This window comes from Micromonospora sp. WMMD1120 (genome assembly GCF_029626235.1).
Classification (GTDB): Bacteria; Actinomycetota; Actinomycetes; order Mycobacteriales; family Micromonosporaceae; genus Micromonospora.
In genome coordinates, this window is sequence record NZ_JARUBO010000005.1 from 7,082,400 (window position 1) to 7,127,635 (window position 45,236).

The following is a 45,236-nucleotide window of genomic DNA, read 5'->3' on the forward strand; positions in this document are numbered from 1 at the left end:
TGGGGTCGGTGTCCGGCTCGGTGTCACTGCACACGAACATCATGTACTTCATCTGGTGCTCCCTGATCTTCTCGGAGTGTCACCAGCATGACGATCGGCGCAGGCCGTTCCGGACACCTCCCCCGAAAAACCTCGGTCAGTCTCCGCTGGCGGCGCGGCGGCGCGCCTCGCGGGTCTTCATGGCGTGCTCCATCAACGTGACGAGCACCTCCTTGCTGGACTCCCGCTTGCGGGCGTCGCAGAGCAGCACCGGCACCCCCGGGTCCAGGTTCAGCGCGGCCTGCACCTCGTCGAGCCGGTACTTCCGGGCGCCCTCGAAGCAGTTCACCGCGACCACGAACGGCGTGCCCCGGCCCTCGAAGTAGTCGATCGACGGGAAGCAGTCGGCGAGCCTGCGGGTGTCGGCCAGCACCACGGCGCCGATCGCGCCGAGGGCCAGCTCGTCCCAGACGAACCAGAACCGGTCCTGACCCGGCGTACCGAACAGGTACAGCACCAGGTCCTCGCTGATGGTGATCCGACCGAAGTCCATGGCCACCGTGGTGGTGGTCTTGCCCTCCACGCCGGACAGGTCGTCGATGCCGACCCCCGATTCGGTCAACACCTCCTCGGTGCGCAGCGGCCGGGTCTCGCTGACCGCGCCGACCATGGTCGTCTTGCCCACGCCGAAGCCGCCGGCGACCAGGATCTTGATCGCGGTGGGCAGTGGGGTCGCTCCCGCCGGCCGGTCAGAGTGCCCGTAGTCCATTGATTACCGCCTCGAAGATGCTGTTGTCGGGAAGACCGGCCGTGGTCTGCGGCTCGCGGACCTGCACCAGGCTGCGGGCCGCCAGGTCGCCAAGGAGCACCCGGATGGTGCCCACCGGCAGGTCGAGATGGGCGGCGATCTCGGCGACGGACTGTATGCGCTGACACAGCCCGACGATCGCCACATGCTCCGGACCGATGCCGACCTCCGGCGTGACCTCAGCGCGGGTCGCGGTGACCAGGGAGATCAGATCGAACGTGCCGGTGACCGGTCGGGCCCTACCGCGGGTCACCGCGTACGGGCGCACGACCGGACCCGCATGGTCATCCACCCACTGGTGGTCTGCGGACTCCCCCTGGACCGTCATCGCCGCTACCTCTCGCCGGCCGGTTGCTCTGTGCGGGACGGGGACGCGACGTACTTGCCGACGCGGGTCACCAGCATCGCCATCTCGTAGGCGATGAGGCCGACGTCCGCGTCCTCGCTGGCCAGGACGGCCAGGCAGGCGTTGCGACCGGCCGCGGTGACGAACAGGAACGACGACTGCATCTCGATGATGGTCTGCTGCACCTGCCCGCCGCCGAAGCGCTTGCCCGCGCCCCGGGCCAGGCTCTGGATGCCGGCCGCCATCGCTGCGAGGTGCTCGCCGTCGTCCCGGCTCAACCCCTGGGAGGAGGCCATCAACAGGCCATCGGTGGAGAGCGCGACCGCGTGCTCTGCCTGCTTCACCCGGCCTACCAGGTCATCCAGCAACCACGTCAGGTCGGCGCTCGAAGCCGTCTTCTGGGTCACTTCGTCGTCCTCTTCTCGCCCGGCTGTGCGCCGTGTTCGTCTGGGGCATGACCGTCACACGCGCGGCATCGCGTCGTCTGCGCTCGGTCAGGTGGCTTCTGGGTCCTCATCGCTCGACTCGGGTGTCGCCGCCGGAGCGCCGGCACCGCCGATCAGCCGGGCCGCGTCGGTACGACCGCGTCGGGTGCCGGTCTGGTAGGAGCTCATCATCCGGCGCACCTGCTCCGGTGGGCGTACGACGTCCTCGTCGTCCGCCTCGGACGGTGCCGGGTCGTCCCGCAGCTCCGGGACGATGTTCGCCTGGCGGACCCGGACGGGCAGGCCGGAGTCGGTCCGCCCGACCTCGGCTCGGGCGGGAACCGGGCCGCCGTCGGCGACGGTGGCCGGCGTGGCGCCGTTGTCCGCGGGTCGCGCGCGCTCGACGGCGGGCAGTCCGGTGGGCACCGTCGGGGCCTCCAGGGCTGGTTGACCGACGCCACGCCGGGCCCGGGTGGGCAGGTCGGGTGTCGCGGTGGCCGGTGTCGTGCGCTGCCGGGTGGGCAGCGCCGTCTCGTCGGTCGGTGTCGACGTGGTGGCGGTGTCGTCGGCGGCGGGTACCGCGGTGCTGACCGGAGCCGCCGTGTCCGGCGCGGTGGTCGTCGACGTGGCCAGCGCGAGGGGCGCGAGCACTGCGGGACGTGTGGTGTCGGCGGCGGGCGCCGATGGCGCGGGCAGGGCCGACTCGGTGCGGAAGGCGCCGGAGTCCTCCGGGGAGACGTCGGCCTCGGTGACCAGCTCCTGCGGGATCAGAACGACAGCGGTGGTGCCGCCGTACGCGGACTCCTTCAACCGGACCCGCACGCCGTGTCGCTCGGTCAGCCGGCTCACCACGTAGAGCCCGAGGCGCGTGGCGTTGGCCAGGTTCAGCTCGGACTGGTCGACGATCCGGTGGTTCGCGGCGGCCAGGTCCTCCTCGCTCATGCCGAGGCCGCGGTCCTCGATCTCGATGGCGAACCCGTTGGCCACCAGTTGGCCCCGGACCTCGACGGTGGTGTGCGGAGGGGAGAACGACAGCCCGTTCTCGATCAGCTCGGCGAGCAGGTGGATGACGTCACCGACCGCGCGGCCGGCGAGCGAGACCGGGCCGAGCGGCAGCACGTTGACCCGGGTGTAGTCCTCGACCTCGGCCACCGCGCCGCGCACCACGTCGACCATGGGGACGTTGCGTCGCCAGGCCCGACCGGGGGTGGAGCCGGAGAGCACGATCAGGTTCTCCGCGTTACGCCGCATCCGGGTGGCCAGGTGGTCGACCCGGAACAGGTCCTCCAGCTCCTCCGCGTCCTGTTCACGCCGCTCCATCGCGTCCAGCAGGGTGAGCTGGCGGTGCACCAGGGCCTGGGTGCGTCGGGCCAGGCTGAGGAAGACCTCGCGTACGTTGCGGCGCAGCTCGGCCTGCTCGACGGCGGTCCGGATGGCGGTCTCCTGGACCGCGTTGAAGGCCTTACCGACCTGGCCGATCTCGTCGGTGCCGAACTCCAGGGGTGGCGCCTCGGCGGCCACGTCGACCTCGTCGCCGCGACCGAGCCGCTCGACCACACCGGGCAGGCGCTCGTTCGCCAGCCGGAAGGCCGCGTCGCGCAGCCGCTCCAGCTGCCGGACCAGGGCGCGGGCCGTGGTGATGGAGACGATGATCGAGGCGATGACGGCGAGCAGGCCGAGGCCGGTGGCCAGCGCCAGCCGGACGACGACGCCGACGGCGACCGGCGTCGCCCGGTCGACCACGCCGTCGCCACCGGCCAGCACGACCTCGCTGATCTCGGTCAGCGCCGGAGCGGTGGTGTCGTTCCACTCGGTGGCGGTCACGGCGGGCCGGCCGGTGCCACCGCTCTGCATGACCTGGGTCTCCAGGCTGGTCAGCCTGGTGAAGGTCGCGCCCGCCGACATCGCCTCGTAGCGGCGCTGGTCGGCGGTGGGGAGCCGGACCAGCGCCGAGGCGGCGACGAACTGACGGGCGCCGATGATCCGGGTGAACTCCGCCCGCTCGGCGGGGGTGATCCGGCCGGCGGCCAGCACACCGGCCAGCAGCGCGTCCTCCTGGGACAGCAGCTCCCGGGCCCGGTTGAGGCTGATCAGCGCCGCGGTGTCCTCGGCGACCTGCTCGTCGTCGAGGTTGCCCAGCGCGTCGTACACCCGGTAGATCGCCTCGATGACGCCGGTGAAGGTCGCGATGGCTCCGGCCCGGTCGATGCTCCGCTCGTCGACCGCCGTACGGGTCTTGTCGAGGTTCTCCAGACCGGCGATGAGGGTTGTGATCCGCTGGTCGAGCGTGTCGCTGGCCAGCGCGCCGACCTGCCAGCTCTCGGTGGACTTCGTGAACGTCTCCGCCAGTTGGTCGGTCCGCTGCCGCGCCTCGGCCAGGGCGGCGCGCTGCGCGTCGTCGGGACGACCGAGGTAGGTCAGCGACGCCCGGCGTTCCAACTGCAACTGCAACAGCAACGGCTCGGTGGGATCGAAGACCTTCGAGTCCAGGGTCTGCACGCCGAGCAGGTTCACCCCGTCCCGGACGGTGACCCAGGCCGTGAAGCTCCAGAGCGCGACGAGAGAGACGAGAAGAGCAACGACCTTGGTACGCAGATTCGTACTGCGGGAACCCATTACACCGTCCCTGGCGCGGCCTGTGTGATTGGTCAGTCAGAATCGTGGTTTGCACGAATCGACCCCGGCGCACGCTAGCAGCGTCCGGAGTCAGGCTCAAGCGTCGCCGATCAGGAGACCGCCGTACGCGGCCGCGGGGCGGCCCCGGCCATGTCATTGACCAGATCCGGCTTGAGCTGCGCCAACTGTCGTACGGCGAGAATGGCGGCGCGGACGATCAGCGTGGGCATATAAAGATCTTTGTCATGCCACAGCGGAATGTGATCGTCGCGACTGTCCACTGTGTTCAGGTGGCGGTATCCGCGACTGATCGCCGCACGCACGCTGGGTCGGGATGGTCGATCGACACCCAGCAGCACGTGCAGGGCGTAGGCGGTCTCCTCCGTGGTGCCCGACCAGCGCCCCCACGTTCCGTCCGTACGCTGGGTGGCGACCACCCAGTCGACGGCCCGGTCCACCGCCGCCGCGCCCGCGCCCGCCGGGGCGTACCGGTCGAGCGCCGCGACGACGCAGGAGGTGGCGTAGTACGGCGACGCGTGCCAACGGTCCACCCAGGAGCCGTCCGGTTGCTGTTCGTCGCCGAGCCACCTGGCCAGCGCCGCCACCCGGCCGCCGTAGCGGCCGGCGCCCGCCGACGTGGCGCGGGCGTGCCAGCCGAGCGCCTCCAGCACGTGCGCGTTCGTGGTGACCGAGCGCCCGTCCTCCCCCTGCCAGGTGCAGAAGTGACTGCCGAGGTCGAAGCCGAGCAGACTCACCGGGTCCACCGGGTGACCGAGGCGGGCGAGCGCGTAGAGAGCGGCAGAGCTGGTGTCCGCGTCGGCCGGGAGGCCCGGACCCGTCGACGCGCCCTCCGGCCCGAGCGCGGCGGCCAGCTCGGCGACGAGCTTCGGCGCGGGCCGCACCGGCACGCCGACCCGGGCCAGGGAGCTCAGCGCCCAGGCCCGCTCGAAGACGGTGATCGGCGTACAGCAGGGCACCGGCCCGTCGAGGAGCCCGACGGCCGCCTCCAGGTAGGCCAGCGCGGACGGATCGGCGCCGGGCAGCCCCGGGTCGCCGATCCACGCGGCGGTGGCCGCCGGAGAGGCGCCCACGGCCCCGGCGACCAGGGAGACACCAGCGTGGCGGCGTGCGACCGGCCCGAGCACCTCGAAGGCGTGCAGCAGCTTCTGCGGCACCGGGCGGCCGGTACGCGCCAACGCCTGCACGGCGTCGAGCCGCCGCCGGTCCACAGTGGGCAGGCCGCGGAGCCCGTCGACGAACCCCCGACCGGCGGTCGCCGCGAGGGCGGCGAGGTGGTCGTCGACCCGCTGCGCCAGCGCCGCCACGATGAGGTCGGCCGCCGGTGTGTCGGGCAACGGCGTACCCCGTCCGAGCCGGTCGGCGAGCAGGCGGAGCCCTCGGCTCGCCGCGGCGGCAAGCTCGGGCGCGGCCGCCTCCGGCGCGGCCCGCAGGGCGGTGAGCAACGCCTCCACCGCGCTCACCGTCGGCACCACTGCGTAACCGCCGACGCCACCCCACCCACCATCGTCGCGCTGCTCGTCGAGCAGGTACCGCAGCCGCCGGTCGTGCCCGGTGAGCCACGGCGCGTCGGCGACGAGCCGGGCGGTCTCGTACACCGACGGGCTGACCCGTCCCGCCGGTTCCAGCACCATCGCGGCGAGCAGTTCGCGGGCCGAGGCGGCCACCTCCGACTCACCACCGGACCCGGTAACGGTCGGCGACGTGGTCACAGCACCCCCCAGAAGTCGGTCGACCGGTAGAACCCGCTGCTGAACCCGATCTGCCGGGCCAGGTAGTCGGCCTGCACCGGACAGGTCGCCCGCAGCGGCTCCAGCAGCTCACGGGTGTGCGCCACCAGGTGCGCGACGCGGCGCTCGACGTCGGCCCGCTGGGGCACCAGCATCAGCGCGTTCAGGTCGCCCCAGCGCTTGTCGCGTTCGTATGTCGCGAGGTCGTTGACCAGGCGGAGAATCCGCTGCACCTGGTCGCTGGCCGCCACGAGCGCGTCCAGGTGGGCCAGTGTCGCCGGGTCGTCCGAGTAGACCCAGTGCACGACGTTGACCACCGTGCAGGCCAGGTTGGCCGCGTTGTCCAGGTATTCGTCGAGGGTGGGCAGCGCGCCGGTGGCCTGCTTCCAGTCCCACTCCCGCGCCATGGCGTCGAGCACCGCCCGCAACTCGTCGCGCCACACCTGCCCGTGGGACGCGTACGCCGGCACTGTCGCCAGCTCGTCGCGCAGTTCGGCGAGGAATCGGCCGAGCGAGTCGTCCTCCGCCGGCTCCCCGCCGTCCGCGACGGCGAGACACCGTGCGGTCAGCCGGTCGATCTCGGCACGGGTACGCGCCTCGTGGTCGACGAGCCAGTCGACGGCGAAGCCCCACAGCACGGCTCGGTTCGTCACCCGTAGCTGGTCGACGTCGCACCAGGGTGCGCCGAACGCGATGGCCATCGCGACGTTGCCGAACAGCGCCGGGTCGAAGGGGGACGCCGGAAAGAGATCGGGGTACGCCGCGGCGCGTTTGGCGAGGTCACGTTGGCCCTTCGCGGCGAGGGCGCAGATCCGGCCCTGTTCGGCGGCCAGCGCCATCTGGTCGCCGCCGGTGATCGGCGGCGACGCGTGCCCAGCGGTCATGCGGAGACGCTCCGCGTCGGTCGCAGCGTCACCTCGACACGCTCCAGCGGACGGAGCGCGGCGGCCACCTTGATACCGGGCACCGCCTGCCGTCGCAGCCGGAACCGGAACCGGCTCAGGACGGTGGCCACGATCAGCATCGCTTCCAGGTAGAAGAGGTGCATCCCGATGCACTGGTGCGGACCGCCACCGAAGGGGAAGTGCGCGTACCGGTGCCGGTTGCGGACCTGCTCGGGTGCGAAGCGGTCCGGGTCGAAGACCTCGGGTCGGTCCCAGAACGCCGACATCCGGTGGGTGATCAGCGGGCTGACCACGAGAGTCGCGCCCGCCTCGATACGGACACCGCCGATCACGTCGGCCGCCACCGCCCGGCGCGGGAACAGCCAGCCGATCGGGTAGAGCCGCAGCAGCTCGTCGAGCACCTGTCGGGTGTACCTCAGCTCGCGCAGGTGCTCGCGTCGCACCGGCGCGTCGCCGACCACCCTGTCGATCTCCTCGTACAGCCGCTCGGCGATGTGCTCGTCCTGGGCGATGTGCGGCCAGAGCCAGGTGAGCACGCTGATCGTGGTCTCGGTGGTGGTGGCGACCATGGAGACGGTGTCGTCGCGGACCTGCCGCTCGTCGAGCCGGCCGCCGGCCTCGGTGCGGCCCCGCCAGAGGGTGGCGATGATGTCGTCACCGTCGGTCTCGGCCGTCGTCCTGGCGGCCCGGACGATCGGGAGGACCGTGTCGTCGATGAGCTTGACGGCGTCGCGGAACGCGCGGTCGCCGGGCATCGGCATGGACAGCGGCGCCCACGGCACCATCAGCCGCGGCATCACCGACCAGGCGATCGCGTCCTGGGCCTCCATGATGCGCATGGCCTGCGGCACCGAGATCCGGTCGGCGAAGAAGACCCGCATGATCGCCGAGCAGACGACCCTGGCCTGCACGGTGCCCATGTCCACCGGCTGACCGGTGCGGGCCGGCTCGTCCAGCTCGTCGACGGCCTCCTCGATCGCCTCGGCCAGCCGGTCGACGAGCGAGTCCACGCGCCGGGCGGTGAACAGCGGCTGGAGCACGTACCGGCTGTTCTTCCAGTAGTCGCCGTCACTGAGGATGCCGTCACCGAACAGCCGCTTCAGCGGACGCCACTGGAGACCGTCGCCGGCCCGGACGTAGTTGTCGGACTTCTCGCGCAGCACCTGTTGCAGGTGCTCGGGTCGGGTGACCAGGTAGGGCCGGAACGCCCCGAGGCTGAGCTTCACCACCTCGCCCCGGGACCGCTCGCCCAGATCGACGAGGGTGCGGGCGGGATCGCGGAACAGGTGGGGCACCACGTGGCGAAGCGGGATCGCGCCCGCCCGTCGCGGCTGGACCGGCACTGTCGGAGGCGCTGCCACGGGATCTGACTCTCCCTTTGTGAACACTCGTTGTCGCGAGACGACTATGCGGAGTGAGGTATTCGTGGAGCATGCCATCGCCTGCCCGCGTTCCTCTAGCCGCCGAAAGCGAAATTTTCACGCGCAACGAGCGCAGCACAACAGAGTTCGATCTACGGGAAGTGCGCATACCACAGATCCCGCAGGTAGCGGTGGCATTGATCACCAGTCGGCCTGACGGGCGGCCAATAGTGATGAACATCACTGTCAGCTCCGGTGGCGAGTCGGTCCAGCCGTCCGACTCGCCCGACCCGTGGAACGACCGAATCCGGGCGACGCCCGACGCCCTGTGCCAGGCTCGGTGACATGGACGACAAGACCATCCTGAACCGGATCTCCGAGTTGGTCGACGAGGAGCACAAGCTGCGCGCCGAGGCCCAGGCGCACGAGTCGGGCACCGCTGGCGAGGCCAGCGAGCGACTGCGGGCCCTGGAGGAGTCCCTCGACCAGTGCTGGGACCTGCTGCGCCGCCGACGGGCCGCCCGGGACACCCACGGCGACCCGGACGCCCAGGGCGAACGCCCCAAGCCAGAGGTCGAGCGCTACCTGCAATGACCGGTACGGCGGGTCGGGCGGTCATCCCGCCCGACCCGTCCGATCAGCGAAAGCCCGCCTCGCGCAGCAACTCCCCCGTCAACGCGGCGGGGTCGACCTGCTCGGCCGGCAGACCGCGGGCCGCGAACCAGGTGCCCACCACCCGCACGTCGCGAGCCAGGAACTCCGGCCCCTGCGGGTTGGCCACCACGTCGACCACCTGCGGCAGGTCGATCACGACCAGCCGCCCCCGGTGCACGAGGAGGTTGTACGGCGACAGGTCACCGTGGGCGTACCCGGCCCGCGCCAGCACCCGCAGCGCCTCCACCAACTGGCCCCACAGGTCGCGCAACTCGCGCCGGCCGGGTCGTAGCTGGGCCAGCCGGGGCGCCGCCTGCCCGGACTCGGCGTCACCGACGAACTCCAGCATCAACTCGGTGCCGCGCAACTGCACCGGGTACGGCACGGCGATCCGGTCCTGCCCGGCGCCGATCTCCCAGAGTCGGGCCAGGGCCGCGAACTCGGCGGCCGCCCACTGCCCCGCGATCATCTGCCGGCCGAACGCCGTCCGACCCGCCATCGCCCGGTTCTCCCGGGACCGGCGTACGCGACGGCCCTCAAGGTAGCCGGCGTCCCTGTGGAACAGCCGGTGCTCGGAGTCGCGGTACCGCTTGACCGCCAGCAGACAGGACCGGTCGCTGTCAGGCACCGCCCGACGGACCAGGTGGACGTCCGCCTCCTTGCCGGTCTTCAGCACACCCAGTTCGGTGTCCTTGGCGGCCAACTCGGTGACCAGCCAGGCCGGATGTGGTTCGGGCCCGTGCACGGCGTCGTCCCAGGACGACCAGCGCTCGCCGGTGTCCGGGTCGGGCTCGCTGTCCGGGTCCGTGGGCGGCTCGCCGGGCCGCCCACGCTTCAGAAACTGTGGTTCGTCGTCGTCGAAGCGGCGCTTGCCGCGGCTCCGGCGCTCCAGCGCCGGGAGGTCATGATCGCGCACTGTGGTGAGGTTCCCTTGGTCGAGGCTGAGGTGGGCAGGTGGAAGCGACCTGCGAAGACGGTCATGACCGACCCCCTCTCCTCGACCGGGCGCGCCCGGGGTGCACCATGCGCGGACAATGCTCGCCGTCGCACCACGCGTGGTCAACCGAATTACCGCCGAGAGCGCGTCACCGGCCCGCCGGGAGGCGCGGTGCGCACGTCAGCGGGCGAGCACGGTGGCGACAGCGGCGATCAACCCGTCCGCGGTACGGCTCGGCGCGAACCGGACGTCGGACCAGGTCCGCCCACGGTGCAGCCACACGCTGGGCAACCCGACCGCCGCGGCGCCACCGATGTCCGCCTCCGGGCTGTCACCGACCACCCATGCGCCGCGCAGCGGCATCCGGACCCGTTGGGCGGCGAGCGCGAAGATCCGTGGGTTGGGTTTGCTGACGCCGGCCTCCTCGGAGATCACCCAGTCCGCGACGTACTGGTCCAGCCCGGTGCGACGGATCTTGGCGTCCTCGACGCGTACCGTGCCGTTGCAGACCACCACCGGCACCCAGCCGGCGTCGTCGGCGATCCGCAGCGCGCAGGCGGTCAGCGAGTCGAGCCGGGTCTGCGCCACCACCCCGTCGTGCAGCTCCTCCACCAGGTCGATCGAGGGGACGCGCAGCTCGTAGCGGTCCCGGATGGCGTCCGCGAGATCCCAACGGTCGGTCAGTCCGTCGGCGTCGATCGAGACCAACCAGTCGATGTCGGTGAACGGCGCGCCGATGCTGTCCAGGAAGCGCTCACCCCAGCGGCGGAACGCCCCGGCCCGATCCAGCAGGGTGTTGTCCAGGTCCAGGAGGAGCAGTGGCACTCGGGCACCCTACGGGACCGACGTGTCCGCCAACAGAGCCGGCGGGTTTCCACCGCACGACGTGCTCACCCGGACATCGACACCCGGGGGCCGCCCTGGTCGGGAAGTCGATCGGCGAGCATCGAATGGGCCGCCCGGGTGGCCGCGAGCACGGCCGGTTCCAGCGTCGCCACGACCACCTCCGTGCCGTCGTCCGCCCCGCGGGCGAGCGGCCGGCCCTCCGGGTCGTAGACCGCCGCGCCGCCGTTGAAACGCCACGGGTCGTCGCCACCGACCGCGTTGGCGAAGACCACGAACATCGTGTTGTCCAGGGCCCGCGCGGCGTAGTAGAGGTCCCGGCGGTGCGCCGAGCCGGCCAGGTAACCGCTGGGACAGAGATAGCCGTGCGCGCCGTCGAGGGCGGCGGCCCGCCCGTGCTCCGGGAAGCACCCGTCGTAGCAGATGCCGAGCCCGAGCCGCCAGTCGTCGACGAGCAGCGTCGCGCCCCGGTCGCCGGCGCTGAACAGCTCGGCCTCGTCACCCCAGAGCTGCTGCTTGTCGTACCCCACCCGGACCGCGCCGACGCGGTCGACCAGCAGCGCGGCGATGGTCGGCCGACCGTCCGGGTGCCGGACCGCGGCGCCGACCACGACGGTGACGCCGGCCTCGCGGGCGGCGGCGCGCAGCGGGTCCAACCGGGTGTCCGCGACCACGCCGGCCGGGTCGGCCGCGACGTGGGTGCCGACCGGGTCGGCGGCGAGGGTCGGCGGATGGTACGCGCAGAGGAACAACTCCGGCAGTACGGCCACCCGGGCACCGCGCGCACCGGCCTGGCGGACGAGGTCGGCGGCGAGGACCGCGTTGCCGGCGACGTCCCCCGGCACGGGTGTGGCCTGGATGGCGGCCACTGTCAGCGGGGCGGCGGGCACGGTGCGGGGCGGGGTCACATGGCGATCGTAGGAGACCGACTACCAAGCCGTACGTACGGTTTGCGTGCCTCGGGGTGACCTGCGACGATCGACGCGTGCCCAGAGTAAGCCAGGACCAGCTCGACGCGCGTCGGCAGGAGATCCTCGCCGCCGCCCGGGCGTGTTTCGCCCGGCTCGGCTACGAGGGTGCGACGGTGCGCCGCCTGGAGGAGGCCACCGGCCTGTCCCGTGGCGCGATCTTCCACCACTTCCGCGACAAGGACTCGCTCTTCCTGGCCGTCGCCGAGGACGACGCCGCGGCCATGGTCGAGACGGTGGCCCGCAACGGCCTGGTGCAGGTGATGCGCGACCTGCTCGCCCGCGCCGTCTCCCCGGACACCACCGGCTGGCTCGGCAGCCAACTGGAGGTGTCCCGCCGCCTGCGCACCGACCCGGCGTTCGCCCAGCGCTGGGCGGAGCGGTCCGCCGCGATCGCCGAGGCGACCCGGGACCGACTGGCCCGGCAACGCGACGCCGGGGTGCTGCGCGAGGACGTACCCATCGACGTGCTGGCCCAGTTCCTGGAGCTGGCCTACGACGGCCTGGTGCTGCACCTGGCCATGGGTCGACCGGCCGGTGACCTGGGCCCGGTCCTCGACCTGGTCGAGGAGGCGGTCCGCCGGCACTGACCGGCCCGCGCTCTGTCGACCGTGGCGGGGCTGCTCCACAATGGGGCCGCCGATCCCTCCGGCGACAGGAGCAGTCGATGATCGTCCACGCCGCGTCCGGTGACACCTGGGGCATCTCCGGCCCGACCTTCATCCGGTACTACCTCGTGGCGGTCGCCGTGGTGGTGGCGATCGCCGTGTACCACCGGGTCCGTCCCGCCTCCGGCCAGAGTAACGCCCGCACCACCGAGCCACTCGGCCCCCAGCAGGTCGCCTACCTCAACGGTGGTCCCCGACTCGCCGTACACGCCGCGCTCGGCGGGCTGCGCGGCAGCGGCGCGATCGGCGTACGACCGGACCGGCGGCTCGCCACCGTCGGCGCCGCGCCCACCGGGCTCACCCCGCTGGACGAGGCCATCCACTGGGCCGCCCACCAGCACGCCCGGGTCGGGGACCTGCCGGACGACGGGCGCGTACGCACCGCGTTGGAGCAGATCCGCGACGGTCTGGAGCGGCGCGGGCTGCTGACCGACGAGGCGACGCGCGCGCGGGCCCGCCTCTGGTCCACCCTCCTGATCGCCCTGTGGGGCCTCGGTGCGGTGCGGCTGGTGGCCGGCCTGTTCAACGGCCGCCCGGTCGGCCACCTGCTGCTGACCCTGGTGCCACTGATGATCGTCGTCCTGGTGCTGCGCAGGGCGCCGGTGCTCACCCGCGCGGGTCGGGCCGCGCTGCGCGACGTGCGGCGCACGCACACCCATCTCGCGCCGGCCTCCGCGCCGTCCTACGCCACCTACGGGGCGGCCGGCGCCGCGATGGGCGTGGCCCTCTACGGCACCGCCTCGCTCTGGGCGCTCGACCCGGGCTTCGCCGAGCAGGCCGAGATCCAGCGCCAGGCGGCCTCGGGCAGCGGTTGGACCGGAGGGTCCGACGCGTCGTACGGCGGAGGCGGCTCGGACGGCGGTAGTTCCTGCGGCGGTGGCGGCGGATGCGGTGGTGGTGGCGGGGGGTGCGGCGGATGACCGGCCTGCACGGGGTCGGCATCGGCTGGCGTCCGGAGATCGCCGGGTTCGTGGCCGAGCTGCCCGGCCTGCGGTTCGTCGAGGTGGTGGCCGAGTCGGTGCCCGCCACCGGGCCGCTTCCGGCGGGTCTGGCACGGCTGCGCCAGCGCGGCGTGACAGTCGTACCGCACGGGGTGCGGCTCTCCCTCGGCGGCGCCGAGCCGGTCGACAGGGCCCGGGTCGCGCACCTGGCCACCGTCGCGCGACGCCTCGACGCCCCGCTGGTCAGCGAGCACATCGCCTTCGTCCGCGCGGGCGGCCTGGAGGCCGGGCACCTGCTGCCGCTGCCGCGCAGCCGGGAGGCGGTCGACGCGGTCTGCGCGAATGTGGCCCGGGCGCAGGCCGAGCTGCCGGTGCCGATCGCGCTGGAGCCGATCGCCGCGCTCGTCGACTGGCCCGACGACGAGCTGGACGAGGCGGACTTCCTCACCGAGATCCTCGACCGGACCGGGGCGCTGCTCCTGCTGGACATCGCCAACGTGCACGCCAACGCCCGCAACCGGGGCACCGATCCGCTCGCGCTGCTGGACCGCCTGCCGCTGGACCGGGTCGCGTACGTCCACGTGGCCGGTGGGGCGGAGCACGGCGGTATCTACCACGACACCCACACCGATCCGGTACCCCCGGCGGTGCTGGACCTGGTCGCCGCGCTCTGTGACCGGCGACGTCCACCGGCGCTGTTGCTGGAACGCGACGGCCACTACCCGCCGGCAGCCGAACTCCGCGCCGAGCTGGACGCGCTGGCCGCCGCCGCGGGTCTGGCGGCCGTCACGTGACCGACGGAGGGCTCGCCGCCCGGCAGGCCGCCCTTGTCGCGGCGCTCGTCGCCGGTGGTGCGCCGCCGCCGGGGTTCGCGCCGGCCCACCTGGCCGCCACCCGTGCGGCGCTGCTGCGCAAGCGGGCCGGCGAGGTGGCCCGGCACTGGCCGTTGCTCGCCGCCAGCCTCGGTGCCCGCTGGTCCACGACGTTCGCCGACTGGGCCGCCGGACGACCACCCGGTGGGTCGCTGCGCGACGGCTGGGACCTGGCCCGTGCGCTGCACGAGCGGCGGGCGCTCCCCCCGGCGGCGGCCGAGGAGCTGGCCCTCCGGGAGGCCCGCCAACGCTACGACGGGCTGCGGGCGCCACGTCCGCGCCGGCTGCCGGCGGTGGGCCGCGCCGGCGGCGCCGTCGCGGTGCAGATCGCCGGTCGGGTACGCCTGCTGCGCCCGGCCACGCGTCCGTCGGCGGCGCCCCCGGCTGGTGGCGACAGCGGGGTGGATGCGGCAGGATCGGCGTTATGGATCTCGGACTGACCGACCGCGTGTACGTGCTCACCGGCGCATCCCGTGGCCTGGGTTACGCGACCGCGCAGAGCCTGGTCGCCGACGGGGCACGGGTCGTCCTCTCGGCCCGGGACGCGGACGCCGTGGCCGCCGCCGCGCGACAACTCGGTGGTCCGGAACGGGCGCTCGGGCTGGCCGCCGACCTCGCCGACCCGGAGACCCCGGAGCAGTTGGTCGCCGCCGCCCGGGAACACTTCGGCCGGCTCGACGGCGCGTTGATCTCGGTCGGCGGGCCGCCGGCGGGCAACGCTGCGGCGATCAGCGACGAGCAGTGGCGGCTCTCCTTCGAGACCGTCTTCCTGGGCACGATCCGCGCCGTCCGCACCATCGCCGGAGTGCTCACCGAGGGCGGGGCGATCGGGTTGGTGCTCTCCACCTCGGCCCGTGGGCCGGTGCCCGGCCTCGGCATCTCCAACGGCCTGCGCCCCGGTCTGGTGGGCGCGGCGAAGGACATCGCCGACGACTACGGCCCGCGCGGGATCAGGGTGGTCGGGCTGCTGCCCGGCCGGATCCTCACCGACCGCAACCGGGACCTGTTCGCCGCCACCGGCGACCCCGAGCGCGCCCGCGCCGAGGCCGAGGCGACCATCCCGCTACGCCGCCTCGGCGACCCGGCCGAGTTCGGTCGGGTCGCCGCGTTCGTCCTCTCCCCCGCCGCGAGCTACCTGACCGGGATCACAGTGCCGGTCGACGGTGGCGCGCTGCGCGGGCTGTGACGACCGACCCGGGTCGCACCGCCGTCCGGCACCCGCGGCCCACCCGCGCCGAGCTGGCCGCCGCCGCCGACCGGACCATCCCCGACGTCCTCGCGCCGGGGCTCACGGTGCTCTTCGTCGGCATCAACCCGGGTCTCTGGTCGGCCGCGACCGGCTGGCACTTCGCCCGTCCCGGCAACCGGTTCTGGCCCGCGCTGCACCGGGGCGGCTTCACACAGCGGTTGCTGCACCCCAGCGAACAGGCCGACCTGCCGGCCCTGCGGCTCGGCATCACCAACATGGCGGAGCGGGCCAGCGCCCGCGCGGACGAGCTGAGCACCGAGGAGCTCCTCGCCGGGGCCGCGATCCTCACCGACAAGGTCGCCCGCTACCGGCCGCGCTGGGTGGCGGTGGTGGGGGTGACTGCGTACCGGATCGGTTTTCGCCGGCCGAAGGCCGCCTTCGGGCCGCAACCGGAGGCGGTGGCCGGCGCCCGGCTCTGGGTGCTGCCCAACACGAGCGGTCTGAACGCGCACTTCACCCCGGTCACGCTGGGGGCGGCGTTCGCGGAGTTGCGGGTCGCGGCGGGCCTGCCCGACCGCCGCGAACCCGTGCAGAGCTGACCACCGCCGCCGATCGGCGGATCAGGCGGCCAGCGCGGCGTCGAGCCGACGGGCCTCCCGCACCAGCCTGCTCGAGCCGCCGCGGGCCGCCACGTCGGCCAGCCCCGGCACCTCGATGCGTACGCCCGTCGCGCTGGCCGTCTCGGTTGCCAACGCGAGCAGGTCGGGGGTGCCCCGGGGCGCGTTCGGCCGGGACAGCAACGGCGGCAGCGCGGCGGCGAGGAGTCGCCACACGCTCAGCCGGGCGCCGGCCGCGACCGCGTCCCGCAGCGGTGTCACCGCCCGGGTCAGCGTCACCTGGTCGTCCGCCGCCAGCGCGCCCAACCGACCGCCCACGCCCGGGGCGTCCAGATCGCCGGCCGCCGCCAGCATCAGGAGGGCGTCGAGAGTGGCGACCCGGTCCGCCTCGAACCGGGCGCACAGCCCGTACGCCACGATCAGGTCGAGCGCCGGACCGCCGACGCCGGTGCCCTCGGCGAGCTGCGGCAGGACCGCGCCGAACCCGTCCGCGTCCTCCTGCGCGGCGCTGGCGAGACCGGGCAGCAGGCGGGCGGCGACCACACCCCGATGCCCCGGCAGCAGCGCCGGCCACAGGTCACTCCACTCGGAAGGTCCCTGCCCGATCGGGTGCACCGGCACGGTGAGCAGGCCGAGCGGGTCCGCGAAGCCCTCCGGCGGGGTCGTGGCGACGAGGGTACGCCGCTCGGGCAGGCGGTCGTAGGTGTAGTCGTACCCGTGACGACGCTCGCGCCGACCGACCGTGACCATCTCCTGCACGGGCGCGGGTAGGGCGTCCCCGCGCAGCCAGCCGGCCAGCTCGTTGCCGGCTGGCGTGCCCAGCGCCGCCGCGCGGGTCGCCAGGGCGTCGTCCACGCCGACGGGCAGCCGCAGCAGCGCCTGGGTGAGGTCCCACCGCCAGACCGGACCGCCGCCGAGGGCGGCCAGCCGCTCGTAGAGCGCCGCCGGGTCGACGGCCCCGGTGACGGACGTCGGGGCGGCCAGCAGCCCCGGGTCGTCCGAGCCGTCCATCCGCTGCCCGATCTCGGCGAGTCGGCACCCGTAGAGCCGCGTGAGCGGAGGCTGCTGGGGCGGCTCGACGCCCGACCGGCGGCGGAAGAGACGCTTGGTCCGGGGCGACGACTGGCCGAGGACGCGGGACCACTGCTCGTGCCGGTGCCCCGTCTCGCCCGGCGCGGCGGCGGCCCGCAGCACGCCGCCGAACAGGGCCGTCAGACTGGCCGCCCGGAGGTGGTCGTAATCCCCCACCTGCGCGCGTCGCAGCACCGGCCGCAGGGCGGCGGCCAGCCGGTCCGGCTCGCGGGTGGCCAACCGGACCAGCCCGTCGAGGACCCGCTCCAGCGTCAGCGCGGGCCACTGCCCACCGAGCAGACCGGAGACCTCCTCCACCAGCTCGTCCACATCGGTGATCGGCGGTGGCGCGAGCGCGGGCGGCGCCGGCGGGGGAAGCTCGTCGCCGGCCACCGCCGCCGTGACGGTGGCGGCCGGCCGGTGACCGTGGCGGTGCGCCAGCGCCAGCGCGCGGTCACGCAGGTCGGCGGAAGGTTGGGCGGCACCCGAGGCGAGGACCGCACCGATCTCGGCCGCCCGTTCGGGGTGCTGCCGGGCCAGCCGGTCCAACCAGGAGAGCTGGGCCCGCACCAGCGCCTTCTCCGGCCGACCCAGGACCACCCGTGCGGCGTCCACCACCGCGTCGAGCTCCAGCTCGCCGCCCGCGCCCCGCAGCGCCCGTTGCGCCAGGACCGCCACCGGCCCCGGCGCGTCGGCGAGCAGTCGCAGGTATCCGCTCGCCCGTGCCGTCACCTCCGCCGGAGTGGGCGCCAGCAGGTCGTGCAGGGCGAGGAACATCCGCAGCGCGCCGGGCCGGTCCCCACGCAGCAGCCGCCCGAGAACCCCGTCCAGCAACGCTGTCCGGTCGAGCCGCCCCTGCGCCGCCAGCGCGGCCAACGCCGGGGGCACCCCCTGACCCGCGCCGTTGAACATCGTGTCGAGGCCGATGCCGTCGACCTCGAAGAGCCGGGGCAGCAGCGGGTCCAGGAACGGGTCGGCGCGCAGCCGGTCGAGCAGCGGCCGCGGCCGGCTCTCGTAACGCGCCATCCACAGCGAGTGCGCCCAGCCGGCGACGAACGCGTCACCGGTCGGCGGCGGCGCGTTCTCCGCCACCAGCAGCCCGGCGACGAAGTGCCAACCGTCCCAGGCACGAGCGCGGGGCAGCCGCTCGGCCAGCCGGTACGCCAGGTCGGCCAACCAGGGCACTCCCCGCTGACGGGCCGCCGCGATCACCGGCTCGTGATCCGCGCCGCCCAGCCCGACCGCCCGCCGGCCGAGCAGTTCCGCCGTCTTCGTGGCGGTGCTCAGGGTGCCCACCGCCACCACCGCCAGGGTGGTCGCCTCCCGGCCCGCCCACCAGTAGTCCCGCCGCCGGCGGACGTGGGCGACGACCTCGTCGCCGAGCGCCCGCCGGGTCGGCTCGTCCAGCGGGTGCAGCAGCGACACCGCTGTGGACACGTCGCCGAGGGTCAGGCAGCGGAGGATGTCCGTCACGCCGTCACCTCCGCCGGCGCTCCCACCATGGAGACGGCGAGGGCGTGCCGACAGGGGCCGCGCTGCCCCCGGTGCTTCGCCCACCACCGGCAGGAGCAGGTGAAGGTGCCGTCGGGCAGCCGGCGCAACCGGTAGTCCTCGTCGCCACTGCGTACCGTGGCATGGTCCCCGTCGGTGCGGACCGCGCCCCGCTCCACGAGCGTGCGCGCGCCGATCAGGCGGGGGTTGTCCCGCTCGGCCCGGCCCGCGTCGTACGGCATGACCCGGTGGAAGTACGCGGCCTCGGCGACGTCGTAGCCGACCCGGCCGGCGGTGCCGAGCTGGGCCAGCGCGGCGCGGACCCGGTCGTCGGGCAGCCCGGCGGCGTCGGCGAGCGCGGCGACGTCGATCGTCGGGTCCCAGGAGAGCAGGGCGCCGATCAGCTCCGCGTCGTCGATCACCTCGTCACCGGCGAGCGCGAGCAGCGCGGCTCCCTCGCCGGAGAACCCCCGGTACGGCTCGGGTGAGAGTGTCACCGACAGTCGCAGCGAGCCGGTGTCGAGTTCCCACGTGCTCGGCAGGGCCGGCGAACCGGCACGCGCCGCCGGCCCGTACACCCGCAGGGTGTGGGCGTGCCGCAGCAGCCCGCGCAGCGCCGCGAGCCGGCCCGCGCCGGCCAGGCAGACGGCGCCCGGCGCCGGCCTGGAGGTCAACCGGAGGGTACGGCCGGCCGGGACCGCCCAGAGCACCGAACGGTCGCTCGCCCCGGGCAGACGGCGCAGGAACGTCGCCGCCTCGGCGGCCGGGATCTCGGCGCGTGGCTCGAACCCGGCGGTGAGCACGTGCACCTCGGCGAAGCCCCGCAACCAGCGACCCGGCAGCGGGACCTTCCGCTCCACCACGGCGCCGTCCATCGTGGAGACGGTGAGGTCGTCCGGGCCGACGGCCAGGTGCAACGGCTCGATCCCGCCCACCCGGGCGAGCGCCTCACGCAGTGGCGGATTGACGTCCACGTTCGTGGTGCCGTGCCCGACGACCGCACCGTCGAAGCCGGCCGGGCCCACGTCCATCCGGGCGTACACGCCGCAGCAGCCGGAGAAGGACTCGAAGCGCAGTCGGGCCCGGCTGCCGGTGACCACCGGATCGAGGCTCGCGGGGCTGACCGGCCGGTGGTAGCGGCTGCGGGCCACCTCGGCCACGGCGAGCAGGCCGGCCGCCGCGGCCGCCGGTGTGGTGAGGAAACCGGAGAAGAACCGCGGATTGGCCGTCGGTCCGCCACTGGTCTGCAGGTCCAGGCCGGCGTCGCGCAGGGCCGACGGCGCAAGGTATCGGTATGTCTGAACGGCGTTCACGGCGCACACCGTAGGGCAACCGACCGACATCCTGCGCTCACCAGCGACCGGCCGGCGTCGCCCCGACGTGTCAGTTCGCGGCGGCCGGCGGCAGCACCTCGTCGGCGCGGTAGGTGCCCAGCGGCATGACCACCGGTTCGGGGCCGGTCGCGTCGACCAGCGGGGTGGGCGAGTCGGCGACAGCGAACTGGGTCCGGTACAGCTCGGCGTAGAGACCGCCGACCGCGACCAACTCGTCGTGCCGGCCCCGCTCGACGATCCGCCCGCCGTCGAGCACCAGGATCTGGTCGGCGTCGCGGACCGTGGAGAGCCGGTGGGCGATGACCAGCGCGGTTCGCCCGGCGAGCGCCACCGCGAGCGCCCGTTGCACCGCCGCCTCGCTCTCCGAGTCGAGATGCGCGGTCGCCTCGTCGAGAATGACGATCGACGGGGCCTTCAGCAGCAGCCGGGCGATCGCGATGCGCTGCTTCTCGCCGCCGGAGAACCGGTAGCCGCGCTCTCCGACTGTGGTGTCCAGCCCATCGGGCAGCGACCGGACCAGGTCGGCGACCTGGGCGCCGGCCAGCGCCGCCCAGATCTCGTCGTCGGTGGCGTCCGGCTTGGCGTAGCGCAGGTTCTCGGCGATCGTCTCGTGGAACAGGTGCGAATCCTGGGTGACCACACCGATCTCGTCGCGCAGCGACGCCAGCGTCGCGTCGCGGACGTCCACCCCGCCGACCAGCACCTGCCCGTCGGTGACGTCGTAGATCCGCGGCAGCAGCATCGACAGCGTCGACTTACCGGCGCCGGACGGGCCGACCAGCGCGACCATCTGCCCCGGTTCGACGCTGAACGAGACGCCCCTGAGCACCGGCTCGTTGACCGTCCGGTCGAGCGTCGCGACCTCCTCCAGGGAGGCGAGGGAAACCTCGGCGGCGCTCGGGTAGCGGAACCGCACGTCGCGGAAGTCGACCCGGCCGGCGCCCCGGGGCACCGGCACCGCGTCGGGCTTCTCCACGATGCCCGGTTCGAGGTCGAGCACCTCGAAGACCCGGTCGAAGGAGACCAGCGCGCTCATCACGTCCACCCGGACGTTGGAGAGCGCGGTGAGCGGACCGTAGAGACGGGTGAGCAGCAACGCGAGCGTCACCACGGTGCCCGCGCTGACCCCGCCGGTCACCGCGAGCCAGCCGCCCAGGCCGTAGGTGAGAGCCTGCGCCAGCGAGGCGACCAGCAGCATCGCCACGAAGAACGTGCGCGAGTACATGGCGGACTGGATGCCGATGTCGCGGACCCGCTCGGCCCGTCCGGCGAACCGGCGGGCCTCGATGTCGGGCTGGCCGAAGAGCTTGACCAGCAGCGCCCCGGCGACGCCGAACCGCTCGGTCATCGTCGCGTTCATCTTGGCGTCGAGGTTGTACGCCTCGCGGGTGATGTCGGCCAGCCGGCGACCGACCCGCCGGGCCGGGATGATGAAGATCGGCAGCAGCACCAGCGACAGCGCGGTGATCTGCCAGGACAGGGTGAACATCACCGCAGCGGTGAGCACCAGCTGGATCACGTTGCTGACCACGCCGGACAGGGTCGAGGTGAACGCCCGCTGGGCGCCGAGCACGTCGTTGTTGAGCCTGCTGACCAGGGCGCCGGTCTGGGTACGGGTGAAGAACTGCAACGGCATCCGCTGCACGTGGTCGTAGACCCGGGTGCGCAGGTTGAGGATGATGCCCTCGCCGATGCGGGCCGAATACCACCGCTGGGCCAGGGAGAGCAGCGCGTCGGCGACCGCCAGCGCGGCGATGAACAGCGCCAGCCGCACCACGAGCTGGCCCGCCTCGGCGCCGCCGCGGTTGATCGCGTTGATCACGTCACCGGCGAGCACCGGGGTGGCCACGCCGATCATCGCGGCCAACACCACCGTCGCCAGGAAGACGACGATGTCCCGTCGGTAGGGCCGGGCGAACGCCACGATGCGGCGGGCCACGCCGCGCTTCAGGCGGTGGGTGGAGACCTCGTCGCGGTTGCGCATCGACCGGAGCATGCTCCACCCGGCCATGCCACCGCCGGACATCGGGTTGGACACCACTCACCTCCGGGTTGTCGGGCAGACCGCACCGTCAGGTCAATTCTCCCGACGACTGTGACAACCTTGGTCGTAACCCGGATCTTCCCGTGCGGTCCTTACCTATTCTCCCCGGCCAGCCAGGTCGCGCAGCCGGCGGGTCTGCGCCTCCCGCTCGGCACGCTGCTGGTCGGCGTGGGTCCGGCCGGCCGCGCCCGCGAGCAACGCCTTGATCTCCACCACCGCGTCCCGGGCCCCGGCGAGCAGGCCGGCGGTCAGATCCTGGACCGCGCCGTCCAGCTCGGCCGGCGGGACGACGAGGGTCGCCAACCCGATCCGGTCCGCCTCGGCGGCGTCCAGTCGGCGACCGGTCGCGCAGATCTCCAGGGCCCGCGCGTAACCGACCAGCTCGACGAGGCGCTTCGTGCCGGCCAGGTCGGGCACCAGGCCGAGGGTCACCTCGGCCATCGACAGCTTCGCGTCGGTCGAGAGCACGCGCAGGTCGCAGGCGAGCGCGAGCTGGAAGCCCGCGCCGATGGCGTGCCCCTGCACGGCCGCGACGGAGATGATGTCCGGCCGGTGCAGCCAGGTGAAGCCGGCCTGGAGCTCCGCGATGCGCTCGGCGCACTCCCGCTCGGGCAGGGCGGCCAGCTCGGCGAAGGAACCCGGGCCGGAGGCGCCGGCCACCGCGAGATCGAGGCCGGCGGAGAACGCGCGCCCCTCGCCACGGATCACGACCACACGCACGTCGCCGGGCAGCTCACGCGAGAAATCGCGCATCGCTCGCCACATCGCGGGCGTCTGGGCGTTGAGCACGTCGGGCCGGCACAACGTCACCGTGGCAACCGGCCCGTCGCAGGTCAGCCGAACCCCGGTCGCCTCGGTGGTCACCGGACGCCCCCGGGAGCGGCGCTGTTGGACGACGCTGAGTGGCGGGTCACGCCTTCTTGCGGCGTCGGGCGCCACCGCGCTGACGCAGCTGCACCCCGGACTCGGTGAGCACTCGGTGGATGAACCCGTAGGAACGGCCGGTCGAGGCCGCCAACGCGCGGATGCTCTCCCCCGAGGTGTACCGCTTTACCAGGTCCTTGGCGAGCGTCTGACGCTCGGCTCCGACGATCCGGCGACCCTTCTCAGTGCTGGTGGCTGTGCCAGTGGCTGCCATACTGTGTCCTCACGTCCCAGACTGTGCGGTTCGGATACGGTCCCACCTATTAGACCGCCTCGGACGATCATGCGCCAGATATCAACTCTTCGCCAACCGACACGCTATGCAATGTCAGCTTCCCGATAGAGTGATCCCGGCGATGGGGTCCGCCGCCGGGTCCGGACGGGCCACCGCCGGGTGCCGACCGCCGTCGGCGATCCGTACTCTTCAGTCGTGATCGACCTGGTGGGCACGGCGGCGGGCGCCCCCGTGGTGTTCGCCGCGGACAACGTGGCGGTCTACGTCCCGGTCTTCCGAGCCCTCGGCGTCGCCGACAGCGCGGTGTTCCTCCTGGTCTTCGTCCTGCTCATCGCCGTGTGGTGCGCCGTCGGCGCCTGGCTGGGCGGACACCCCCGGGTGGTCCGGCTGGTCGAGCGCGTCGGCCACCGGCTGGTGCCGGCGATCTTCGTCGGCATCGGAGTGCTCATCCTGGTCAGCTCCGGTGTGCTCGGCCGACTGGTCGACCTGCTCGGCTGAGCCCCCCGACCCGGTCAGGCCAGCTCGACCAGTTCGAGGAGGTCGTCGCTCCAGGCGTCCTCGTCGCCGTCGGGCAGCAGGATCGCGCGGTCCGGCTTGAGCGCCAGCACCGCGCCCGGGTCGTGGGTGACCAGGACGATAGCGCCCGGGTAGTTGGCGATGGCGTCGAGGACCTGCTCCCGGCTGACCGGGTCGAGGTTGTTCGTCGGCTCGTCGAGCAGCAGCACGTTGGCGCCGGAGCAGACCAGCGTGGAGAGGGCCAGCCGGGTCTTCTCGCCACCGGAGAGCACCCCGGCAGGCTTGTTGACGTCCTCGCCGGAGAAGAGGAACGCGCCCAGGATCTTGCGCAGTTCGGTGTCGGACTGCTCGATGGCGGCGGCGCGCATGTTCTCCAGCACCGTCCGCTCCACGTCGAGCGTCTCGTGCTCCTGGGCGTAGTAGCCCAGCCGCAGGCCGTGCCCGGCGTGCACCTCGCCGGTGTCGGGGCTGAGCAGCCCACCGAGCATCCGCAGCAGGGTCGTCTTGCCGGCGCCGTTGAGCCCGAGGATGGCCACCCGGGAGCCCCGGTCCACCGCCACGTTGACGTCGGTGAAGATTTCCAGCGACCCGTACGACTTGGACAGGCCGGTGGCGGTGAGCGGGGTCTTGCCGCACGGAGCCGGGCTGGGGAACCGCACCTTGGCCACCCGGTCGGCGACGCGCACCTCCTCCAGACCGGAGATCAGCTTCTCGGCGCGGCGGGCCATGTTCTGCGCGGCCACGGTCTTGGTCGCCTTGGCCCGCATCTTGTCGGCCTGCGCCATCAACGCGCCGGCCTTCTTCTCGGCGTTGGCGCGCTCCCGGCGGCGGCGACGCTCGTCGGTCTCGCGAGCCTCCAGATACGCCTTCCAGCCCAGGTTGTAGATGTCGACGACCGACCGGGTGGCGTCGAGGAACCAGACCTTGTTGACCACCGACTCCAGCAGCGCGCCGTCGTGGGAGATCACGATCAGCCCACCCTTGTGGTTGGCGAGGAAGCCGCGCAGCCAGGTGATCGAGTCGGCGTCGAGGTGGTTCGTCGGCTCGTCGAGCAGCAGGATGCCGCCGCCGTTCTCGCCCGCGTCGCGGAACAGGATGCGGGCCAGCTCGATGCGCCGCCGCTGACCGCCGGAGAGGGTGCCGATGGTCTGCGCGAGCGCCCGGTCCGGTAGGCCGAGGTTGGCGCAGATCCGGGCGGCCTCGGCCTCGGCGGCGTACCCGCCCAGGGCGGCGAACTGGTCCTCCAGCGCGCCGTAGCGGCGGACCAGCTTGTCGTCGGCGTTCTCGGCGAGCTGCGCCTCCAGCTCCTTCATCTGGGCCATCAGCACGTCGAGCCCTCGCGCGGAGAGCACCCGGTCGCGACCGGTCACCTCGAGGTCGCCGGTACGCGGGTCCTGCGGGAGGTAACCGATCGCGCTGCGCTGGTCGATCTGGCCCGCGTACGGCTGCCCCTCGCCGGCGAGGACCTTCAGCGTGGTGGTCTTGCCGGCGCCGTTGCGGCCGACCAGACCGATCCGATCACCGGGCTGTACGCGAAGAGTGGTGTCGGACAGCAGGATCCGGGACCCGGCACGCAGCTCCAGGCCGGTGGCAGTGATCATGTTCTCGGGCTCGCTCTCGGGGTCTGGAAGGCTGACTCGGGGCACGCGAAACGGCCGACGAACCCGAGGGGCCCGACGGCTCGGGGCGGTTCAGCCTTCGCAGCGCAGCACCCGACAAGTGTACCGGGCGTCGCCCGGGCGTCCGCCCGGATTACCGACCAAGATCATCGGGTACCGGAACGCTTGTCCGGACCCCCTCCGGCACTTCTGCGAAGAAACATCACACATACGGCATTCACCGGCATACGGCGATCGGGGTCAGCATGGAACTCAACGAGCGGGCCGAACTCGACACCTCACAGGCGAACGACCTCGGTCGGGGTGGTGGGTCCGGCGGCGGGATCGGCATCCCGATCCCCGGCGGCGGCGGTCGCGGCGGCATCATCGGCATCGTGGTCGCCGTGCTCATCGCACTGCTCGGCGGTGGCTTCGGCCTCAACGCCATGACCAACGGCGACGGGGGCGGCCAGGCCGGCGGCACCGACCTGGAGCAGCTCTGCTCGCGGGACAACCCCGACCGGCTCGACGACGCGCGCTGCCGCAACCTGCTCTACGTCAACAGCATCCAGGCCTACTGGCAGAAGGCGTACCCGGAGCTGGGCAACGGCAAGTACCAGCCGACCGACACCAACTTCTTCCAGGCCGCCGTCAACACCGGGTGCGGGCAGGCCGACTCCGGCGTCGGCCCGTTCTACTGCCCCGCCGACAAGCAGGTCTACATCGACCTGAGCTTCTATGACGAGCTGGCTTCCCGGTTCGGGGCCAAGGGTGAGTTCGCCCAGCCGTACGTCCTCGCCCACGAGTACGGCCACCACATCCAGAACCTGCTCGGCACCAACGCCAAGGCCGGTCAGGGCGACCAGAGCGGCCCCCGCTCCGCCTCCGTCCGGTTGGAGTTGCAGGCCGACTGCTACGCCGGCGCCTGGGCCAAGCACGCCACCGAGAGCAAGGACAAGAGCGGGCAGGAGCCGCTCTTCACGTCGATCACCGAGACCGACATCAGCGAGGCCGTGCAGGCCGCCGAGGCGATCGGTGACGACAGCATCCAGGAACGCTCCGGTGGCCGGGTCAACCCGGACCAGTTCACCCACGGCACCTCGGAGCAGCGCAAGCGCTGGTTCAGCCAGGGCTACAGCGGTGGCGACCCGAAGTCCTGCGACACCTTCGGCACCGACCAGCTCTGACACCCCCGCACAACCGGTGGCAGGTCCGCTCGGCGGGCCTGCCACCGTCGTCGTACGCCCCTATCAGTCGAGCCGCGACACCTGGTAGTGGCAGATCAGCCAGGCGTCGCCGACCCGCCGCACGAGCACGCTCAGGTGCACCGTCAACGTCGGCCGGTCGGTGAAGCCGAAGTCCACCGTGAGGTAGCCGAGGACCAGGTCGTCGGCGAGGCGTCGGGTCTCCAGGATCTCGTACCCGGCGGTCAGGCCGAGCGGCTGGGCGGCGTAGTACGCGGCGACGCCGGCCGGCCCGACGGTGTACGGGTGCAGACCCTGGAAGATGGCGTCCTCGGTGAAGTACGACGCGACCCGGTCCGGCTCGTGGGCGTCGACCGCCGACCTCCACCGGTCGAGCACGGTCCGGAGGATCTCGGCCTCGGCGCTGGACATGCTCACCTCCCCGCCTGCCGGGGCGGCTGACCCGGATCGTTCGCCGACCGCGCGGCCTCCCGCCGGCGCATCTCGGCGACACCCTCCTCCGACGTGCCGTCGGGCACCGTCGTCACCATGTCCACCAGAAACTCCACCGCCCCATCCTCCGACCCCCGGCGCCGCACCGCGCCGGGAACCCCCGTTCGGGTGGCGGCCGTCTCCCGGGGCCGGGTCACACGGACCCACGCGCCGGACCGGTCACGTGATCCACCCGGCTTCCTGAAAGTCGGGCCCTCCGACGTGCGGGATGACCCGGTTTCCCGGAAGCCGGGTCGATCACATCGCACTGTCCGGGTCGCTCGCGCCGCCGTCGTGGGCCAGCGCGCTGTCAGTCCGGGATCGGGTCGCGGAGGCGGATACGCACCGCGCGGGCCGCGGCCACCGCCGCCACCAGCACCGCGTGGCGAGGCTCGGGGACGTCGAGCAACCGCTCCGCCCGCAGCGGCACGAGCGGGGCCAGCCGGCGGTCGGCCAGTACGGTGTCCACCGACCGCCGGTCACCGCCGCACACCAGCGCCGCCAGCCGCGACGCCTCCGGGACCAGCAGCCGTACCGCCAGGTCGGCCGCTTCCCCCATGGCGGCCTTGGCCTGGTTGTCGCGCCGGCGGGCGAACCGCTGCTGGGACCAGCCACCGGCGGCGGTGCGCCCCTGCACGTAGCGGCTGTCCACCTTGGAGACGGCCAGGTCGCCACCCTCGGCCACGCCGACCGCCACAGCGCCCTTGCGGGCCAGCAGCAGACCGATCCGGCGGGGCGCGACGGCGGCGGCCACGAAGTCGGCGACAGCAGCGCCGACCGGCGCCCCGGGTGGGGCGTACAGCTCGGCGGTGGCCCCGTCGTCGGCGGTGAGCAGCAGCCCGTACTCCCGGATGGTGGTGGTGTGCGGGCCGTGCCGGTCGGCGAAGCCCTCGACCCAGCGCCCGACGCGGGCCGGGTCGACCTCCAGCCAGCGGCCACCTCCGGCTGCGGGTCGACTGGTCACCACCCGACCGTACGGCACGACCTGGTGATCGGGGCGCTCAGGCCGGCAGCAGCGCGACCACCGCCAGCGCGGCGATCAGCGCGCTGGAGACCAGGCCGGTGACCAACCGCCCGCGCGGACTGCTCAACGCCCGCCCGACCACGGTGCCGCCGCCGGCGATGACCAACTGCCAACTCGCCGACGCCAGGAACACGCCCGCCACGAAGAGCAACGCAGCGCCGAGACCCGCGGCGGCGGTGTCCCGCCGGCCGAGCACCAGCGCGGTGAAGTACAGCACCGTCGCCGGGTTGAGCAGGGTCAGCCCGAGCAACGCGGCATAGGCCCGCCCGGGGGTGCTCAACCCCCCGCCCACCGTCGCCGTTGCCGGCTGCCGCGACCGGTGCGCGGACCAGGTCCGCCACAGGCCGTGCGCGGCCAGACCCAGCAGGACGACCGCCGCGATCACCCGCAGCGGCCCGGCGACCGGCTCGACCACCCCGGCCAGCCCGGCACCACCGAGGGCGGCGACCGCCGCGTACAGCCCGTCGGCCGTCGCCACCGCCAGCGCCGCCGCGGCACCGACCCGGAACGAGGTACGAGCGCTCAGGCCCAGGATCAGGATCGCGATCGCGCCGACCGGGATGGCGACGCCGTAGCCGGCCACCAGACCGGCGAGGAACGCCCCGGTCACGGGAGTCGGTGGCGGGTCGAGGCTCGCCGCCGGAGCGGCCGCTGTCGACGCACGGCAGTCGCCGCACGGACAAGGACCTGCACCGGGTACGCCTCAATCACACAGGCATCCTGCGCGGCGCGCGCACACCGCCGCCACCGGATTTCCACGCCCGCACGTGCCCATGACCGGGTGTCCCCCGGGCGGATCAGCGCTGTCCGGCGGCCCAGCGGGGATCGCGGCCGAGGTAGGCGAGCAGGGTGCCGAGGTCGTCGGCCTCCGGGCCGGTGGTGATCGCCGGGGCGTACGCGCCGTAGGCCCGCAGCGGCTCGACGATCTGCCGGGCGACGGCCAGCAGGGGACGGGCCAGGTCGGCACCGAGCGGGGACGGCTGGCCGGTGGCCACCGCGATGTCCCAGGCGTGCACCGCCGCGTCGAGGGCGCAGGCGACGGCTGCGACAGGGGCCGGCAGCTTGCCCTGGGGCAGCGGCGTGGGCACCTGCGGATCACCGTCGGCGACACCTGCCCAGGCCTGGGCGGACGCGTCGAGGGCGGTGCGCAGGTCGGCCAGCTTGTCACCCTCGATCCGCCCGGAGGGCGCGAACGGGTCCTCCGTCGGCGCGGGCCCACCGACGATCGCCGCCGCGAAGGCGAGCTGGTCGCCGGTCGCGTGTTGGAGCACCTGGGTGACGGTCCACCGCTCGCACGGGGTGGGCTGGTCCCAGCCGTCGGACGGGACCCCTTCGACCGCCGTGCGGAGCGCGTGGTGCGCCTCCTCCAGCACGGTCCGCCACTGCGTAGCTGCCATCTCGCTCATCGTCCTGACCCCCTCCGCCGATCGCATCATGCGTGCGACTCCGCCCGTATTCGGAGCGGAATGTTCCGCTCCCTTCTATGCCGCTAGCTTATCAGACCGGAACGATCTGTTCCATTAAAGAGTTCACGGACCCCGAACGCAGCGAGCGCGGCACCCCGCGAGGGGTACCGCGCTCGAAGGCTGGACGGGTCAGACGTTGAAGCCGAGGGAACGGAGCTGGTCCCGGCCCTCGTCGGTGATCTTGTCCGGACCCCACGGCGGCAGCCACACCCAGTTGATCCGGATGTCGTTGACCAGGCCCCCGCCGGGGCCGGTGGTCAACGCCTGCCGGGCCTGGTCCTCGATCACGTCGGTCAGCGGACAGGCCGCCGAGGTGAGCGTCATGTCCAGGGTGGCGACGTTCTCGTCGTCGACGTGCACGCCGTACACCAGACCCAGGTCGACAACGTTGATGCCCAACTCAGGGTCGACGACGTCCTTCATCGCCTCCTCGATGTCGGCGATCATCGCCTTGCTGACGCCGCCCGTCGGAGCGGCGGTGTCCCCGTCGGTCTGCGGTGCCACGGTGGTGTCACCGGCCTCCGGCGTCGCCTCGGTAGCCGTGTTCTCGCTCATGCCGTCTCTCCGCTTCGCTTCGTGCTGCCCGCGCTCGACCACTGATTCGCTTGCTGACGCTCGCTCATGCCTTCACCTCCGGGCTCACGCCCACGCCGGCGCGTGCCGCGGCGTCCTTGAACGCCATCCACGGCAGCAGCGCGCACTTGACCCGGGCCGGGTAGCGAGCCACCCCCGCGAACGCCACACCGTCGCCGAGCACGTCCTCGTCCGGCGTGACCTGGCCACGTCCGGACATCAACTCCACGAACGCCTCGTGCACCTCGAATGCTTCCCCGGCGCCGCGACCGCGCAGCAACTCGTGCAGCACGCTCGCCGAGGCCTGGCTGATCGAGCACCCCATCCCGTCGTACGAGATGTCGTGCAGCACGGTGCCGTCGGTGGCCACCCGGACGGTGACCTCGTCACCGCAGGTCGGGTTGACGTGGTGCGCCTCCGCGACCCGGTCCCCCGCGTCGTCGGCGTCGCGCAGGCCACGCCCGTGGGGGTGCTTGTAGTGGTCCAGGATGATCTCCTGGTAGAGCTGGTCGAGCTGCACCATCAGTCGAACACCTTCCGTACCTGCTCCAGACCAGCCACCAGGGCGTCGATCTCCCCGGTGGTGGTGTAGAGGTAGAACGACGCCCGCGTCATCGCCGGAACCCCGAACCGGCTGCACACCGGCTTGGCACAGTGGTGACCCACCCGCACCTGAACGCCGAGCGAGTCGAGCACCTGACCCACGTCGTGCGGGTGCACGTCGCCCACCGCGAACGAGATCGTGCCGCCCCTGCCCACCGGCACGGTCGGGCCGAAGATCCGCAGGTCCGGCACCGAACCAAGGGCGTCCAACGCGTACGCCGTCAGCTCCTTCTCGTGCCACTGGATGGCCCGCATCCCGACGCCGGTCAGGTAGTCGACCGCCGCGCCGAGCGCGACCGCCTCGGCGATCGGCGGGGTGCCCGCCTCGAAGCGCGCCGGCGGCGCGGCGAACGTGGAACGGGCCATGGCGACCGTCTCGATCATCGAGCCACCGCCCATGACCGGCGGCATGGCCGCCAGCAGGTCGCCCCGCCCCCAGAGCACGCCGATCCCGGTCGGGCCACACATCTTGTGCCCGGTGAAGACGATGTAGTCGACGTCCAGGTCGACCACGTCGATGGGCAGGTGCGGCACCGACTGCGAGCAGTCCAGCAGCAGCAGCGCGCCCACCTCGCGGACCCGGGCGGTGATCCGGGAGGTGGCGTTGACCGTGCCGAGGATGTTGGACGTGTGCACCAACGAGACGATCTTCGTCCGTTCGGTGACCAGGTCTTCCAGCCCCGACTCGTCCAACCGGCCCTGGTCGGTGACCGGGAACCAGCGCAGGGTCGCGCCGGTCCGCTCGCAGAGCAACTGCCAGGGAACGATGTTCGAGTGGTGCTCCATCTCGGAGATCACCACCTCGTCGCCCGGACCCAGCCGGAACCGGGGGTCGGCGTCCGGGCGCAGCGAGGCGTTGGAGAAGGCGTACGCGACGATGTTGATTGCCTCTGTGGAGTTCTTGGTGAACACCACCTCGTCGACGCTCGGCGCGTTGATGAACGCGGCGACCTTCGCCCGCGCCCCCTCGTACGCCTCGGTGGCCTCGGTGCCCAGGGTGTGCACCGAGCGCGACACGTTGGCGTTGTGCCGCGCGTAGTGCTCGTCGAGCACGTCGAGCACCTGGCGCGGTTTGTGCGAGGTGTTGGCGCTGTCGAGGTAGACCAGCGGGTGGCCGTTGATCTCCCGATCGAGGATCGGGAAGTCGGCGCGCACCCGGGCCACGTCGAAACGCGGCACGTCGTCGTACTGCGGCATCCCCTCGGGGATCGCGATGCTGGTCATCTCGGCAGCGCCTCTCCCACTCAGGCCCGGGCCGCGCCGGCCCCGGCGGCGTACCGCTCGTAGCCCTCGGCCTCGAGCTTGTCGGCCAGCTCCGGGCCGCCCTGCTCGACGATCCGGCCGGCCACGAAGACGTGCACGAAGTCCGGCTTGATGTAGCGCAGGATGCGGGTGTAGTGGGTGATCAGCAGCACGCCGGTGTCACCGGTGTCGCGGACCCGGTTGACGCCCTCGCTCACCACGCGCAGCGCGTCCACGTCGAGGCCGGAGTCGGTCTCGTCGAGGATCGCGATCTTCGGCTTGAGCAGCTCCAGCTGGACGATCTCGTGCCGCTTCTTCTCACCGCCGGAGAAGCCCTCGTTGACGTTGCGCTGGGCGAACGCCGGGTCCATCTGGAGACGCTCCATCGCGCCCCGCAGCTCGCCGCCCCAGGTCCGCAGCTTGGGCGCCTCGCCGTCGATGGCGGTCTTCGCGGTACGCAGGAAGTTCGCCACCGAGACGCCGGGCACCTCGACCGGGTACTGCATGGCCAGGAAGAGGCCGGCGCGGGCGCGCTCGTCGACGGTCATGGCCAGCACGTCCTCGCCGTCGAGGGTCACCGTGCCGCCGGTGATCTCGTACTTCGGGTGACCGGCGATCGAGTAGGCCAGGGTCGACTTGCCGGAACCGTTCGGACCCATGATCGCGTGAGTCTCACCGGACTTCACCGTCAGGTCGACGCCGGCCAGGATCGGCTTGAGCTCACCCTCGGGCAGCTTGACCGACACCTTCAGGTCGCGGATCTCCAGGGTGCTCATTATCGGGTCACTCCATTACTCGGCGTCAGGCTGAGGTAGATGTCGCCGTCGCGGACTTCGACGGGATAGACGGGGACGGGTTCGGTGGCCGGCAGGCCGGTGGGCTCGCCGGTCCGCAGGTCGAAGCGCGAGCCGTGCAGCCAGCACTCGAGGGTGCAGCCGTCGACCTCGCCCTCGGAGAGCGCGACCGAGGCGTGCGAGCACTCGTCGTACGCCGCGTAGAAGGTGCCGTCCTCACCGTGCACCAGCGCGATCGGGGTGCCGTCGACGTCCGCGCTGATCGCGGTGCCCTTCGGCACGTCCTCGGTGGAGCAGATCCGGATCATCAGGCACCCGCCTTGGTCAGCCGGGCCTCGATCGCCTCGCCCAGGCGCTCGCGCAGCGACTCCACCGGGATCTTGTTGATCAGCTCGGCGAAGAAGCCACGCACCACCAGGCGGCGGGCCTCACCCTCCGGGATGCCCCGGGCCATCAGGTAGAACAGCTGCTCGTCGTCGAAGCGGCCGGTCGCGCTGGCGTGACCGGCGCCGGCGATCTCGCCGGTCTCGATCTCCAGATTGGGTACGGAGTCCGCCCGCGCGCCGTCGGTGAGCAGCAGGTTCCGGTTGATCTCGTACGTGTCGGTGCCGGTCGCCTCGGCCTGGATCAGCACGTCGCCCACCCAGACGGTGTGCGCGTCCGCGCCCTGCAGAGCGCCCCGGTAGCCGACGTAGCTGCGGCAGTCCGGCACGTTGTGGTCGACCAGCTGCCGGTGCTCCAGGTGCTGGCCCGAGTCGGCGAAGTAGACGCCGTACAGCTCGGCCTCGCCGCCCCGGCCCGTGTACTCCACGGTGGTGAACTGCCGGACCAGGTCACCGCCGAGAGAGACCTGGATGTGGATGACCTTGGCGTCCCGACCCAGCTTGATCTTCAGGTGCTGGGCCTGGACCGCGTCGTCGGCCCAGTCGGCGATCGTGACCAGGGTCAGCTTCGCGCCGTCGGCCACCGCCACCTCGACGTTGTCGGCCAGGGTGGCGGACCCGACGTGCTCCACGACGAGCGTCGTCTCGGCAAAGCGGCCCACCTCGACGAAGGTGTGCCCGAACGCCGGCTGCTCGACGCCGGTGCCGACGACCCGCACGCGCACCGGCTCGCCGAGCACCGCCTCCGGGGCCACCCGGACCAGCAGGGCGTCGGTGGCGGCGCCGTAGGCCAGCGCGCTGACCCGGTCGACCGGCGTCAGCACGCTACCGATGCGCTCGTCGTCGCGGCCGACCCGGGTGATGGTCACGCCCTCGGGCAGGTCGTCGTGCTCGTGCCGGACCGCACCGGTGGCGGCCGGCACCCCGGTCAGGCCGCGCAGGCGCTTGAGCGGGGTGAAACGCCAGTCCTCCTCCAGCCCGGTGAGGGCCGGGAAGTCGGCGACGTCGTACGAGCGCAGCGCCTGCGACTTGGTGCTGGGCGGCGGCGCGGAAGCCTGGGTAGTCATCTCTTCCTTGGTCTGTCATGGATCGGAGGGTCGAAGCGGGCTGGACCGGACCCTGCGCACCGGGTCCGGGTCCGGCCCTGGCCGGGCGGAGGCGGCGTCAGCCGACCGCGCCCTCCATCTGGAGTTCGATGAGCCGGTTCAGCTCCAGGGCGTACTCCATCGGAAGCTCCTTGGCGATCGGCTCGATGAAGCCACGCACGATCATGGCCATCGCCTCGTCCTCGCTCAGGCCCCGGCTCATCAGGTAGAAGAGCTGGTCATCGCTGATCTTGGAGACGGTCGCCTCGTGCCCCATCGCCACGTCGTCCTCGCGGATGTCGACGTACGGGTAGGTGTCCGAGCGGGAGATGGTGTCGACCAGCAGGGCGTCGCACTTGACGGTGCTGCGGCTGTGGTGCGAGCCCTCCAGCACCTGCACCAGGCCCCGGTACGACGTGCGGCCGCCGCCGCGGGCGATCGACTTCGACACGATGGTGCTGCTGGTGCGCGGCGCCGCGTGCACCATCTTGGCGCCGGCGTCCTGGTGCTGGCCCTCGCCGGCCATCGCCACCGAGAGCACCTCGCCCTTGGCGTGCTCGCCGGTCATGTAGACCGCCGGGTACTTCATCGTCACCTTGGAGCCGATGTTGCCGTCGACCCACTCCATGGTCGCGCCCTCGTGGCAGACGGCGCGCTTGGTGACCAGGTTGTAGACGTTGTTCGACCAGTTCTGGATGGTCGTGTAGCGGCAGCGCGCGTTCTTCTTGACGATGATCTCCACGACCGCGCTGTGCAGCGAGTCGGAGGAGTAGAGCGGCGCGGTGCAGCCCTCGACGTAGTGCACGTACGCGCCCTCGTCGACGATGATCAGCGTCCGCTCGAACTGGCCCATGTTCTCGGTGTTGATCCGGAAGTACGCCTGCAGCGGGATCTCCACGTGCACGCCCTTCGGCACGTAGATGAACGAGCCACCGGACCACACCGAGGTGTTCAACGCGGCGAACTTGTTGTCGCCGACCGGGATCACCGTGCCGAAGTACTCCTTGAAGATGTCCTCGTGCTCGCGCAGCGCGGTGTCGGTGTCCAGGAAGACGACGCCCTGCTCCTCAAGGTCCTCACGGATCTTGTGGTAGACGACCTCCGACTCGTACTGCGCCGCGACACCGGCGACCAGACGCTGCTTCTCCGCCTCCGGGATGCCCAGCCGGTCGTAGGTGTTCTTGATGTCCTCGGGCAGGTCCTCCCAGCTGGCAGCCTGCTTCTCGGTGGACCGCACGAAGTACTTGATGTTGTCGAAGTCGATCCCGGTCAGGTCGGCGCCCCAGGCCGGCATCGGCTTGCGGTCGAACAGCCGCAGGCCCTTCAGCCGCAGGTCGAGCATCCACTGCGGCTCGTTCTTCTTGGCCGAGATGTCCCGTACCACCGCCTCGTTGAGGCCGCGCTGGGCAGACGCCCCGGCGACGTCCGGGTCGGACCAGCCGTACTCGTAGCGACCGAGGGCCGCGAGCTGCTCCTCCTGGGTCAGGGGCTGGACGATCTGCTCGGTCATCTATCTGTCCTCACAGTGGTGACGGGATTACCGGATGGAGCACGGCCCGGCTGGGTCGGGATGTGCGTGGTGCACACCCCGTCGCCGTGTGCGATGGTGGCCAGGCGCTGCACGTGGGTGCCGACCAGACGGGAGATCACCGCGGTCTCGGCCTCGCACAGCTGGGGGAACTCGGCGGCCACGTGCGCCACCGGACAGTGGTGCTGGCAGAGCTGGCCGCCCGAGGCGATCGTGGTCGCGTTGGCAGCGTAACCCTCGGCGGTCAGCGCCGAGGCGAGTGCCTCGGCTCGGGCGAGAGGGTCGTCGCCCGCGTCCTCCATGGCGGCACGGCAGCGCGACTCCAGCGCCGACACCTGCTCGGCGGCGAACGCCGCGACCGCGTCCGAGCCGCCGCTGCGGGCGATCCAGCGCAGCGCGGCGGTGGCCATGTTGTCGTAGTGGTGTGTGCCACAGCGGCCCCGGGCGGCCTCGGTCAACAGGAACACCTTGGCCGGACGCCCCCGGCCACGGCTGCCCCGCACGGTCTGCTCACGGGCGTAGACGTCGCCGTCGGCGAGCATCGCGTCCAGGTGCCGGCGGATCGCCGCCGGACTGAGCCCGAGGGCCACACCGAGCTGCGCGGCGGTCGTCGCGCCCCGCTCCAGCAGCAGGTGGGTGACCCGGTCCCGGGTGGAGACCTCGGTCGCCGACGACCCGGCAAGAGCGGTCGGCGCGGCCCCGACGGACGCGGACGCGGGCGCGCCGAGGGCCGGAACGGCCGTCGGTTGGTGCCCGGAGAGCGCCGCCGCGTTTTTCACAACGCCAACGTTACGTAATTACCCGGACTGTCGCAAACCTGGGTTCCGGTGATCCGAACCACCGGGTCGGCGGAGTCGGACGAACCTCGATCACTACGGTGCGTAGGATTTGGGCCGTGAACCGAATCGTCCCCCCGGTCTCCGGCACCCTGCTGCGCCGCCTCGCCCTCGCCTCGATCATCGCGAACGTGGGCATCGTCGTCACCGGCGGGGCCGTCCGGTTGACCGCCTCGGGTCTCGGCTGCCCCACCTGGCCCCGGTGCACCGACGATTCCTACGTCACCACGCCCGAGATGGGCGTCTACGGGGTGATCGAGTTCGGCAACCGCATGCTCACCTTCGCGGTGGGCCTGATCGCGCTGGCCACCGTCCTGGCCGTGCTGGCCCACCGACCGCGCCGCCCCGGGCTGCTCGGGCTGGCCGTGGCGGTTTTCCTGGGCATCCCCGCCCAGGCGGTGATCGGTGGCATCACCGTGCTCACCAACCTCAACCCGTGGGTGGTCGGGCTGCACTTCCTCGCCTCGATGGCGGTGATCGCCGCCGCGTACGCCCTCTGGCGTCGCGTCACCGACCCGGACGGCCCGGCCGTGGCCGTGGTGCCCACCCCGCTGCGGACACTGGCCCGGATCACCACCGCCGTCACCGTCGCGGTGCTCGTCGTCGGCACCTGGGTCACCGGCAGCGGCCCGCACGCCGGCGACCACGGCGCGGCGCGCAACGGGCTCGACCCGGAGACCATCTCCCAGGTGCACGCCGACGGGGTGTTCCTGCTGGTCGGTCTGTCGGTGGCGCTGATCCTCGCGTTCCGCGCGGTGCACGCGCGGCGGGCCACCCGCGCCGCGATCGTCCTGATCGCCGTCGAGCTGGGCCAGGGTCTGATCGGCTTCGTGCAGTACTTCACCCACCTGCCGGCGCTCCTGGTCGGCGCGCACATGCTCGGGTCCTGCCTGGTGCTGCTGGCCGCCCTGTCGGTGCAGTGGTCCACCCGGGAACGCCACCCGGTCACGTCGGCACCGGAGGCCGTCCCGGCCCAGGCCGCCCCGGTGCCGGTCAACGCCTGACGCGCCCCGCGCCCCGCGCCCCGCGCCCCGCGCCCCGCGCCCCGCGCCCCGCGCCCCGCGCCCCGCGCCCCGCGCCCCGCGCCCCGCGCCCCGCGCCCCGCGCCCCGCGCCCCGCGCCCCGCGCCCCGCGCCCCGCGCCCCGCGCCCCGCGCCCCGCGCCCCGCGCCGAAGATCGTGCTCGAACCACGATGTAGTGGCCTCACCGACACGCCCAGGCCACTACATCCGGGATGTTGCGCGATCTTGACCTCGAGAACCCCAGGTAGCGCCCGCGCACTGGGCCATCGGCCTCAAGATCCGCGCAACATCAGGGAAAGTGCTGGCTCATCGTGCGGTGAGGCCGCAACTCCGGTGAAGTTGCGCGGATCTTGGGACGCCCCCCGCGGGTCTCGGCCCGCGACGCACGGCAGAAGGCCTCAGCGCGTGGCAGGAAACGGCAGCGCGTGGCAGGAAACGGCAGCGCCCAACCCAGCCCCCACTCAAGGGTCGCGACCAACCAGGGCGACGCGCGCCCAACCCAGCCCTCACTCAAGGGCCGAGACCAACCAGGGTGACAAGCGCCCAGGCCAGCCCGGCTCAGGGGCGGCGGGTCAGGTGGGTGGTGATCGCCCCGGCGAGGCGATCGGGGGCTCCGTCGGCGTACCCGATGAAGAGCGACGGCTCGGTCAACTCCAACTCGACCAGGACCGGCTCGCCGTCCGGGCCGGGGATCAGGTCGACCCGGGCGTAGAGCAGTGCCCGGGTGCCGCCGGGGACCGCCGCGAGAGTGCGCTCGGCCACCGCCAGCTCGGCGCGCCCGGGGGTACGGGGACTGATCTCCTCGGCCTTCTCCGGCGCGGACGGGCCGAGGTCGGGACCGGTCAGCATCGGGCCCTTGCGGATCGCGTGGCTGAAGGTCAGCCCGTCCGGACCGGCCAGGTAGAGCAGGGCGGTCTCACCCTCGGTGTCGACGGCGGGCAGGTAGGGCTGCACCATTGTCACCCGGCCGGCGTCGGAGAGCCGACGGGCGTGCGCGGCGGCCAGGCGCCGGTGCTCCGGGTCGGCCAGGTCGTAGCGGCCGGTGTCCTGGCTGCCGGCGCTGATCGAGGGCTTGAGCACGTACTCGCCGGTCTCGGCGGGCGGCTGCCAGGTCTCCCCGGGTTCGATCCAGGTCGTCGGTACGACCGGCACCCCGGCGGCGGCCAACTCGGCGAGGTAGCGCTTGTCGGTGTTCCAGCGCACCACGTCGGCCGGGTTGACCAGCCTGGGCACGGATGCCGCCCAGGCCACGAACTCGTCCCGGCGCAGCGCGTAGTCCCATGGTGAGCGGAGCACGACCAGGTCGTAGCGGACCCAGTCGACGGCGGGGTCGTCCCAGACGACGATGTCGACGGCGACGCCACGGGCGGCGAGCGGGGACAGGACCAGCTGGTCGTCGCCGTTGAGGTCGACCAGTTCGGCCCAGGTGACGAGAGCGACCCGGGGTTCCCCCCGGGTCGACTGGTGGTTGGTGGTCAATTCAGGTGTCTATATCAACGGGCCATCGTGCGTCGGGCCATCGACCGCCAGAGGTCGTTGCTCGGCCGCATCTGGTCCATCAGTTCACGCTCCCAGGCGTTCTCGACGGTGACTCCCGCCTTGGCGCACGCCTCCCGGGCGGTGACGGTGTCGTCGGCGAACTGGTCGCCCCACTCCCCGTCGGCGCCCACCAGGACGATTCGTGCGCCACGCTTGCCGACGTACTCGATGACCGCCTTCGCGCCGCCGTGTCCGGCGGCGAAGGCCTTGAGGCCCGCGACCAGGCCGTGGTGCGCCTGCTCGCCGGCGGTCTGCTCGGCCGTCAGCGTCGTATCGGAACCATCTGCCATAACGCGAAGCCTAAGCAGACTTGCACACCGTTGGGCGAGAACCATGAACCTTTTGTGATGCCAATTACCTAAGGGTTTAAGGCTGACCACAGGTAACCTGACCGGATTTATCCGACTTGTACGGGCGAAACCACCCGGCAAACCTCCCGCAGCCGGCGCAGGTTGAGCCGATCCGACTCATGCTGAAAGTTACTCTGATGTGATGTTAAACCCGGACAACTCATCTACGAGCATGATTAGTCGGCGGTTATCCCGGTAAGCCACCGACGACAGAAACGTGAGAGCGAATCAGATCAACGCGTCGAGCGCGACGGCGACGAAGACGATCGTCAGGTACGTCGTCGACCAGTGGAACAACCGCATCGGCTTGACCGCCTCGCCGCGCGTCGCCCGGCGGCAGAGCCGGTGCGCCTCCACGATGAAGATGGCTCCCACGACCAGGGTCGGCACCCCGTAGATCGCGCTCAACCCCAGCGGCCAGACGGCCAGTGACGTCAACACGGTCAGCCACGCGAAGATCAGGATCTCGGCGTTCACCCGGCGGGTCGAGGCCACCACCGGCAGCATCGGGATGCCCGCACGGGCGTAGTCGTCCTTGTACTTCATGGCGAGCGGGTAGAAGTGCGGCATCTGCCAGAAGAAGACCACCGCGAAGAGCCCCCAGGCGGCCGGCGCCAGCGAGCCGGTGACCGCCGCCCAGCCGATCAGCACCGGCGCGGCCCCGCAGGCGCCGCCCCAGAAGGTGTTGGCCGGGGTGGAGCGCTTCAGCCACAGGGTGTAGACGAGGTCGTAGTAGGCGATCGCGGCCAGCGTCAGACCCGCGGCCAGCAGGTTCGTGAACGTCGCCATCAGGACGACCGACACCGCCGCCAACACCAGGCCGAAGACCAGAGCGCTGCGCGGTGACACGGTGTGCGCCGGCAGCGGGCGACGCTTGGTACGCCGCATCAGCTGGTCGATGTCCCGGTCGATGTAGCAGTTGAGCACGCTTGCCGCGCCGGCGGCGAGCGAGCCGCCGATGAGCACTATCGCCATCAGCCACAGCGACGGCAGCCCACCCTCGGCGAGCATCATCGCCGGAACGGTGGTGACCAGCAGAAGTTCGACGATCCGGGGCTTGGTGAGCGCCACGTACGCCGAGATGACCGCGCGTACGTCCCGCCGGGCCACCGGGCCCTCGGCCGCCCGCGCCGGATGCTGCCCGGCCGGGTTGCTCACGGGGCGCTCGGTGATCATGCTCACGGATTGCCACCTTCCGGCATCGCCATGGGGAGATCGGTTCGGCGGAGCCCGCTCGGGTCCGCACACCGACCCACACACTACGCGTCGTCGTTTTGGCTGCCCGGCCGACCCGACAACGGTGCGGGCCGTCACACCACCGGGTGCTGTCGCGCAGTCAGATCGTCACGTAGCGCACACCATGATGAGATCCCCGGGCGCACGTTTAGGCACGCTCGATAAGGTCATCGGTGAGGGTTCCGCCCATCTGCCGAGGAGCACAAACCATCGTGGCTGCCAAACGACCCGAGCACTCCGCACTGAACTGGTCCGACCTCGATCGCCGGGCTGTCGACACCGTCCGCGTGCTGGCCATGGACGCCGTGGAGAAATCCGGCAACGGCCATCCGGGCACCGCGATGAGCCTCGCGCCCGCCGCGTACCTCCTCTTCAACCGCGTGATGCGGCACAACCCGGCCGACCCGAACTGGCCCGGCCGGGACCGTTTCGTGCTCTCCGCCGGACACTCGAGCCTGACGCTCTACATCCAGCTCTTCCTGTCCGGTTACCCGCTGAGCCTGGACGATCTGAAGTCGCTGCGGCAGTGGGGCTCGCAGACTCCGGGGCACCCGGAGCACGGGCACACGCCGGGCGTGGAGACCACCACCGGCCCGCTCGGTCAGGGCCTGGGCAACGCGGTCGGCATGGCCATGGCGGCCCGCCGCGAGCGCGGCCTGTTCGATCCGGAGGCCGAGCCGGGCGCGTCGGTCTTCGACCACGACATCTGGTGCATCGCCTCGGACGGCGACATCGAGGAGGGCATCAGCCACGAGGCCAGCGCCCTCGCCGGGCACCAGCAGTTGGGCAACCTGACGCTGATCTACGACGACAACGAGATCTCCATCGAGGACGACACCCGGATCGCCAAGAGCGAGGACGTGGCCGCCCGCTACGAGGCGTACGGCTGGCACGTGCAGACCGTCGACTGGCGCAGCGGCGACGCGGACCAGGGCGACTACCACGAGGACGTCGAGGCGCTGTACGCGGCGCTGCTGGCCGCCCGGGCGGAGACCAGTCGCCCCTCCTTCATCGCGCTGCGCACCATCATCGGCTGGCCCGCGCCCAACAAGCAGAACACCGGCAAGATCCATGGTTCGGCGCTCGGCGCGGACGAGGTGAAGGCCACCAAGCGCCTCCTCGACTTCGACCCGGAGCAGACCTTCCAGGTCGACGAGAACGTGCTCGGCCACGCCCGCACGGTGATGGGTCGCGGCGCGGACGCCCAGCAGGAGTGGACCACCTCCTTCGACGCCTGGAAGGCGGCCAACCCGGAGCGCGCCGCGCTCTACGAGCGGCTGGCGGGTCGGGTGCTCCCGGACGGTTGGACCGACGCGCTGCCGGTCTTCCCGGCCGACGCCAAGGGTGTGGCCACCCGGGCCGCCTCCGGCAAGGTGCTGGAGGCCCTGGCGCCGGTGCTCCCGGAGCTGTGGGGCGGCTCCGCCGACCTGGCGGAGAGCAACAACACCACGATGAAGGGCGAGCCGTCGTTCATCCCGGCGTCACACGCCACCAAGGACTTCCCCGGCCACGAGTACGGCCGCACGCTGCACTTCGGCATCCGTGAGCACGCCATGGGCGCGATCCTCAACGGCATCGCCCTGCACGGCGGCACCCGCCCGTACGGTGGCACCTTCCTGGTGTTCAGCGACTACATGCGCCCGTCGGTGCGGCTGGCCGCGCTGATGAAGCTGCCGGTGACCTACGTGTGGACGCACGACTCGATCGGTCTCGGCGAGGACGGCCCGACCCACCAGCCGGTGGAGCACCTGACCGCGCTGCGGGCGATCCCCGGCCTGGACGTGGTCCGCCCGGCGGACGCCAACGAGACGGCCTGGGCCTGGCGGCAGGCGTTGGAGCACACCGACCGGCCCACCGCGCTGGCGTTGAGCCGGCAGCCGCTGCCGACCCTGGACCGCGACGTCCTCGGTAGCGTGGAGGGGGTGGCCAAGGGCGGTTACGTGCTGGCCGAGGCGTCCAACGGCAAGCCCCAGGTGATCATCGTCGGCACCGGCTCCGAGGTGCAGCTCTGCCTGACCGCCCGGGAGCGGCTGGAGGCCGACGGCACCCCGACCCGGGTGGTCTCGATGCCCTGCCAGGAGTGGTTCTACGAGCAGGATGAGGCCTACCGGGAGTCGGTTCTGCCACGCGGGGTAAAGGCACGGGTGAGCGTGGAGGCGGGCATCGCGATGTCGTGGCGCGCCATCGTCGGTGACCTGGGCGAGAGCGTGAGCCTGGAGCACTACGGGGCGAGCGCTCCGCACACCGTGCTCTTCGAGCAGTTCGGGTTCACCCCCGACCGGATCGTGGCGGCGGCGCACGCCTCGCTGGCTCGGGTGGGCGACATCACCGGTTTCACGACCGGCAACTGAGGGAGCGTGGACGGCATGACCGACAAGTTGAATGAGCTGACCGCCGCGGGCGTGGCGGTCTGGCTCGACGACCTTTCCCGGGTGCGGTTGAGCTCAGGCGGGCTGGACCAGCTCCGCCGGGAGAAGCACGTCGCCGGGGTCACCACCAACCCGACGATCTTCGCCAAGGCGCTGAGCGATGCCGACGAGTACAACTGGCAGCTGCGTGACCTCGCCACCCGTGGGGTGGACGTCGAGGAGGCCGTGCGCATGCTCACCACGTACGACGTGCGGTGGGCCTGCGACGTGATGCGCCCGTCGTACGACGGCAGCGACGGTGTCGACGGCCGGGTCTCGATCGAGGTCGACCCGCGCAGCGCGCACGACGCGGACAAGACGGTCGCCGAGGCCAAGGCGCTGTGGTGGCTGGTCGACCGGCCCAACCTCTTCATCAAGATCCCGGCGACCGAGGAGGGCCTGTCGGCGATCACCGACACGCTCGCCGAGGGGATCAGCGTCAACGTGACGTTGATCTTCGGGCTGGACCGCTACTCGGCGGTCATGGAGGCGTTCCTGGCCGGTCTGGAGCAGGCCAAGGCGAACGGTCACGACCTGTCCACGATCGGCTCGGTGGCGTCGTTCTTCGTCTCCCGGGTCGACTCGGAGGTCGACAAGAGGCTGGAGAAGATCGGCTCGGACCAGGCGAAGGCGCTGCGCGGCAAGGCCGCCGTCGCCAACGCGCAGCTCGCGTACGAGCGCTACACCGAGGTCTTCTCCTCGGACCGCTGGAAGGCGCTCGAGGCCGCCGGGGCGCACCCGCAGCGGCCGCTGTGGGCGTCCACCTCCACGAAGAACCCGGACTACCGCGACGTCATCTACGTCGAGGAGCTGATCGCCGCCGGCACCGTCAACACCATGCCGGAGTCGGTCATCCACGCGTACGCCGATCACGGCGAGACCCGGGGCGACACCGTCACCGGCTCGTACGACGCGGCTCGGCAGGTCTTCGCGGACCTGGAGTCGGTCGGGATCGACATGTCCGACGTGATCGCCACCCTGGAGCGCGAGGGCGTGGAGAAGTTCGAGGTCAGCTGGCAGGAGCTGCTCGACGGCGTGCGCAAGTCGCTGGACGCGGCGAAGCAGGGCACCGGAGCCCCGAACAAGGCGGCCACCGGCAACGCGCAGGCCGCCCAGAAGGCCGGTGGGGCATGAGCGAGCGAATCGGCGGGCACGGCACGCGGCGGAGCGGAGTGACGGCATGAGTGACCTGCTCGCGGGACCGGTAGAGGCGGCCGCCGGGCTGGCCGTGTACGGCGCGGACGCGGTCGACAAGACCGCGCCGGCGTCTACCCGGGACGCGCTGGTCAAGGCCGGTGTGCCGGGCAGGCTGGCCGGCAAGGACGCCAGCCTGTGGGGTCCGGACGCCGAGGCGGAGGCGAAGATCCGGCTGGGCTGGGTGGACACCCACCAGCGCAGCCGGGAGCTGCTGGCGCAGTTGGCCGAGCTGAAGGCCGAGCTGACCGACCTCGACCACGTGGTGCTCGCCGGCATGGGTGGCTCGTCGCTGGCCCCCGAGGTGATCACCCGGACGCTCGGTCGTCCGCTGACCGTGCTGGACACCACCGACCCGGGCCAGGTCCGGGCGGCGCTCGGCGACCGGTTGGAGCGCACCGTCGTGGTGGTGGCCAGCAAGTCCGGCTCCACCGTCGAGACCGACAGCCACCGGCGCGCGTACTGGCAGGCGTTCCTGGACGCCGGGATGACCGAGGCGGAGGCCGGCCGGCACTTCGTCGTCGTCACCGACCCGGGTTCGCCGCTGGAGCAGACCGCGACCGAGATGGGCGCGTTCACCGTGCTCGCCGACCCGAACGTGGGCGGCCGCTACTCCGCGCTCACCGCGTTCGGCCTGGTGCCCTCGGCGCTGGCCGGGGTCGACGTGTCGGAGCTGCTCGACCAGGCCGACGCGCTGGCCGCGTCGCTCGGCGCGGACCGGGACAACCCGGCGCTGGCGCTGGGCGCCGCCCTGGGCGCCGCCGCCACCCTGGCCCGGGACAAGGTCGCCCTGGTCTCCGACGGCACCGGCATCGACGGGCTCGGCGACTGGGCCGAGCAGTTGATCGCCGAGTCGACCGGCAAGGCCGGAGTGGGCATCCTCCCGGTGGTGGTGGAGTCGCCACAGAGCCCCGGCGCCACCGGCGCGGACGTGCTGACGGTCAGCTACGGCGGCGCGCTGGCCGCCGGGGAGATGCCCGGCGGCGGCGCCAACCCGGACGTGGCCGTCAACGGCCCGCTCGGCGCGCAGTTCCTGGCCTGGGAGTACGCCACCGCGGTGGCCGGCGTGGTGCTCGGCATCGACCCGTTCAACCAGCCGAACGTCACCGAGTCCAAGGAGAACACCAACAAGATCCTGGCCTCGGGCCTGCCGGCGGAGACGCCGTCGTTCACCGAGGGCGCGATCG

Annotated in this window: 46 protein-coding genes (1 of these 46 only partly in view); 13 read left to right on the plus strand and 33 right to left on the minus strand. The window is 72.3% G+C overall.

The genetic code is table 11. The features are described 5' to 3' along the window. The 8 genes from O7634_RS31575 to O7634_RS31610 form a co-directional block, all read right to left on the minus strand. On the minus strand, positions 1-43 hold the 5' end (the start) of the coding sequence (locus O7634_RS31575) for a YciI family protein (protein WP_278154131.1). The gene continues 284 nt to the left of window position 1, outside the view; the window shows 43 of its 327 coding nt (coding positions 1-43); the start codon lies at positions 41-43; its stop codon lies off the left edge, out of view. 93 nt (positions 44-136) lie between these two features. Next, a complete protein-coding gene (locus tag O7634_RS31580; RefSeq protein ID WP_278153782.1) occupies positions 137-748 on the minus strand; it encodes an ATP/GTP-binding protein in 612 nt (203 codons plus the stop codon). Next, positions 729-1,115 (minus strand): DUF742 domain-containing protein, encoded by a 387-nt coding sequence (locus tag O7634_RS31585; RefSeq protein WP_203150673.1) that lies wholly within the window; start codon positions 1,113-1,115, stop codon positions 729-731. Before O7634_RS31585 ends, O7634_RS31580 begins: the two co-directional genes overlap by 20 nt. Positions 1,116-1,120: 5 nt before the next feature. After that, positions 1,121-1,540, minus strand: coding sequence for a roadblock/LC7 domain-containing protein (locus O7634_RS31590; protein WP_203150674.1), 420 nt, complete (start codon positions 1,538-1,540; stop codon positions 1,121-1,123). Positions 1,541-1,627: 87 nt separating this feature from the next. Beyond that, positions 1,628-4,174 carry a nitrate- and nitrite sensing domain-containing protein gene (locus O7634_RS31595; protein WP_278153783.1) on the minus strand — a complete coding sequence of 849 codons (2,547 nt, stop codon included), beginning with the start codon at positions 4,172-4,174 and terminating at the stop codon, positions 1,628-1,630. A 110-nt stretch (positions 4,175-4,284) separates the two neighbouring features. Then, entirely contained in the window at positions 4,285-5,904 is a 1,620-nt protein-coding gene (locus O7634_RS31600; RefSeq protein WP_278153784.1) for a prenyltransferase/squalene oxidase repeat-containing protein, read from the minus strand. Next, entirely contained in the window at positions 5,901-6,806 is a 906-nt protein-coding gene (locus O7634_RS31605; protein ID WP_278153785.1) for a terpene synthase family protein, read from the minus strand. The genes O7634_RS31600 and O7634_RS31605 overlap by 4 nt, the downstream gene beginning before the upstream one ends. After that, positions 6,803-8,140 (minus strand): cytochrome P450, encoded by a 1,338-nt coding sequence (locus O7634_RS31610; protein ID WP_278154132.1) that lies wholly within the window; start codon positions 8,138-8,140, stop codon positions 6,803-6,805. Before O7634_RS31610 ends, O7634_RS31605 begins: the two co-directional genes overlap by 4 nt. A gap of 393 nt (positions 8,141-8,533) precedes the next feature. Here O7634_RS31610 and O7634_RS31615 point away from each other — a divergent pair, with 393 nt between their 5' ends. Then, positions 8,534-8,782 carry a DUF2630 family protein gene (locus O7634_RS31615; RefSeq protein WP_088988578.1) on the plus strand — a complete coding sequence of 83 codons (249 nt, stop codon included), beginning with the start codon at positions 8,534-8,536 and terminating at the stop codon, positions 8,780-8,782. 43 nt (positions 8,783-8,825) lie between these two features. Here O7634_RS31615 and O7634_RS31620 read toward each other — a convergent pair whose 3' ends face one another. The 3 genes from O7634_RS31620 to O7634_RS31630 all read right to left on the minus strand — a co-directional run bounded on the left by O7634_RS31620 (position 8,826) and on the right by O7634_RS31630 (position 11,530). Continuing rightward, positions 8,826-9,758, minus strand: coding sequence for an RIO1 family regulatory kinase/ATPase (locus O7634_RS31620; protein WP_278153786.1), 933 nt, complete (start codon positions 9,756-9,758; stop codon positions 8,826-8,828). Positions 9,759-9,959: 201 nt separating this feature from the next. Further along, positions 9,960-10,604: an HAD family hydrolase gene (locus O7634_RS31625; RefSeq protein WP_278153787.1), complete on the minus strand. Its 645-nt coding sequence runs from the start codon at positions 10,602-10,604 to the stop codon at positions 9,960-9,962. A 65-nt stretch (positions 10,605-10,669) separates the two neighbouring features. Continuing rightward, positions 10,670-11,530: a carbon-nitrogen hydrolase family protein gene (locus O7634_RS31630; RefSeq protein WP_278153788.1), complete on the minus strand. Its 861-nt coding sequence runs from the start codon at positions 11,528-11,530 to the stop codon at positions 10,670-10,672. A gap of 77 nt (positions 11,531-11,607) precedes the next feature. Between O7634_RS31630 and O7634_RS31635 the strand changes: the two genes are divergently transcribed. The 6 genes from O7634_RS31635 (at position 11,608) to mug (ending at position 15,859) form a co-directional block, all read left to right on the plus strand. Continuing rightward, positions 11,608-12,180 (plus strand): TetR/AcrR family transcriptional regulator, encoded by a 573-nt coding sequence (locus O7634_RS31635; protein WP_030491546.1) that lies wholly within the window; start codon positions 11,608-11,610, stop codon positions 12,178-12,180. Between the two features lie 77 nt (positions 12,181-12,257). Further along, complete coding sequence (locus tag O7634_RS31640; protein ID WP_278153789.1) at positions 12,258-13,178, plus strand: TIGR04222 domain-containing membrane protein; 921 nt, start codon at positions 12,258-12,260, stop codon at positions 13,176-13,178. Further along, entirely contained in the window at positions 13,175-13,993 is an 819-nt protein-coding gene (locus O7634_RS31645) for a DUF692 domain-containing protein (protein WP_278153790.1), read from the plus strand. The genes O7634_RS31640 and O7634_RS31645 overlap by 4 nt, the downstream gene beginning before the upstream one ends. After that, positions 13,990-14,511 carry a hypothetical protein gene (locus tag O7634_RS31650; RefSeq protein ID WP_278153791.1) on the plus strand — a complete coding sequence of 174 codons (522 nt, stop codon included), beginning with the start codon at positions 13,990-13,992 and terminating at the stop codon, positions 14,509-14,511. The genes O7634_RS31645 and O7634_RS31650 overlap by 4 nt, the downstream gene beginning before the upstream one ends. Continuing rightward, on the plus strand, positions 14,496-15,257 hold the full coding sequence (locus O7634_RS31655) for an SDR family oxidoreductase (RefSeq protein WP_278153792.1): 762 nt from the start codon (positions 14,496-14,498) through the stop codon (positions 15,255-15,257). The genes O7634_RS31650 and O7634_RS31655 overlap by 16 nt, the downstream gene beginning before the upstream one ends. After that, on the plus strand, positions 15,254-15,859 hold the full coding sequence (mug, locus tag O7634_RS31660) for a G/U mismatch-specific DNA glycosylase (RefSeq protein WP_278153793.1): 606 nt from the start codon (positions 15,254-15,256) through the stop codon (positions 15,857-15,859). Before O7634_RS31655 ends, mug begins: the two co-directional genes overlap by 4 nt. Positions 15,860-15,880: 21 nt before the next feature. Here mug and O7634_RS31665 read toward each other — a convergent pair whose 3' ends face one another. The 5 genes from O7634_RS31665 to O7634_RS31685 form a co-directional block, all read right to left on the minus strand. Next, positions 15,881-18,421, minus strand: a complete 2,541-nt coding sequence (locus O7634_RS31665) for a DUF6493 family protein (RefSeq protein ID WP_278153794.1) — start codon at positions 18,419-18,421, stop codon at positions 15,881-15,883. Further along, entirely contained in the window at positions 18,418-19,752 is a 1,335-nt protein-coding gene (locus O7634_RS31670; protein WP_278153795.1) for an SWIM zinc finger family protein, read from the minus strand. Before O7634_RS31670 ends, O7634_RS31665 begins: the two co-directional genes overlap by 4 nt. 70 nt (positions 19,753-19,822) lie before the next feature. Beyond that, positions 19,823-21,799 carry an ABC transporter ATP-binding protein gene (locus tag O7634_RS31675; RefSeq protein WP_278154133.1) on the minus strand — a complete coding sequence of 659 codons (1,977 nt, stop codon included), beginning with the start codon at positions 21,797-21,799 and terminating at the stop codon, positions 19,823-19,825. A gap of 114 nt (positions 21,800-21,913) precedes the next feature. Continuing rightward, positions 21,914-22,681 (minus strand): enoyl-CoA hydratase/isomerase family protein, encoded by a 768-nt coding sequence (locus O7634_RS31680; protein WP_278153796.1) that lies wholly within the window; start codon positions 22,679-22,681, stop codon positions 21,914-21,916. A gap of 46 nt (positions 22,682-22,727) precedes the next feature. Then, positions 22,728-22,955, minus strand: a complete 228-nt coding sequence (locus tag O7634_RS31685; RefSeq protein WP_007462679.1) for a helix-turn-helix domain-containing protein — start codon at positions 22,953-22,955, stop codon at positions 22,728-22,730. A 216-nt stretch (positions 22,956-23,171) separates the two neighbouring features. Here O7634_RS31685 and O7634_RS31690 point away from each other — a divergent pair, with 216 nt between their 5' ends. Continuing rightward, a complete protein-coding gene (locus O7634_RS31690) occupies positions 23,172-23,474 on the plus strand; it encodes a cadmium resistance transporter (RefSeq protein WP_278153797.1) in 303 nt (100 codons plus the stop codon). Positions 23,475-23,488: 14 nt separating this feature from the next. On the opposite strand, the gene O7634_RS31695 is transcribed toward O7634_RS31690, so the two are convergent. Continuing rightward, positions 23,489-25,093 (minus strand): ABC-F family ATP-binding cassette domain-containing protein, encoded by a 1,605-nt coding sequence (locus O7634_RS31695; protein ID WP_278153798.1) that lies wholly within the window; start codon positions 25,091-25,093, stop codon positions 23,489-23,491. Positions 25,094-25,356: 263 nt separating this feature from the next. Between O7634_RS31695 and O7634_RS31700 the strand changes: the two genes are divergently transcribed. Beyond that, entirely contained in the window at positions 25,357-26,277 is a 921-nt protein-coding gene (locus O7634_RS31700) for a neutral zinc metallopeptidase (RefSeq protein ID WP_278153799.1), read from the plus strand. 63 nt (positions 26,278-26,340) lie between these two features. On the opposite strand, the gene O7634_RS31705 is transcribed toward O7634_RS31700, so the two are convergent. The 13 genes from O7634_RS31705 to O7634_RS31765 all read right to left on the minus strand — a co-directional run bounded on the left by O7634_RS31705 (position 26,341) and on the right by O7634_RS31765 (position 36,096). Then, positions 26,341-26,706: a nuclear transport factor 2 family protein gene (locus O7634_RS31705; RefSeq protein WP_278153800.1), complete on the minus strand. Its 366-nt coding sequence runs from the start codon at positions 26,704-26,706 to the stop codon at positions 26,341-26,343. Positions 26,707-26,708: 2 nt separating this feature from the next. Then, the gene (locus O7634_RS31710) at positions 26,709-26,843 is read right to left on the minus strand and encodes a hypothetical protein (protein WP_278153801.1); all 135 of its coding nucleotides are present in this window, start codon (positions 26,841-26,843) and stop codon (positions 26,709-26,711) included. Between the two features lie 233 nt (positions 26,844-27,076). After that, a complete protein-coding gene (locus tag O7634_RS31715; protein ID WP_278153802.1) occupies positions 27,077-27,730 on the minus strand; it encodes an acVLRF1 family peptidyl-tRNA hydrolase in 654 nt (217 codons plus the stop codon). 37 nt (positions 27,731-27,767) lie between these two features. Further along, positions 27,768-28,400: a LysE family transporter gene (locus tag O7634_RS31720; protein ID WP_278153803.1), complete on the minus strand. Its 633-nt coding sequence runs from the start codon at positions 28,398-28,400 to the stop codon at positions 27,768-27,770. Between the two features lie 187 nt (positions 28,401-28,587). Next, positions 28,588-29,187: a TIGR03086 family metal-binding protein gene (locus O7634_RS31725; protein WP_278153804.1), complete on the minus strand. Its 600-nt coding sequence runs from the start codon at positions 29,185-29,187 to the stop codon at positions 28,588-28,590. 198 nt (positions 29,188-29,385) lie between these two features. Next, entirely contained in the window at positions 29,386-29,811 is a 426-nt protein-coding gene (locus O7634_RS31730) for a metal-sulfur cluster assembly factor (protein WP_278153805.1), read from the minus strand. A gap of 64 nt (positions 29,812-29,875) precedes the next feature. Further along, positions 29,876-30,349, minus strand: coding sequence for a Fe-S cluster assembly sulfur transfer protein SufU (gene sufU, locus O7634_RS31735; protein WP_278154134.1), 474 nt, complete (start codon positions 30,347-30,349; stop codon positions 29,876-29,878). 2 nt (positions 30,350-30,351) lie between these two features. Further along, positions 30,352-31,656: a cysteine desulfurase gene (locus O7634_RS31740; RefSeq protein ID WP_278153806.1), complete on the minus strand. Its 1,305-nt coding sequence runs from the start codon at positions 31,654-31,656 to the stop codon at positions 30,352-30,354. A gap of 20 nt (positions 31,657-31,676) precedes the next feature. Beyond that, on the minus strand, positions 31,677-32,450 hold the full coding sequence (gene sufC, locus O7634_RS31745; protein WP_278153807.1) for a Fe-S cluster assembly ATPase SufC: 774 nt from the start codon (positions 32,448-32,450) through the stop codon (positions 31,677-31,679). After that, complete coding sequence (locus O7634_RS31750; RefSeq protein WP_278153808.1) at positions 32,450-32,776, minus strand: non-heme iron oxygenase ferredoxin subunit; 327 nt, start codon at positions 32,774-32,776, stop codon at positions 32,450-32,452. Before O7634_RS31750 ends, sufC begins: the two co-directional genes overlap by 1 nt. Next, entirely contained in the window at positions 32,776-33,918 is a 1,143-nt protein-coding gene (gene sufD, locus O7634_RS31755; RefSeq protein WP_278153809.1) for a Fe-S cluster assembly protein SufD, read from the minus strand. Before sufD ends, O7634_RS31750 begins: the two co-directional genes overlap by 1 nt. Positions 33,919-34,015: 97 nt before the next feature. Further along, positions 34,016-35,446, minus strand: a complete 1,431-nt coding sequence (gene sufB, locus O7634_RS31760; RefSeq protein WP_278148130.1) for a Fe-S cluster assembly protein SufB — start codon at positions 35,444-35,446, stop codon at positions 34,016-34,018. Continuing rightward, complete coding sequence (locus O7634_RS31765; protein ID WP_278153811.1) at positions 35,443-36,096, minus strand: transcriptional regulator; 654 nt, start codon at positions 36,094-36,096, stop codon at positions 35,443-35,445. Before O7634_RS31765 ends, sufB begins: the two co-directional genes overlap by 4 nt. Positions 36,097-36,359: 263 nt before the next feature. Between O7634_RS31765 and O7634_RS31770 the strand changes: the two genes are divergently transcribed. Further along, complete coding sequence (locus O7634_RS31770) at positions 36,360-37,304, plus strand: COX15/CtaA family protein (protein ID WP_278148131.1); 945 nt, start codon at positions 36,360-36,362, stop codon at positions 37,302-37,304. A 576-nt stretch (positions 37,305-37,880) separates the two neighbouring features. Here O7634_RS31770 and O7634_RS31775 read toward each other — a convergent pair. The 3 genes from O7634_RS31775 to O7634_RS31785 all read right to left on the minus strand — a co-directional run bounded on the left by O7634_RS31775 (position 37,881) and on the right by O7634_RS31785 (position 40,393). After that, the gene (locus tag O7634_RS31775) at positions 37,881-38,801 is read right to left on the minus strand and encodes a hypothetical protein (RefSeq protein WP_278148132.1); all 921 of its coding nucleotides are present in this window, start codon (positions 38,799-38,801) and stop codon (positions 37,881-37,883) included. A 14-nt stretch (positions 38,802-38,815) separates the two neighbouring features. Continuing rightward, entirely contained in the window at positions 38,816-39,151 is a 336-nt protein-coding gene (locus tag O7634_RS31780) for a hypothetical protein (protein ID WP_278148133.1), read from the minus strand. A 288-nt stretch (positions 39,152-39,439) separates the two neighbouring features. Continuing rightward, positions 39,440-40,393, minus strand: coding sequence for a heme o synthase (locus O7634_RS31785; protein ID WP_278148134.1), 954 nt, complete (start codon positions 40,391-40,393; stop codon positions 39,440-39,442). A gap of 266 nt (positions 40,394-40,659) precedes the next feature. On the opposite strand from O7634_RS31785, the gene tkt reads away from it, so the two are divergent. The 3 genes from tkt to O7634_RS31800 form a co-directional block, all read left to right on the plus strand. Then, positions 40,660-42,798 (plus strand): transketolase, encoded by a 2,139-nt coding sequence (tkt, locus tag O7634_RS31790; RefSeq protein ID WP_278148135.1) that lies wholly within the window; start codon positions 40,660-40,662, stop codon positions 42,796-42,798. 15 nt (positions 42,799-42,813) lie between these two features. Then, on the plus strand, positions 42,814-43,989 hold the full coding sequence (tal, locus tag O7634_RS31795; RefSeq protein WP_278148136.1) for a transaldolase: 1,176 nt from the start codon (positions 42,814-42,816) through the stop codon (positions 43,987-43,989). A gap of 46 nt (positions 43,990-44,035) precedes the next feature. Continuing rightward, positions 44,036-45,236 (plus strand): glucose-6-phosphate isomerase (locus O7634_RS31800; protein ID WP_278153810.1); only part of this gene is annotated, 1,201 nt, incomplete at its 3' end.

Bases quoted from the DNA above. Each gene is read 5' to 3' on its own strand.
- O7634_RS31580 (WP_278153782.1), bottom strand. From the start codon at position 748: ATGGACTACGGGCACTCTGACCGGCCGGCGGGAGCGACCCCACTGCCC.
- O7634_RS31585 (WP_203150673.1), bottom strand. From the start codon at position 1,115: ATGACGGTCCAGGGGGAGTCCGCAGACCACCAGTGGGTGGATGACCAT.
- O7634_RS31595 (WP_278153783.1), bottom strand. From the start codon at position 4,174: ATGGGTTCCCGCAGTACGAATCTGCGTACCAAGGTCGTTGCTCTTCTC.
- O7634_RS31605 (WP_278153785.1), bottom strand. From the start codon at position 6,806: ATGACCGCTGGGCACGCGTCGCCGCCGATCACCGGCGGCGACCAGATG.
- O7634_RS31615 (WP_088988578.1), top strand. From the start codon at position 8,534: ATGGACGACAAGACCATCCTGAACCGGATCTCCGAGTTGGTCGACGAG.
- O7634_RS31640 (WP_278153789.1), top strand. From the start codon at position 12,258: ATGATCGTCCACGCCGCGTCCGGTGACACCTGGGGCATCTCCGGCCCG.
- O7634_RS31645 (WP_278153790.1), top strand. From the start codon at position 13,175: ATGACCGGCCTGCACGGGGTCGGCATCGGCTGGCGTCCGGAGATCGCC.
- O7634_RS31655 (WP_278153792.1), top strand. From the start codon at position 14,496: ATGGATCTCGGACTGACCGACCGCGTGTACGTGCTCACCGGCGCATCC.
- O7634_RS31675 (WP_278154133.1), bottom strand. From the start codon at position 21,799: ATGTCCGGCGGTGGCATGGCCGGGTGGAGCATGCTCCGGTCGATGCGC.
- O7634_RS31685 (WP_007462679.1), bottom strand. From the start codon at position 22,955: ATGGCAGCCACTGGCACAGCCACCAGCACTGAGAAGGGTCGCCGGATC.
- O7634_RS31695 (WP_278153798.1), bottom strand. From the start codon at position 25,093: ATGATCACTGCCACCGGCCTGGAGCTGCGTGCCGGGTCCCGGATCCTG.
- O7634_RS31700 (WP_278153799.1), top strand. From the start codon at position 25,357: ATGGAACTCAACGAGCGGGCCGAACTCGACACCTCACAGGCGAACGAC.
- O7634_RS31705 (WP_278153800.1), bottom strand. From the start codon at position 26,706: ATGTCCAGCGCCGAGGCCGAGATCCTCCGGACCGTGCTCGACCGGTGG.
- O7634_RS31725 (WP_278153804.1), bottom strand. From the start codon at position 29,187: ATGGCAGCTACGCAGTGGCGGACCGTGCTGGAGGAGGCGCACCACGCG.
- O7634_RS31730 (WP_278153805.1), bottom strand. From the start codon at position 29,811: ATGAGCGAGAACACGGCTACCGAGGCGACGCCGGAGGCCGGTGACACC.
- O7634_RS31740 (WP_278153806.1), bottom strand. From the start codon at position 31,656: ATGACCAGCATCGCGATCCCCGAGGGGATGCCGCAGTACGACGACGTG.
- sufC (WP_278153807.1), bottom strand. From the start codon at position 32,450: ATGAGCACCCTGGAGATCCGCGACCTGAAGGTGTCGGTCAAGCTGCCC.
- O7634_RS31750 (WP_278153808.1), bottom strand. From the start codon at position 32,776: ATGATCCGGATCTGCTCCACCGAGGACGTGCCGAAGGGCACCGCGATC.
- sufD (WP_278153809.1), bottom strand. From the start codon at position 33,918: ATGACTACCCAGGCTTCCGCGCCGCCGCCCAGCACCAAGTCGCAGGCG.
- sufB (WP_278148130.1), bottom strand. From the start codon at position 35,446: ATGACCGAGCAGATCGTCCAGCCCCTGACCCAGGAGGAGCAGCTCGCG.
- O7634_RS31780 (WP_278148133.1), bottom strand. From the start codon at position 39,151: ATGGCAGATGGTTCCGATACGACGCTGACGGCCGAGCAGACCGCCGGC.
- tal (WP_278148136.1), top strand. From the start codon at position 42,814: ATGACCGACAAGTTGAATGAGCTGACCGCCGCGGGCGTGGCGGTCTGG.